This window comes from Streptococcus sp. 596553, from assembly GCF_900411395.1.
GTDB lineage: Bacteria > Bacillota > Bacilli > Lactobacillales > Streptococcaceae > Streptococcus > Streptococcus mitis_BA.
The window spans coordinates 115,817-159,451 of sequence record NZ_OXCQ01000005.1 but is presented as its reverse complement, the minus strand read 5'-3'; the positions used below and the strand labels follow the sequence as shown (position 1 = coordinate 159,451).

Below are 43,635 nucleotides of genomic sequence, written 5' to 3'. Positions count from 1 at the left end.
GCAATAAAATCAAGCATTAGTAAAACCAGTGGAACTTACCCTGACATGGATTTCCACTGGTTTTTACAATTTTTATCAGATTAACTTCCACTTCTACTAGCGGTGGAACTTAGTTTGGGAATTTACCTACAATTTTTATCAGATTAACTTCCACTTCTACTAGCGGTGGAACTTAGTTTGGGAATTTACCCTCAAAGTAACTGAAAGTTATATAAGCAAGTTAATTTGGGAATTTACCTATTAACTTCGGGAGATTTTTGGGATTTTTTCCTTATTTCTCCCTGTAGCTAAAATCCTTTTCAAAAAATCACCTTTTCTTGATTTTTAATCCTATTTGCTGTATGATAAGGGAAAAGAAAGGGGGCAGAAATATGGCTTTTACCAATACCCAGATGCGGTCGGCTAGTTTTGGCATTGTTACCAGCTTGCCTGATGATGTCATTGACTCTTTTTGGTATATTATTGACCACTTCTTAAAAAATGTCTTTGAATTGGAAGAAGAACTTGAGTTTCAATTGCTCAATAACCAAGGAAAAATTACCTTCCACTTCTCAAGTCAACACCTCCCTACAGCCATTGATTTTGATTTTAACCACCCTTTCGACCCTCTTTATCCCCCGAGAGTTCTGGTTTTAGATATGGATGGTAGAGAGACTATCCTCCTCCCAGAAGAAAATGACCTATTTTAAAAACTCTAGCCTTCAGTTGTAAGTGACTGAAAACTAGAGTTTTTTCTATTGTTTCAAAGCATTATACAAGTTGCGAATAGGTTGCTTTAATATCGGATGGATAAAATGAGGCGCAATTTCTTGTAGAGACTCAAGAACAAAAAAGCGTTCCGCTATGTAAGGATGAGGCAAGATGAGGTCGTCTGTATAAAGAATCTGGTCCTCCACAAAGAGCAAGTCCAAATCAATCAAACGAGGTCCCCAATGCACTTCTCTCACCCGTCCCATCTCTGCTTCAATGGTTAACAAGGTTTCTAATAGCACTGGGGCAGGCAACCAGGTTTCTACTTCAACCACTTGATTAGCAAAGATATCCTGCTCAACACCACCCCAAGGCTCCGTCGTCAATACACTGGACTCTTTGAGAATATGGATACCTCGATTTCGCATGTTCTCAATGGCTTGCTCCAAATTCGCTTGTTTGTCTCCCATATTGCTTCCTAGGGCGATAAAGGCCCGTTGCTTGCGGCGATGAATAGTCACTGAGCAAGTGTCTAATGGCAAATGAACCGGTGCCCAAGGTTTTTTGAGTTCTAGCTTTATTTCTTGGACAAGAGGATAGACCTCAAAAGTACGTTCTACCAGTTTGTAGGCTACCGTTTCAATCAAGTCCTCAGTTGTTTCCTGAAACCAAGCCGTCCACTGCTGACACAGTTCTCCATAATGGACAGAGGCTGTCAAATCCAAGTCTGTAGCCGCCTTGGTCATATCATAGGATAGGATGGCTGAAACGACAAACTTCTGCCCCAATTCCTTCTCACTAGGAAAAAGACCATGATAGGCAAAAATTTCCAAATCCTTAATCTGCAGTTGATCCATAATGATTCCTTTCTAGAAAAATCCGCCCAAAGCGGATTCTTTTTATACTCAATGAAAATCAAAGTGCAAACTAAGAAGCTAGCCGCAGGCTGCTCAAAACACTGTTTTGAGGTTGCAGATAGAAGCTGACGTGGTTTGAATTTGATTTTCGAAGAGTATTATAGTCCCATTAAACGATAAGCCTGATCTCTAAGGTCCTTATCTGTTTCAAATAGACCACGAGCTACTGTCGTCAAGGTTGCAGTGCCTGGTTTTCTGACACCACGCATGCTCATACACATATGTTCTGCCTCAATGACAACAAAGGCTCCCTTAGCTCCTAGATAGTCCATCAAGGCATCGGCCACTTCGATATTCAAACGTTCTTGAATTTGTGGTTTTTTAGAATAAACTTCAACCGTACGGGCTAGCTTAGACAAACCTGCCACACGACCATCTGGAATGTAGGCAATATGCGCTTTTCCATAAAATGGCAAGAAGTGGTGTTCACACATGGTGTGGAAAAAGATATCCTTTTCTACTACCATGTTGTCATCAATAATCTCAAAGGATTTTGACAAATGTTCCTCCGCTGTTTGACCAAGACCTGAAAAAATCTCTTGGTACATACGGGCTACACGAGCAGGTGTTTCCTGCAAGCCTTCGCGGTTAGCGTCCTCTCCGACAGCCTCGATAATCATTTTCACAGCTGCTTCAATCTTTTGTGTATCCATTCTCATTCTTCCTCTCCATCAGATAGGCTCTCACTTGGCTCAAGAAATACAAGGAACCTGTGACAATCCTAACTGTTTTTTTCTCTTCTTTTTTATCTGTTAATTTTTTCTCTAGAAAATCCTGCCAATCTCTGTAGCTGAGATTTCTAGACTTAGCTGCCTCTTCCAGCACACTTTCATCAGTCGCCCGACTATCGTCAAAATGTGTCAGAGTAAGCTCGGTATCTGGGATTTGCTCCAACAAATCCAACATATCCTCCAAGGCCTTGGTTTTGATACAAGTAAAGAGGATTTCCTTATGATAATCCGCAAAGCGTTCTTGCAAGGTTGCTAATAAAGCCTTGATAGCATGGGGATTGTGGGCTCCATCCAAAATCATCAAGGGATCTCTTGACACGATTTCCAAACGTCCCGGCCAACTTGTTTCTTCCAAAGCTTGAGCAAGCAGGTCATTGCTTGCTAGTTCTCGCCCATCTTCTTGACAAAAAGTATCAAGTAAAGCTATGGCCATCCCAGCATTCTCTATCTGGTGCAAACCAAGCAGGCCAGTCTGGAAGCGACCTTGTCTGACAGAACTGGTATAGTCAAAGACTTCCCCTGTAACCACACTCTTTTGATGGCTGACCTGATAATCTGTTCCGTAGGCAAGTCTCGGCACATCTTTCCCTTCCGCAATGCGGTCAATCACAGCTAGCGCTTCTGGAGCGATACGGCCTGTCACCAAGGAAATACCTTGTTTGATAATACCAGCTTTCTGCTCTGCTATGGCTTCTAAGCTGTCCCCAAGTAGAGCTACATGGTCCAATCCTATAGTCGTAATTCCTGTCAAAATCGGCTGACAGATATTGGTGCTATCCAAAAGCCCGCCCATGCCCACTTCCATGATGGCCACATCTACTTGCTCTGAGGCAAAGTAATCATAAGCTATGGCGGTGATAATCTCAAACTCGGTTGTCCCCTGCAAATTGGCAATCGCTTCCCCCTCAATCAAAGACTGATAGTCTGCCATGAGGGCTTCTAGTCTCGCTTCTGGAATAGATTCCCCATTGATGCTAATCTGGTCTGTATAATGAATGAGATAGGGCGAGCTGAACACACCAACTCTCAGGCCTAAATTTTCCAGCATATTTTTCAAAAAAGCAATGGTCGAACCCTTGCCATTGGTTCCTCCGATATGGATGACCTTGAGTTTGAGATGGGGATTGCCACGCAATGCTAATAGTTCCACCATTCGTTCCAAGCCAAAATGCGGTTGGTCCGTCCGATAATTAGCAATCCACTGATTGTTTTCAAATTCTTTCATCTTATTTGTATTGTTTTAAATCTAAATTTTCCGCTTCATCAGCCAGACGAATAGCGGAGGCAATTTCAACTGCCATCCTGTGACTAGCTACATCATGCACGCGCACCACTTCCACACCCTGTCTTGCAGCAATACTGGTTACATGAGCCGAAGCCGTGTCCCGATTGCGGAAACCAAGCTCTGTCTCAGGACCGACTTCAAAGCCATTTTCTTCAAGAATATTGATGACAAATCGCTTGCGCGACACTCCGAGAAAGATTGGATAGCCCTTCTGATGGAGTTTATCCAGGTCTCGTAAAAGAAGCAAATTTTCTTTCTTAGTCAAACCAAAGCCAATTCCTGGATCCAACAAGATATTTTCTTGTGCAATCCCAGCTTCCTCTGCTCTCGCTAGTGCTCGTTCAAAGAAAGTCTCCATCAACTCTTCGATTGGCAATGTTTCAAAGTCAGCTAACTCTTCCTCTGTAAAAGTTTGACCAAAGCCAAAATGAGGAAAGATGAGCGAGCTAGGGTGCTGAGGTCGTGCCATGACTGGGTTAAACATGATAATCACTTTTGCTCCAGCCTTAGCAACCACATGAGCCATTTTTTCATCGCCCATGAGACCAGTGATATCGTTGACTAGATTGGCACCAGCAGCCAAAGCAGCCTCTGCCACCTGACTCTTCCAAGTATCGATAGAAATGAGGACATCACTTTCCTTGCGAATAGCTTTGATCACTGGAACAACACGCTGGATTTCCTCTTCTATCTCAACATAGCTACTGCCCGGGCGAGTTGATTCTCCGCCGATATCTAGCATACTCGCCCCTTCAGCTATCAATTTACGAGCCTGCTGGAGCGCCTGCTCAAGAGCAAAAAATTGACCACCGTCCGAAAAGGAATCTGGGGTTACATTGATAATTCCGCAAATAGCTGTCTTTGCATGATTGGCTGTACTTGACATATCGGTCACTCCCTCAAGGCTTTTCACCATATTATTTCTCTATTTTACCATAAAAAAGAAAAAGATGGATACGATTGCATTCATCTTTTTCACAGTTGAAGGAGGCAATTTCTCCCTCAAGAAAAATTGCTTCCATTTAGCAGAACCATTTCTCCCATTTTTAAAATATTGCCCTTAACTTTTAAAGTAGAGAACCTTAAATAGGCACACCAAAGGTTCTACTAACAATAATCATAAGTGCAAACAAGCAAAAGACTACTCCGTTAACAATCATATGAAGTAAGATAGACATTTCTAAACGTTGGGTTTTATAGACAGTCCACGTTAAAACCGTTGACATTCCTCCATAGATAAGAAGAGAAGGTAGATTTGTCGGTAAATGAAGCAAGGCAAAGATAATAGCACCGACTATATAACCCACATTTTCTTTACCACGAAAGAGTTTTTTAGGAATCACTCCTCGACATAAAATCTCCTCACAAATAGGAGCTATTAGAACCAGTAAGAAAAAACTGGAAATTAAGGAACTATTCTGGACCAAATCATTAATATTTGATTGATTGCTGGTTGTTGTTTCATTCATCAAACGCAGTAAGACCACACCAAGAATATTAAAGGCAAGAATCACTAGATAGCTTAAGACCAATCTAGCCAAATCCTTAGCCTTGAAAAACGATAAACTAAAACTAGCCAACTGTGATTTTCGAGCTCCGATGATAAATATAAGTAAAACCAACAAAGATAAGGCGGATACTAATAGTCCTGATTGCAACAATGGAAATCGTCTACTTGTTAGAAAATAGGACAAAGCCAAAGGAAGCTGAGAAAAAAGAAAGGCTACTAAAAAAATAATTACCCATTTGCCCCTGTTCACTATCTCTTTCCACATACTCTTCTCCTTCATGATTTTTCCTCCTTAGTCTTAATAAACATCATTGAATATATTTGCGAGCTAATCACAATCTCCTTTGTATTAAAAAAGGGGAAAAATCCCCCTGGGTTATCCTATTATAAGGCCATACTGATGTAGTTAAGGATAAACAAGGCATCCAAAATCCAAATCATGACGTGAACATCTTTAGCTTGACCTTTGACAAGCTTAGTCAAAGTGTAAGTCAAGAAACCAACTGCAATCCCTTGAGTGATAGAGTAGCTGAATCCCATAAAGATAGATGTGAAGAAAGCAGGAACCGCTTCAGACATATCGTCCCAATGGATATTTTTCAAGCTAGCCAACATCATAATCCCAACGATAATCAAGATTGGAGCTGTAGCGGCTGTTGGTACAATCGCTAGAAGTGGGCTAAAGAAGCTTGAGATCGCAAAACAGATTGCCACGACCAAGGCTGTCAAACCTGTACGTCCACCTGCACCGATACCAGCAGCAGACTCAACATAAGTCGTTACGTTCGAAGTACCAGCGATGGCACCAATTGAAGTACCAATCAAGTCTGAATAAAGAGCCTTGTCCAACTTAGCTGATTGGTGATTTTCACCATTTGTAGCTACGATACCAACTTTTTCACCTGTACCGATCAAGGTACCAATCGTATCAAAAATATCTGTCAATGAGAAGGCAAGAATTGCCATAAGAGTTTCAGGCAAGCGAGCTGTATCTGAAATCAAAGCTCCCAAACCTTCTGAACCAAGAGCTGCACCAAAGACTGTCTTCAAGTCTTCAAAGGCTGCACCAACATGGTTATTAGCAAAATCGATGCTTGACAAATCTACCAAACCAACTGCAATAGCAAGAACAGTTGTTGTCAAGATAGAGAGGATAATTCCCCCTTTAATCCCTTTAATGACAAAGAAGATTGTGATAGCAAGTCCTGCAAGAGCCACCAAAACAGCTGGATTATTAAAGCTGACCAAGCCTGGGACTGCTGAAGCATTTGCTGTAATCGCTGCTTGAGCTTTATCAGCCCCTTCTCCTGCAACCGTGTAATTTCCTGGATCGATAGAGAATTTCAAAAGTCCAGCATTCTTAATCCCCACGTAGGCAAGGAAGACACCGATACCAGCTGAAATAGCTGAACGAAGGGCGTTTGGAATCGATTCAATGATCATTTTACGAACATTTGTCAAGGTAATAATCAATGAGATAATTCCACAGATGAAGACCATAGCTAGGGCTTCTTGCCAAGAATAACCGAGTCCAAATACAACTGTAAAGGTAAAGAAGGCATTGAGTCCCATACCTGGCGCTTGAGCATATGGTAAGTTAGCATAGAAGGCCATCATCAGGGTACCAGCAACTGCACCGATAATCGTTGCGAGGAATACACCCTGAGCAGGCATTCCTGTTTGCGAAAGAATTTGTGGGTTTACAAAGAGAATATAACTCATTGCAAAGAAAGTTGTTAAACCAGCGAGAACCTCTGTACGAACGTCTGTACCGTTCTCTTTTAGTTTAAATAATTTGTCCATTATCAATCTCCTTTTAATTTTTACGAACAATAATAGAATTATATCATTTATCATTCACTTTTTCAATATCTTTGTCTGATTTATTTAAGAATTTGATGGAATTTTATTTTTTGTTTGGAATCTGCTTTTCTGCCTGCTTTTTGTTATAATAGTAGACATCTTATCTGGAAAGACACTAGAAAGGTTTATATGACGAAAAAAATTATTGCAGTTGACCTGGATGGAACCCTGCTCAACTCGGACAGTCAGATTTCTGACTTTACCAAAGAAACCATCAAAAAAGTTGCTGAAAAAGGCCATCAAGTTATTATTACAACAGGGCGCCCTTACCGAATGTCAAAAGATTTTTACCATGAACTAGGCTTAAACACTCCTATGATTAATTTCAACGGCTCCCTTACTCATTTACCAGACCAAGTTTGGGATTTTGAAAAGTGTTTAACTGTAGACAAAAAATATCTTTTAGACATGGTTCGACGTTCTGAGGATATTCAAGCCGATTTTATCGCTGGAGAATACCGTAAAAAATTCTACATTACAAATCCTAATGAAGAAATTGCCAATCCCAAACTATTTGGTGTAGAAGCTTTCCAGCCTGAAGATCAATTCCAGCCTGAGTTGGTAACCAAGGATCCTAACTGTATTCTGTTGCAGACCAGAGCCAGTGACAAATATGCCTTGGCAAAAGAAATGAACGCCTTCTACCAGCATCAACTGTCTATCAATACCTGGGGAGGGCCGCTCAATATCCTTGAGTGTACCCCAAAAGGTGTCAACAAGGCCTTTGCTTTGGACTACTTGCTCAAGGTAATGAACCGTGACAAAAAAGATTTGATTGCTTTTGGAGATGAACACAACGATACCGAGATGCTAGCTTTTGCTGGGAAAGGTTATGCCATGAAAAATGCCAACCCAGAGCTACTCCCTTATGCTGATGAGCAAATTTCCTTGACAAATGACCAAGACGGGGTTGCCAATACCCTGCAAGATTTATTCTTATAGTCCATACTGATACTCAATGAAAATCAAAGAGCAAACTAGGAAGCTAGCCGTAGGTTGCTCAAAGCACTGCTTTGAGGTTGTAGATGAAACTGACGAAGTCAGTAACATATATATACGGCAAGGCGAAGCTGACGTGGTTTGAATTTGATTTTCGAAGAGTATGACCAGCTTGCGAGCTGGTCTTTGTGTTCTTTTCACAGTCTCATCAACCAGTTAATCGATTGTTCTACTTTTTGCCTCCAAAACCTTGGAAAAGGCTTTCTTTTGTGATATACTTCACATATAAATACAAGAGAGCTCGTCATACTCGACTCTGTTGACACAAAATCAATCCAGTCCCGTTGTCCCTGTTCTCGGTCAATATAAAGGAGGATAGCTATGAAAGCTGTTGTTGTAAATCCAGAAAGCACTGGTGTTGCTGTTGAAGAAAAAGTACTCCGTCCACTTGAAACTGGGGAAGCACTTGTAGAAATTGAATACTGTGGTGTTTGCCACACTGACCTTCACGTTGCCCATGGCGACTTCGGTCAAGTACCAGGACGTGTCCTAGGTCACGAAGGTGTTGGTATCGTTAAAGAAATTGCCCCAGATGTGAAAAGCCTTAAAGTCGGTGACCGCGTCAGCGTTGCTTGGTTCTTTGAAGGATGTGGCACTTGCGAATACTGTACAACTGGCCGTGAAACTCTTTGCCGTACAGTAAAAAATGCTGGCTACTCAGTAGATGGTGGTATGGCTGAACAATGTATCGTAACTGCTGACTATGCTGTTAAAGTTCCTGACGGACTTGATCCAGCCCAAGCTTCTTCTATCACATGTGCTGGTGTAACAACCTATAAAGCTATAAAAGAAGCAAAAGTTGAACCAGGCCAATGGGTTGTACTCTACGGTGCTGGTGGACTGGGTAACCTAGCTGTTCAATATGCTAAAAAAGTATTCAATGCTCATGTCATCGCAGTTGATATCAATAATGACAAACTTGCCCTTGCAAAAGAAGTCGGTGCTGACATCGTTATTAACGGACTAGAAGTTGAAGATGTACCAGGACTCATTAAGGAAAAAACTGATGGAGGTGCTCACTCAGCCGTCGTAACCGCTGTGTCTAAAGTTGCCTTCAACCAGGCTGTTGACTCAGTTCGTGCTGGTGGTCGCGTCGTCGCTGTCGGTCTTCCTTCTGAAATGATGGAACTCAGCATCGTTAAAACAGTCCTCGATGGAATCCAAGTCATAGGTTCTCTTGTTGGAACTCGTAAAGACTTGGAAGAAGCCTTCCAATTCGGTGCAGAAGGTTTAGTAGTTCCAGTTGTCCAAAAACGTCCAGTAGAAGATGCCGTTGCAATTTTCGACGAAATGGAAAAAGGTCAAATCCAAGGACGTATGGTACTCGACTTCACCCACTAATCTATTAGAAACCTATTTTAAAAGTTGGAATACGCTTCCAACTTTTTTATATTAAATTTTTTAATAAGGATTCAAAAAAACTTCTCTAAAACTCAATATATCAATATTTTCAGATGTAATCTTTTTAATTATTTTATGATAAATAGTTGATTTTTAGATGAAAACGGTTTATACTTAAAAAGTCTTAAAGTTTTCTTAAAAGAAAACTGAAACAACAAAAAGGAGGAATGACAATAATGAGTATCGGAATCATTATTGCGAGCCACGGCGAATTTGCTGCGGGTATTCATCAGTCAGGTTCTATGATTTTTGGTGAACAAGAAAAGGTTCAAGTTGTAACCTTTATGCCAAATGAAGGTCCTGATGATTTATACGCTAAGTTTAATAACGCTGTTGCTGCATTTGACGCAGAAGATGAGGTTCTAGTTTTGGCTGACCTTTGGAGTGGATCTCCATTTAACCAAGCTAGTCGCGTGATGGGAGAAAATCCTGAGCGTAAGTTTGCCATCATCACAGGACTGAACTTACCGATGTTAATTCAAGCCTACACAGAGCGCCTCATGGACGCTGCTGCAGGTGTAGAAAAAGTCGCTGCTAATATCATTAAAGAAGCCAAAGATGGCATCAAAGCTCTTCCAGAAGAGCTAAACCCAGTTGAGGAAGTAGCAAGCGCTGCAGCTGCTCCAGTTGCCCAAGCTGCTATTCCAGAAGGAACTGTCATCGGAGACGGTAAACTCAAAATCAACCTTGCCCGTCTAGACACTCGTTTACTTCACGGTCAAGTTGCAACTGCTTGGACTCCAGATTCAAAAGCAGATCGTATCATCGTTGCTTCAGATAACGTAGCTAAAGATGAATTACGTAAAGAATTGATTAAACAAGCAGCTCCAGGTAAAGTGAAAGCAAACGTTGTTCCTATCCAAAAACTAATCGACGTTGCAAAAGATCCTCGCTTCGGAGGAACACATGCCCTTATCTTGTTTGAAACACCTCAAGATGCCCTTCGTGCTATTGAAGGTGGCGTGCCAATCAAAACTCTTAATGTTGGATCAATGGCTCACTCAACTGGTAAAACAATGGTTAACAACGTTTTGTCTATGGATAAAGAAGACGTTGCTACATTTGAAAAAATGCGTGACCTTGGTGTTGAATTTGATGTACGTAAAGTACCAAACGACACCAAAAAAGATTTGTTTGACTTGATCAACAAAGCAAACGTGCAATAATCGATTTTATGAAAGGATTTTAAAGATGTCTATTATTTCTATGGTTTTAGTAGTCGTTGTAGCCTTCCTAGCAGGTCTTGAAGGTATCCTCGACCAGTTCCAATTCCATCAACCAATCGTAGCTTGTACCCTTATCGGTCTTGTTACCGGTAACCTTGAAGCAGGGATTATCCTTGGTGGTTCTCTTCAAATGATCGCCCTTGGTTGGGCTAACATCGGAGCTGCCGTAGCTCCTGACGCTGCTCTTGCTTCTGTTGCTGCTGCCATTATCATGGTTCTTGGTGGCGACTTTACTAAGACAGGTATCGGTGTTGCCCAAGCGGTTGCTATCCCTCTTGCAGTTGCTGGTCTATTCTTGACTATGATTGTCCGTACACTCTCTGTCGGATTGGTTCACACTGCTGATGCTTCTGCTAAAAAAGGTGACTTCAAAGCAGTTGAACGTGCTCACTTTGTCGCACTTCTTCTTCAAGGTCTTCGTATTGCAGTCCCTGCAGCACTCCTTCTAATGGTACCAACTGAAACAGTACAAAGCATTCTAAATGCTATGCCTGATTGGCTCAAAGATGGTATGGCTATCGGTGGTGGTATGGTCGTTGCCGTTGGTTACGCTATGGTTATCAACATGATGGCAACTCGTGAAGTATGGCCATTCTTCGCTATCGGTTTCGTGCTTGCTGCCGTGTCAGATATTACTCTAATCGGATTTGGTGCTATCGGTGTTGCTATCGCTCTTATCTACCTTCACCTTTCTAAAACTGGTGGAAACGGTGGCGGAGGAGCCGCAACTTCTAACGACCCAATCGGCGATATCCTAGAAGACTACTAAGATAAGAAAGGACTGAAAACATCATGACTGAAAAACTTCAATTAACTAAATCAGATCGTAAAAAAGTTTGGTGGCGTTCAACTTTCTTACAAGGCTCTTGGAACTATGAACGTATGCAAAACTTGGGTTGGGCTTACTCATTAATTCCAGCTCTTAAAAAACTCTACACTAAAAAAGAAGATCAAATCGCTGCTCTTGAACGCCATCTTGAGTTCTTCAACACTCACCCATACGTAGCCGCTCCAATCATGGGGGTTACTCTTGCACTTGAAGAAGAACGTGCTAACGGTGTTGAAATTGATGATGCTGCTATCCAAGGGGTTAAAATCGGTATGATGGGACCTCTTGCTGGTATCGGTGACCCAGTATTCTGGTTTACAGTACGCCCAATCCTTGGATCACTCGGTGCTTCACTTGCCCTTACTGGTAATATCTTAGGTCCAATCCTCTTCTTCGTTCTTTGGAACTTGATTCGTATGTCATTCTTGTGGTATACACAAGAGATTGGATACAAGGCTGGATCAGAAATCACTAAAGATATGTCTGGCGGTATCCTCCAAGACATCACTAAAGGTGCTTCTATCCTTGGTATGTTCATTCTTGCTGTCCTTGTTCAACGTTGGGTAAATATTAAATTTGCTTTCGATGTTGCCAAAGTTCAACTAGATGAAAAGGCTTATATCCATTGGGATAAATTGCCAGAAGGATCTAAAGGTATCCAAGAAGCATTCGCACAAGTAGGACAAGGATTGTCTCAAACACCTGAAAAAGTTACTACTTTCCAACAAAACTTGGATATGTTGATCCCTGGACTATCAGGACTACTCCTTACTCTCCTTTGCATGTACTTGCTTAAGAAAAAAGTATCTCCAATCACTATTATCCTTGCACTCTTCGCAGTGGGTATTGTGGCACATGTTCTTCACATCATGTAATCAAGCAACTTAAAAGGAATCAGGTTCTAAAATCTGATTCCTTTTTTCTATACTTTTATTCGGCCAAGGCTCCCATTGGATCCCAAGGTGCGAGTACAATTGGTTCTGCTTCATAGGCAGCTTGTTCTTCTGCTGTCAGCAATTCCTTACGGACAACGATTTGGTATGTGTATTCGTCCATCCAAGCGTCTGAGGCAACAAAGTAACCATCTGTACCGACCTTGTCTCCCCATGAGTTTTCAACCTTCCACTTGGTTGACTTGCCATTTTCGTCCAAATCAACACCTGTCAAGACCATGGCGTGGGTCATCAAGCTTTCACTGTAGTCCAAACGTCCAGCCTTATCTTGAGTGAGTTTAATGTCCATGCTTGATTCAAAGTCATAAACATCTGTCGCAAGGATTCCAGCTTTACGGTTGCTGAGCTGACCGACATCTGAACCAAACCAAACAGTCTCACCTGCTTGCATTTGAGCAATCGCCAATTCTTTCAAGCGCTCCATCGGTACGTTGATGTAGCGAACTGCACGGCTGCCAACCACATTTCCCAACATCTCAACTGTGTAAGATTGGCCGTAAGGCTTGTCAGCAGTTGGAGCATTGATAACAGAAACGTAATCTTCTAGAGGAAGATTGACATATTTCTTGTAAAACTCTTGTGGTGTAATTCCCTTTTCACTTTGGTAGTTGTTATCCTTATCGCGATAAGCAAAGTCAAATGTACGTGGTGGAAGTCCTAAAGACATAGCAAGGAAATTAAAGATTTCTTGCAAGAGGTCTTCTTTCTTAGCTTGAACAGTCGCTTGGTCCGCACCAGAAGTAAGCAAGTCACGCAAGATTTGAGCATCTTGGCGAAGCAATTTATTAAGGATTGCATTTAGCTCACGGCTGCTACTAGATGAAACAGACTCAGGGTAAACTGACTTAGGCACGACACCGTATTTCTCAAAGAGAGAAACGACCATATCCCACTGACCACCGTCTTGCTGAGGAGTTTGAAGTAGAAATTTAACCTTACGGCTAGTTAGGTCTTGGTCTGCAGTCGCAATGACTTGCTCCAAGAACCAATTGGATTTCTCATACTTGTCCCAGAAGAATGTGTGGGCCTGTGACAACTCAAAGTTTTCCAATTTATATTGAGAGATAAGTTTGTGGCGGAAGGTGTTGAGAGCCGCAAACATCCAGCAACGTCCAGACGCTTTCTGGTTAGTAACCTTGTCCTTGGTCAAATCCAATGAGAAAACAGGTGTGTTATCCACATGGCTTTGGCGACGTTCTAGGGCTGCAAAAATTCCGTTGTGGCTAGCAGCATTTTCAATCGCTTGGTATTTTACATTTGCTTCATAGTTGGCAAATAATTTATCAGTAAATGATTCTTGAATCGCGTTCATAGATTCCTCCTTTTATTCTACAGTCTATTATAACTCTTTTCACAAAGTAAGCAACTGAAAAACATAAAAGGCAAGGATATTCTTCCTCACCTTTTTTGAATATAAACCCAATTAAGCAATACTCGCAAGAAGATTTTCCAATTCCTCCTTGATCAAACGACGCCATTCTCCTCTTTGTAAATTCTCATCCAAAACTAAAGTTCCCATAGTCAAACGCTGTAGGTCCACTACTTCCTTGCCACAGTAAGCCACCATACGCTTGACCTGATGAAACTTCCCTTCTGCAATGGTCACTCGGATTTGGCTTTGATTCTTTTCTGTATCTATGGACACAATCTCCAGTCTAGCGGGCTGACAGGTAAAGTCTTTGAGCGGAATTCCCTTAGCAAATGTCTCCACATCTTCTTGGGTCATGATTCCCTTGACTTGTGCCAGATACGTCTTGTCCACATGACGCTTGGGAGAAAGAAGAGCATGAGCCAACTGACCATCATTGGTCAGGAGCAGGAGTCCATGCGTATCAATATCCAAGCGCCCTACTGGGAAAACTTCCTTGCTCCGAGCAATATCATCCAACAAGTCCAGAACAGTTCTGTGCTTGGGATCCTCAGTCGCTGAAATAACTCCTTGGGGCTTGTTCATCATATAATAGACAAACTCCTCATACTCCAGCACTTGACCATCAAAGCAAATCTCATCTATTTTTTCATCAATCTGCAATTTAGCTGATTTCTCTTTTTTACCATTTACCGTCACGCGCCCAGCCTTGAGCAAGTTTTTGACCTCTGTCCGACTCCCTACAGCGCAGGCAACTAAAAATTTATCTAATCTCATAGAACTATTATATCATACTCAAAAGGAGGCTGTCTCAATGACCAACCTCCTTTTCATTTCATACTCTTCAAACCGCGTCAACGTCGCCTTGCCGTATAGATGTTACTGACTTCGTCAGTTTCATCTACAGCCTCAAAACCATGTTTTGAGCTGACTTCGTCAGTTCTATTTACAACCGCAAAGCAGTGCTTTGAGCAGCCTGCGGTTAGTTTCCTAGTTTGCTCTTTGATTTTCATTGAGTATCAGATTTAAGAAATTAACTTCCTCGTCTCCAGAAAATCGCTAAGACAATCATAGAACCTAAAATCGCTGGGATAATAGCTGTTCCTGATAAAACTGGCCCCCACGTTCCAAAGAGCAAGTGCCCCAGAAAGGCACCAATCCAGCCTAGAAACATTTTCCCAAAACATCCCATTCGCTCTCCACGATTGGTCAGAGTACCTGCTAAAAATCCCACTAGGAGACCAACGAACATACTTCCTATCATCTTAGCTCCTTAATTTGCCCAATCTCCGTTACGGAAAAGAGGTACTCGCGTTCCATCCTCACGGATACCATCGATATCCATCTGATTAGAACCAATCATAAAGTCCACGTGAACATCTGAACGGTTAAGTCCCGCAGCTTCAAGCTCTTCTTCGCTCATCTCCGCTCCACCGACTACGCTAGTCGCATAGGCTGCACCGATAGCCAAGTGGTTTGAAGCATTCTCATCAAAAAGGGTGTTGAAGAAGGTAATGCCTGACTGAGAAATTGGGCTTGGATCTGGTACCAAGGCACATTCACCTAAGGCACGCGCACCCGCATTTTCAAAGACAAGGTCTTTCATGACCTGATCGCCCTTCTCAGCAGTGATATCCACGATTTGTCCATCCTTAAAGGTTACCTTAATACCTTCAATGATATTTCCGTTATAGCTAAGCGGTTTTGTAGAAGTGACATAACCATCTGCGCGACGGAAGTCAGGTGCTGTGAATACTTCCTCTGTCGGCATATTTGGCAAGAATCCTTCTCCCTGCGCATTAATAGCACCAGCTGATTCCCAAACATGATTCTTCGGCAAGCCAAGTGTCAAATCTGTTCCTGGCGCTGTGTAGTGAAGGGCTGAAAATTGCTCTTTATTAAGCATATCGGCCTTGCTCTTGAGAATAGCTGCATGCTCTTCCCAGGCCTTAACAGGATCTTCTTCGTAGACACGGCAAGTTTTGAAGATTTGGTCCCAAAGGAAATCGACTGCTTCTTCGTCGCTCGAAGCATTTGGAAAGACTTTCTTGGCCCACTCAAGTCCAGCAGCGGCTGCTACAGTCCAACTAACCTTGTTGGATTGAGTTGCGATACGCATTGGCTTCATAGCAAGTCCCATAGCTTTAGCAGAAGCTGATAGCTTGTCAGCATCTACTCCGTTCAAGGCACCTGGATCAGAAGAACGAACTCCGAGACGGCTAGCCTTGTTCTCCAAAAGATAGTTCATCTCAGCAATCTTGTATTCTGGCACATTGTCCAGACGCTCCATCGGCGCATGGAGGAATTTCTCACGGTTAATCACATCATCTGTCCACTGAACAATAACCTCATGCGCACCCAAAGCATAAGCTTCTTTGACGATTAAGTGAGCCAACTCACGTTGCTCCACATCAATAGAGAGAGCCAAAGTGTGACCAGGTTGCACGTTAATTCCGTTCGCAACCAACAATTTCGCATATTTTTCTAGATTTTCTTTAAAATTTGGTAAAACCATGTAATTTTCTCTTTTCTATTTTTATTTTTCTTTCACAGCAGAGAATAATCCTGCTAAAGCAATGACACCTGACAAAAGTGCTGTTGATAGAAGAATTGTCTGATCAGCAAGTTCTAATTGATATTCAAATACCTTCTCAGCTGGCTTATCTTCCGCAAAAATTCTTAGTTCCATCTTTTTTCCTCCAAGACCTTAAAACAACTCATCAAACAAACTGAGCTGGTTATCCTCTGGCATATTGCCCAGAATCCCCATTTCATCCATCTTTTCAACCAAGGTTGATGAGAGCCCACCACGCTTGCGCAATTCTGTTTTAGAGAGGAATTCTCCCTCTTCACGCGATCGCACCAACTGCTTAGCAACGTTCTCTCCCAGACCATCCATTGCTACAAATGGCGGAATGAGGGTATCCCCATCGATAAGGAACTCTGTCGCCTGACTACGATAGAGATCGAGTTTGCCAAACTTGAAACCACGTTCCCACATTTCATTGACAATCTCAAGAGTTGTATAGAGGTCAATCTCCACATTAGAGGTCTCATTGTTCTTCCGTTTTTCAGAGATTTCTTCCATTCTGCGTTTGATGGCATCCAATCCCGCACCCATGGTCTTGATATCAAAAGCCTTAGCACGAATGGAGAAGTAAGCACAGTAGTAATAAATGGGATGGTGAACCTTGAAGTAAGCTACACGCAAGGCCATCATAACGTAGGCTGCCGCATGGGCTTTAGGGAACATGTACTTAATTTTCCCACAGGACTCGATATACCACTCTGGCACCTTATTGGCCTTCATGGCTTCAATGTAGCCATTTCGCTCCTCTTCGGAAATCTTGAGCCACAAGCCCTTACGTACCCGTTCCATAATGGTAAAGGCCATCTTAGGTTCGAGACCGGCATGCATGAGGTAAACCATGATGTCGTCCCGACAACCGATAACGGTTGATAGGTCCGCAATTCCTTGCTTAATCAGATCCTGAGCATTTCCCAACCACACATCGGTACCATGGGACAGACCTGAGAGCTGAAGCAGCTCTGCAAAAGTCGTCGGATGAGTCTCATCTACCATCCCACGTACAAAGTTGGTTCCAAACTCTGGAATTCCCAGCATACCCGTCGGTGTTCCGATTTGTTCAGGAGTTACCCCTAGCACATCTGTCCCTGAAAAGAGGGCCATCACGCCTTCATCATCCATAGGGATTTCATTAGGATCGATCCCAGACAAGTCCTGGAGTTTTCGAATCATGGTCGGATCATCATGTCCCAGTACATCAAGTTTAAGGACGTTCTCATCAATATCGTGGAAGTTAAAGTGAGTCGTCTGCCATTCAGCCGTCACGTCATCCGCTGGATACTGAACAGGCGTGAAATCATAGACATCCATGTAGTTCGGAATAACAACGATTCCCCCCGGGTGTTGTCCTGTTGTCCGCTTGACACCAGCAGCACCTTGAGCGAGGCGTTCTACCTCTGCATCACGATAAAACTTGCCATAGTCCCGCTCGTAACCCTTGACAAAACCATAGGCAGTCTTGGCAGCCACCGTACCAACCGTTCCTGCACGGAAGGCATATTCCTCACCAAAAATATCGCGTACATCCAAGTGGGCGCTAGGTTGATCTTCTCCCGAGAAGTTCAAGTCAATATCGGGAACCTTGTCCCCATCAAAACCAAGGAAGGTCTCGAAAGGAATATCTTGCCCATTTTTGCTGAGTTTGTTACCACATTTTGGACAGTCCTTATTGGGCATATCAAATCCTGAACCGTACGAACCATCGGTGATAAACTCACTGTACTGACACTGACCACAGACATAGTGAGGAGAGAGAGGATTGACCTCTGTAATCCCAATCATAGTCGCAACAAAACTAGATCCGACAGACCCACGAGAACCAACCAAGTAACCCCGTTCATTAGAACGTTGTACCAGCATCTGGGAAGCCAGATAAATCACAGCAAATCCATTCCCCAGAATGGAAGTCAGTTCTTTTTCAATCCGCAAATCGACAATATCTGGCAGCGGATTTCCATAAATCTCAAAAGCTTTCTTATAGGTCAATTCAGCGACCGTTTCTTCCGCCTTGTCGATGAAAGGCGTGTACAAATCCCCCTTAACAACTTCAACAGGTTCAAAGATTTCTGCCAAGGCATTGGGATTTTCAATAACCAGTTTACGAGCTAATTCCTCTCCCAAGAAGGCAAATTCATCCAACATTTCATTTGTCGTTCTAAAATGAGCCTTTGGAAGTGGTGCTGGTTGGGCATGTTCTCCATGCCCGATAGTTCGGTTAATCATAGCCCCCTGTCCCAAGCTACGGACGATAATTTCACGGTAAATCTCTTCTTCCGGTTCGATATAATGGACATTTCCCGTAGCTAGAACGGGCTTACCAAGACGGTCTCCAACTTCTATCAAACTCTTGATAATGGTCTGGAGTTCCTCCATATCCTTGACCTGCTCCTTAGCAATCAATGGCGCATAGATAGCTGGTGGCATAACCTCGATAAAGTCATAATACTTGGCCACCTCAACCGCCGCATCCACACCTTGGGAAACGACTGCATCAAAAACTTCACCTTCAGAGCAAGCTGAGCCTAAAATCAAACCTTCTCGATGGGCATCTAGAACTGTTCTCGGAATTCGTGGCACCCCTTCAAAGTACTTGGTATTAGACAGAGAAACCAGTTTAAAGATATTTTTTAGACCTATCTGATTCTTGACATAAATAGTCGCATGCTTGATTCGAGCTTTTTTGTAAGAATCTGGACTAATCAAATCAATGTTGAGTCTAGCTAGATCGGTCACACCATGTTTTTCTGCCACCTCTTTGATAAAGATGAAAAGCAGGCGACCTGTAGCTTCCGCATCGTAGTTGGCCATGTGGTGATGTTCTAAGGCCACACCAAAACGCTTGGTCAAAGGTCCCAAACCATGACGTTTATACTCAGGATAGAGGTTTCTAGCAAACTCCAGCGTATCAATAACTGGCTGACTAATCCTTGGAAGACCATGACGCTCATAGTTGGCATTCATAAATCCAACGTCAAAGGTCGCATTGTGGGCAACTAGGACCGTATCCTTGCAGAATTCTTGGAATTCTTGCAAAACTTGTTCTAGTGGTTTGGCATTTTTGACATGGTCATCTGTAATTCCAGTCAACTCAGTAGTAAAAGCTGACAAAGGATGCCCAGGATTGATAAATTCATCAAATTCAGCAATGACATTCCCCTTGTACATCTTAGAAGCCGCAACCTGAATCAAGTCATTGTAGATGGCTGATAGACCCGTCGTTTCCACGTCAAAGACCACATAGGTTGCTTCTGATAAATCCATCTCCACTTCGTTGTAGACGATAGGGACACGGTCCTCAACGATATTGGCTTCCATACCATAGATCAGCTGGATTCCCGCTTTCTTAGCCGCCTTATAGCCATGTGGGAAGGACTGGACATTTCCATGATCCGTGATGGCAACCGCCTTGTGTCCCCACTTAGCAGCTGTCGCAACGATTTCTTCTACCTCTGGCAAAGCATCCATAGTCGACATGTTAGTATGAGCATGAAACTCAACCCGACGCTCACCTTCTGGCATCAAATCCTTCCGCTCATAGTGAACAACTTCCTGCACATCCTGCACGTTCATAGTCAAATCGCGTGTGAAATTATTCATCTCCACATTCCCACGAACTCTAAGCCAAGAATTTTTCTTAATGAGATCAAACTTCTGGGCCTCTTCCTCATTCTTGACCCACTTTTGCATAGAAAAACTTGAAGTGTAGTCCGTCATTTTAAAGTTGATCAAAACACGCCCTGTTCTGGTCACTTTTTGCTCCACATCAAAAACAACCCCTTCAAAGACCAGACGATTTTCCTCCGTCGTCACTTCGATCATAGGAGTAATCTCCGCCTTATCTAGCTTGGGTTTAGCTGCAGCTTTTTTGGCCTGAAAATCAAAGACTGGTTTCTCTTCCGCTGGAGGAGGTGCCATCTGTTCCAGTTGTTCCATAGCACGGAGCGCTTCCTCATTGGCCACTTGAACAATCTGCTCATTTTTAGCATGAAAGGCCTCTTCCTGCTCTTGGGTCAGCACATCATTCTTCTCGACTTGACAATTAAAAGTTGGAAAACCAAACTTTTCAAGTTGTTTAGCTAAATTAGGAAGATGATTCTTCTTAAAATATTCCTTATCAATAGCCTCAGAGCCCTCAATAAATAGTTGATTGCCTTCAGCACGAACTTGCAGATTTTGATAAAGAGATTTAAATCCTTGACTAGCACATGGCTCCTCAGAAAAAGCCTCTCTATAATAGGCTTGTAAAAGTTGGTTTGAAAATTCTTGAGAGAGAGCCTTGATCTCGAAAACAGCTTTATTGCCTGTCTTAGAAAATTCTTCGCTCAAACCTTTCTTTAATTCTAAAAAGATTTCAATCGGTAAAATATTAGAAAATATGAAATGAAACTCCCATACCTTACTAATTTTATGAACCACAACTCGCTCAATATCGGCCTGTGCTAAAGCAGGAGCCTGTCTCATTTCAGTAGGTATCCCCAATTGATTCATTAAAATTTCAAAACTGTTTGACATTCATTTTCCTCACATTATTCTCCTACTATTTTACCATATTTAGAGGTATTTTCTAAAGACAAAAGGAAGCCACTAAGTGACTTCCTTCTATAGCGAGGACTGATTAGTCTTCACCTTTGTTTTTCTTAATGATTTCTTCTTGTACTGACTTAGGCACATCTTCGTAGTGGTCAAATACCATCATGAATGTACCACGTCCTTGAGATGCAGAACGAAGAACTGTTGCGTAACCGAACATTTCAGCAAGTGGAACGTAAGCACGAACGATTTGGCTGTTACCATGTGCTTCCATACCATCTACACGTCCACGACGAGCAGTTACGTGACCCATAACATCACCAAGGTTTTCTTCTGGAACAGTGATTGTTACAAGCATCATTGGCTCAAGGATAGCTGGTTGTGCTGATTTAGCAGCTTCTTTAAGAGCAAGTGAAGCCGCGATCTTGAAGGCAGTTTCAGATGAGTCGACATCGTGGTATGAACCATCGTAAAGTTTAGCTTTAACGTCAACCATTGGGTAACCTGCAAGAACACCGTTAGCCATAGATTCTACCAAACCTTTTTCAACCGCTGGGATAAATTCACGAGGAACCACACCACCGACGATTGCGTTTTCGAATTCGAATCCTTTACCTTCTTCGTTTGGAGTAAATTCAATCCATACATCACCAAATTGACCTTTACCACCAGACTGACGTTTGAAGAATCCACGTGCTTGAGTAGAAGCGCGGAATGTTTCACGGTAAGATACTTGAGGAGCACCTACGTTCGCTTCAACTTTGAACTCACGACGCATACGGTCAACAAGGACGTCAAGGTGAAGCTCACCCATACCAGAGATAACTGTTTCACCAGTTTCAACGTTTGTTTCAACGCGGAATGTTGGATCTTCTTCAGCCAATTTTTGAAGGGCGATACCCATCTTGTCTTGGTCAGCTTTAGATTTTGGCTCAACCATCAATTGGATAACTGGTTCTGGAACGTTGATTGACTCAAGGATGATTTTAGCTTTTTCATCTGTCAATGAGTCACCAGTTGTAGTATCTTTCAAACCAACGGCAGCAGCAATATCACCTGAGTAAACAGTGTCGATTTCTTGACGGCTGTTAGCGTGCATTTGAAGGATACGTCCGATACGTTCACGTTTACCTTTAGAAGTGTTCAATACGTAAGAACCTGATTGAAGCACACCTGAGTAAACACGGAAGAATGTCAAACGACCTACGAATGGGTCAGTCATAATCTTGAAGGCAAGAGCTGCAAATGGCTCTTCGTCAGATGCTGGACGAGTTTCTTCAGCGTCTGTATCTGGGTTAATACCTTTGATCGCTGGGATGTCAAGTGGGCTTGGAAGGTAGTCAATAACCGCATCAAGCATCAATTGAACACCTTTGTTTTTGAAGGCAGAACCACACAATACTGGGAAGAATTCAACGTTGATAGTCGCTTTACGGATACCAGCTTTCAATTCTTCGTTAGTGATTTCTTCACCTTCAAGGTATTTCATCATCAATTCTTCGTCAGTTTCAGCAACTGCTTCAATCAATTTTTCACGGTATTCTTGAGCTTGGTCAAGGTATTCAGCTGGGATGTCTTCTTCAAGGATATCTGTACCAAGGTCGTTCGTATAGATTTCAGCTTTCATCTTAATCAAGTCGATGATACCACGGAAGTCATCTTCAGAACCGATTGGCAATTGGATTGGGTGTGCATTTGCTTGAAGACGATCGTGAAGTGTGCTTACAGAGTAAAGGAAGTCAGCACCGATTTTGTCCATTTTGTTGGCAAATACGATACGTGGAACTCCATACTCAGTTGCTTGACGCCAAACTGTTTCAGTTTGAGGCTCAACACCTGATTGTGAGTCAAGAACGGTAACCGCACCATCCAATACACGAAGAGAACGTTGTACTTCGATTGTGAAGTCCACGTGTCCTGGTGTGTCGATGATGTTTACGCGGTGGTTGTTCCATTGAGCTGTTGTCGCAGCAGATGTGATAGTGATACCACGCTCTTGCTCTTGCTCCATCCAGTCCATTTGTGACGCACCTTCGTGAGTTTCACCGATTTTGTGGATTTTACCAGTGTAGTAAAGGATACGCTCAGTTGTAGTTGTTTTACCAGCATCGACGTGAGCCATGATACCGATATTACGAGTTTTTTCAAGTGAAAATTCGCGTGCCATGAGGTTTGTTTCTCCTATTTATTTTTGATTTCTATTCTATTATAACACGATTTTAATAAAAACGGATAGGCAGGACCTACCCGTTCTCAATGTTTTCATGCTATTGTTGGTTTCGACTTACGAGCTGGTAAGTTGAGTTATAGCTAATACTAATCGATTTAGCTAATTTGAACCCGGGCTAAAAGCTCGGAAAATAGATAAGCTCTCCTAGAATCTTCGATTCTTCGTCAAGCTTCCTAATTTTCAGTCGCTTTTTTAACGCCCTTAGTATCTTAATCTTACCAACGGAAGTGTGCGAATGCACGGTTAGCTTCAGCCATACGGTGAGTGTCTTCACGTTTCTTAACAGCTGCACCAGTGTTGTTAGCAGCATCCAAGATTTCTTTTGCAAGACGGTCTTGCATTGTGTGTTCACCACGAAGACGAGCAATTGTTACCAACCAACGAAGTCCAAGTGTTGTACGACGTTCTGGACGAACCTCAACTGGGACTTGGTAGTTAGAACCACCAACACGACGTGCACGTACTTCAAGTACAGGCATGATGTTTTCCATAGCTGTTTCAAATACTTCAAGTGCATCGTTGCCAGTAGCTTCTTTGATTTGCTCAAAAGCACCGTAAACGATTGAAGCAGCTGTACCACGTTTACCATCAAGCATAACGCGGTTGATAAGACGAGTAACTAGTTGTGAATTGTAAAGCGGATCTGGCAATACGTCACGTTTTGGAGCTCTATTTTTACGACTCATTTCTCTTTATCCCCTTTCCTTATGCTTTTGGACGTTTAGTACCGTATTTAGAACGGCCTTGTTTACGATCGTTAACACCTGCAGTATCAAGTGCACCACGGACGATATGGTAACGTACCCCTGGAAGGTCTTTTACACGTCCACCACGAAGAAGAACCACGCTGTGCTCTTGCAAGTTGTGTCCGATACCTGGGATGTAGGCAGTAACTTCGATAAGGTTGCTCAAACGTACACGAGCGAATTTACGAAGGGCTGAGTTAGGTTTTTTAGGTGTCATTGTTCCAACACGAGTTGCAACACCACGTTTTTGTGGTGAAGAAACGTTTGTTTGAACTTTTTTATGACTGTTGTAACCAACGTTCAAAGCTGGTGATTTAGATTTTTCTACTTTTGATTTACGCGGTTTGCGAACCAATTGGTTAATTGTAGGCATCTACATTCTCCTGTGTTTTTTTTATTTTTGGTGATGATACACTTGGTGACAGCTATCATCTGTGTGTACTTTTGCAACATTTGTCAGCACGTCCCTGTACACTCTTGAGAGACCAAAAGTAAAAAGTACCGTCTATTATTGTAACAAAATTTTCCATTGGTTGTCAAGATATTTTTCTTTTTTATTGTTAATTTTAGCTCTGGCTAACTTCTCAAAGTAACTTCCACCTCTCTCCCAAAACCGGAAGTTAGTCTCAGAGGACGAATTATGCTAGAATTAAGTGTGAAACTTTCCGTTCCATCGTTGAGAATATGGGAATAGGTCCGTCAACGATTTCAAAGAAAATTAAGCGCAATCGCATCATGCATCCAACATCCGTCAAATCTGATTGCACGGATTGCCCACTTCTCAAAAAGCTCCTTATGTCTGTAACAACGCGTTTTTCTCATACTAAAAGCTAGGTTGTGGAAAACTGAAAGTTAGTTTTATATTGAATTGAAATAAGACATGAACAAATCTATTGGGAAAGTCAACTTAATTTCTAGAAATGTTTTAATAGCAACAACGTACTATTCTAGTTTCAATCTGCTATAGAAGTTCCCATTTTCATCTTTTCATTCTCTCAAAAGTCAATCATAAAAGAGGAGAAATCGAAGTTCCTCCTCTTCACTGTTTACTATCGAATCAAGTAAATCAAATCGTTACTCATTCACAATTTTTTCATCAACTTTAGGGTTTAGAGTTGTTCCCCAATGTGTAATTGTACGCTGTTGTACTAGTGGTAAGTCTGTGCGGTTGTAAACTGTACGCCATGGTTCCCATACAAGACCCGTCTTTTCTTGAACCTTGATACGAAGATTACGGACATTTCCTTTAAATTGAATCTCTGTTTGGAAGCCTGAAGTTCTGTTTTTTCCGTTATCTTCCCATTGACGTGAACGAATTTCTGGATTTCCTTGTTCATCATATGTAATTTCATCCCAATAGATGTAGTAACGCGCAACATAAGCACCCTTATGATGAAGTTTCAAGAAGCCATTTTTATAAGAAGTAACCTTCGTTTCGATATAGTCTGTACTATTTTGTAAAGTTGCTTGGGCATTATCTTTTAGGAAGGCAGTCTTATATGAGATTGGCACAGCTGGACTTTGAGCGCTAAAGTCAGCTCCTTCTCTGATGAGTTCCTTCAAGTTTTCGACTGTTCCTGTGACAACTTTGGCAGCACCGCTAGCATTACCTCCTACAATTACCGCTGTTACAGAAGTATTCTTCAATAGACGGCTCCATTCAGAATTTGGAGCAATTGTTGCGCCTTTGATAACCGCATTGATAGCTGCTTTTAATTCAGTAGACTTACTTGTTGACTCAAACTTAACATAGATTTGACGTCCGTAAGAAACGTTTGATACATATACAGGTGGAGTTTGTGAATCAACACCTCTTTGTTTTAAATCTTCAGGTGTCACACTCTTGTCAAATACAGCTGCTGGATTGGTCGGTGCATCAAATGTCGCTGTATAGTAGATTTGTTTAAAGTTTACAACTTCAATTTGCTTTTCACCCTTTTGCACAGCCTCAAAGTCAATCTTGAGCGGTGCGCCTGCTTTTTCAAAGTCTGCACCAAATTTTGCTTTCAATTGGTTCATGCTATAGGCTGTAGTTGATTCATACTGAACACGGGCAGGAACGGAATGGCTAGATGAATAGTTCTTTGTCCATTTTTCAACCAAGGTATTCATTGCTTCTTGCATACCACTAGTTGTAGGATTTGCTTCGATTTGATTTTCAGAATGAATCATACCAGGTAAATCGACGCTGACTGTCCCCTTTGCACGGGCAAGACTAATCAATTCTGGCTGATTTTCTAGTAGATTTTGGTTTGCCTTATACAAGCCACCTAGGAAGACATTTTGATTTCCATTGATGGAAACATCTGCTGTGCCTGTAGAGAGGGTTTTCTTGATTTTTTCTACAACGACAAACTCTCCATTTTGTTCCTTAGCACTTGTGTTGTAGCGATTTTCTAAGGTCTCTCCCTTGCGAGTTAAAATATCCAAAGGATTATAAGTTAAGCCAAAAAGGTAGTCTTTCAATGCTGATGTTTGATCTACTACTGGTGCAGTTCTATCCTGTCCAACTTGAGTTGTTGCTGAACGGAATACTTCCACTTCTGCCAAGCTCAATGGGGTATTTTTAGTTTTCAACTCCACTTTTACATAACGAGCGTCTTTGGCTGTGAAGAAAACTTCAAGTTCTGCCTTCCCGTTCAAACTATCAAAGTGTTGACGAGCAACTTCTTGTTTTGCTTCATTTAACAAAACAACATCAAAATTGGAAAGACGATTAGCTACAGCCCCATCTCCACGATTGTAAAGTTTAACTTTTCCAACATTCTCTGTTTTTCCAAGATCAACTTGCCACCAAGCATTGTCTTCAAAGTTTGTGTGCGTTACAGAATGGTGCCCATAGTTACTGTCAACATTACCATCCACTGCTCGTGTAGCAGCTCCTCCATAAGCAGTAGAGCTTTGACTAGCTTGTTTTCCACGAGCGATGTTTTCTGTCTCAACTGGACGATTCCCTTGCTCTGTAGCCAAAGCTACTCCCTGAGCGTTCAATAAAAAGGCCGCAACAACAGCACTACACACACCGAGTCCACACTTTTTGACAAAACGATGCAAACGTTTTTCTTGATTCATTCCTTATTCCTCCGTTTTTAAATGAATACGTTTTCCTATTTGTTTATAGTCTATCAAATTTCAAGTAAAAGTCAAGCACAAACCAGCAAAAAAGTCAAGAAAATAAGAAGAAAACGTTTGCTGAATTTTTCTGATATTTTCTTTAGATTTCCAGTAAATACTATAGTTTGGAAACTAGATAAAACTTGAGAAGCGCTAGCTTTTTCTCTTCCTATTTATAATTTCGCTAGATGAACTTTTTAAAAGAAATATTAGAGATCAATTTCTGAATAAAAATAGCTGAAAACACATCATCTCCCTAATAATACGTCTTGGCTTATGTAACATTTTTATACTCTTCGAAAATCTCTTCAAACCACGTCAACGTCGCCTTGCCGTACTCAAGTACAGCCTGCGGCTAGTTTCCTAGTTTGCTCTTTGATTTTCATTGAGTATTATTTCCATTATTTATACTGATATATAAAATAATACGGAAAACTTCTCAAAAGTAAGAATTTCTTTGACAAATCAAAGAAAACGCTTGCACTATTTCCTGCTACATGCTATACTGATATAGAAATTTATTGATTGGAGAATCATTATGAGAAAAACACCATCTCAAACTGAGAAAAAAATGGTCTACAGCATCCGTTCCCTCAAAAATGGAACTGGTTCTGTCCTTATCGGCGCAAGCCTTGTCCTACTTGCCATGGCTACACCAACTATCTCAGCCGACGAAAGTACAAAAACCACTAACGCAAGTAATAGTGAAACTACTACTGCCCTTGCCCAACCTCTTACTGATACAGCAGCGAGCACTAGTAAGAAAGAAAGCGATTTTTCTTCACCTGAAAATGCAAACGCTTCCCTAGAGAAAAAAGAAGAAAAACCTGCAACAGAGCCAACTACTCCTGTTGCAACTCCAGCAGATTCAGCACCACAAACTGGACAAGATCGTTCAAGTGAACCAACTACTTCTACGAGTCCAGTAACAACTGAAACTAAGGCAGAAGAGCCAATCGAAGACAACTACTTCCGTATCCATGTCAAAAAACTTCCTGAAGAAAACAAGGATTCTCAAGGACTATGGACTTGGGATGATGTTGAAAAACCTTCTGAAAACTGGCCTAACGGAGCCTTGTCCTTCAAGGATGCTAAAAAAGACGACTACGGCTACTACCTAGATGTCAAATTAAAGGGAGAACAAGCCAAGAAAATTAGCTTCCTCATCAATAATACAGCTGGAAAAAATCTAACTGGCGATAAATCGGCCGAAAAACTAGTTCCAAAAATGAACGAGGCTTGGTTGGACCAAGATTACAAGGTTTTCTCTTACGAACCACAACCTGTAGGAACTGTTCGCGTCAACTACTACCGCACGGATGGCAACTATGACAAGAAATCTCTCTGGTACTGGGGAGATGTGAAAAATCCAAGTAGCGCTCAATGGCCTGACGGAACAGACTTTACAGCTACAGGCAAATATGGTCGCTATATCGACATTCCTCTTAAGGATGCCGCCAAAGAATTTGGATTTTTGTTACTAGATGAGAGCAAACAAGGAGACGATGTGAAAATCCGTAAAGAAGATTATAAGTTCACAGATTTGAAAAATCATAGCCAAATTTTCCTAAAAGACGATGACGAATCGATTTACACAAATCCATACTATGTCCATGATATTCGTATGACAGGGGCTCAGCACGTAGGAACTTCTAGCATTGAAAGTAGTTTTTCAACACTAGTCGGTGCTAAAAAAGAGGATATCCTCAAACACTCCAACATCACTAATCACCTAGGAAACAAAGTAACTATCACCGATGTTGCAATCGATGAAGCTGGTAAGAAAGTGACCTACAGCGGAGATTTCTCTGACACAAAACATCCTTATACCGTTAGCTACAACTCTGACAAATTCACTACCAAAACAAGCTGGCGCCTGAAAGATGAGACTTACAGCTATGATGGTAAACTTGGTGCTGAGCTCAAAGAAGAAGGAAAACAGGTTGATTTAACTCTCTGGTCACCAAGTGCTGATAAGGTTTCTGTTGTTGTCTACGACAAGAATGATCCTGAAAAAGTAGTTGGAACTGTCGCTCTTGAAAAAGGGGAAAGAGGAACTTGGAAACAAACTCTAGATAGCACAAACAAATTAGGAATCACAGATTTCACTGGCTACTATTATCAATACCAAATCGAGCGTCAGGGTAAAACTGTTCTTGCACTCGATCCTTACGCTAAATCTCTCGCTGCTTGGAACAGCGATCTTGCAAAAACAGACGCTTCCCATAAAGTGGCTAAAGCTGCCTTTGTAAATCCAGCCAAACTAGGACCTCAAGACTTAACTTATGGTAAGATTCACAACTTCAAGACTCGTGAAGATGCCGTTATCTACGAAGCTCATGTGCGTGACTTCACTTCAGATTCCGCTATCGCAAAAGACTTGACCAAACCATTTGGTACCTTTGAAGCCTTTATCGAAAAACTAGACTACCTCAAAGACTTGGGTGTAACCCACATCCAGCTCCTTCCAGTCTTGTCTTACTACTTTGTCAATGAATTGAAGAACCATGAACGCTTGTCTGACTATGCTTCAAGCAACAGCAACTACAACTGGGGATATGACCCTCAAAACTACTTCTCATTGACTGGTATGTATTCAAGCGATCCTAAAAATCCAGAAAAACGAATCGCAGAATTTAAAAACCTCATCAACGAAATCCACAAACGTGGCATGGGAGCTATCCTGGATGTCGTTTATAACCACACAGCCAAGGTCGATATCTTCGAAGACCTAGAGCCAAACTACTACCACTTTATGGATGCAGATGGCACACCTCGCACTAGCTTTGGTGGTGGACGCTTGGGGACAACCCACCATATGAGCAAACGGATTCTAGTTGACTCTATCAAATATCTAGTTGATACCTACAAAGTAGATGGATTCCGCTTCGATATGATGGGAGACCATGATGCAGCTTCTATCGAAGAAGCATACAAGGCTGCACGCGCCCTCAATCCAAACCTAATCATGCTTGGTGAAGGTTGGAGAACCTATGCTGGTGATGAAAATATGCCTACTAAAGCTGCTGACCAAGATTGGATGAAACATACCGATACTGTCGCTGTCTTTTCAGATGACATCCGTAACAACCTCAAATCTGGTTATCCAAACGAAGGTCAACCTGCCTTTATCACAGGTGGCAAGCGTGATATCAACACTATTTTCAAAAATCTCATTGCTCAGCCAACCAACTTTGAAGCTGACAGTCCTGGAGATGTTATCCAATACATCGCAGCCCATGATAACTTGACCCTCTTTGACATCATCGCTCAGTCTATTAAAAAAGACCCAAGCAAGGCTGAGAACTATGCTGAAATCCACCGTCGTTTGCGACTTGGAAACCTCATGGTCTTGACAGCTCAAGGAACTCCATTTATCCACTCTGGTCAGGAATATGGTCGCACCAAACAATTCCGTGACCCAGCCTACAAGACTCCAGTAGCAGAGGAAAAACAACCAAACAAATCTCACTTGTTGCGTGATAAGGACGGCAACCCATTTGACTATCCTTACTTCATCCATGATTCTTATGACTCTAGTGATGCTGTCAACAAGTTTGACTGGACTAAGGCTACAGATGGTAAAGCTTATCCTGAAAATGTCAAGAGCCGTGACTATATGAAAGGGTTGATTGCCCTTCGTCAATCTACAGATGCCTTCCGACTTAAGAGTCTCCAAGATATCAAAGACCGTGTCCACCTCATCACTGTTCCAGGTCAAAATGGTGTAGAAAAAGAGGATGTAGTGATTGGCTACCAAATTACTGCTCCAAACGGTGATATCTACGCAGTCTTTGTCAATGCGGACGAAAAAGCTCGCGAATTTAATTTGGGAACTGCCTTCGCCCACCTCAGAAATGCTGAAGTTTTAGCAGATGAAAACCAAGCAGGACCAGTTGGAATTGCCAACCCGAAAGGACTTGAATGGACTGAAAAAGGCTTGAAATTGAATGCCCTTACAGCTACTGTTCTTCGAGTCTCTCAAAATGGAACTAGCCATAAGTCAACTGCAGAAGAGAAACCAGACTCAACCCCTTCCAAGCCTGAACATCAAAATGAAGCTTCTCACCCTGCACATCAAGATCCAGCTCCACAAGCTAGACCTGATTCTACTAAACCAGATGCCAAAGTAGCTGATGCAGAAAATAAACCTAGCCAAGCTACAACTGATTCACAAGCTCAACAACCACATAAGGACAATAATACTCAATCACTTCCATCTACGCCTACTCAAACTATTGTCACTTCCTATACTCCAGCTTATACAAATAAGAAATCGGAAACTCCAAATCAGACAACTAAAGCTAGTTGGAAACAAGAAAATGGCATCTGGTATTTCCATAAAGCAGACGGTTCTCTAGCTACTGGTTGGATAAAAGATGGAGATACTTGGTATTATCTAAAAGATGATGGCTCTATGGTAACTGGATGGGTCAAAGATGGCAATGTTTGGTACTTCCTAAATAGTAACGGTTCTATGTCAACCGGTTGGGTTAAGGATGGAGATACTTGGTACTATCTTGAGCCATCAGGAGCTATGAAAGAAAATCAATGGTTTGAAGTTTCTGGCAAATGGTACTATGTTGATTCATCAGGTAAACTTGCAGTTAATACAAGAGTTGAAGGCTATTTGGTCAATGAAAACGGTGAATGGGTTAGCTAAAACTGCTACTGTATAACCTTTGCATAGCTAGATATAACTAGATATAACTAGATATAACTAGATATAACTAGATATAACTAGATATAACTAAGCACAACGATAACAAACTCCTGTTTACAGGAATTAGTCTCCTTGCCCTTCTAGGTCTCGGCTTCTTGCTAAAAAACAAAAAAGAGAACTAAACTAGCCCTCCTATAGAAAAATCCCCCAAGCATTAACGCTCGGGGGATTATTTTTTGTACAATATTTGTCGTCCTAATCAGCCTGATTAGGATTTTTTATTAAGCCTCTTTCATGGCAAAATAAGCCCGTACTTTTGGAGCCACTTGCGTGCCGAAGAGTTCAATAGCTCTCAGGACTTGGTCATGAGGCATGGAACCAAGCGGTAGATGGAGCATGAAACGGTCCAAATCTAAATCCTCAATCATGCGAATCAATTTTTCTGCCACCTGATCTGGATTTCCCACAAACATAGCACCATTTGGCCCAACTTGCTCCAAATATTGCTCATAACTCAATTCATGCCAGTGTGGACGGTCTTTGGAAATTGCATCCACCACTTGCTTGGTCGGATGGAAATAATCTTTTACAGCCTGCTCGCTATCTTCAGCAATCCAACCCCAAGAATGAGCTCCAACCTTTAGTTCCTGGCTAGCATAACCCGCTTCGCTCCCAATCTCACGATAAGCCTGAATCAACTTTTTAAAATAACGAGGGTTGCCACCAATAATGGCATAGACAATCGGTAGGCCTTCCTGAGCAATCTTCACTGTTGATTCGACATGACCACCTGTCGCTATCCACAAGGGTAATTTGTCCTGAACTGGACGAGGATAGACTTCTTTGCCAGAGAGTGTTTGGGTCAATCGCCCTTTCCAGTCTAGCTTGGTCTTTTCATTGACTAACTGAAGCAAGTCTAATTTCTCATCAAAGAGGGCTTCGTAGTCTTTCAAATCATATCCAAACAAGGGAAAAGATTCCGTGAAAGAACCCCTTCCAGCCATAATCTCTGCACGTCCATTTGACAAAGCATCGATAGTGGCATACTGTTGGAACAAACGAATCGGATCCATGCTCGAGAGAATGCTGACTGCACTGGTCAAACGGATTTTCTTGGTATTGACTGCCCCAGCTGCCAGGACAATCTCTGGCGCAGATACCGCAAAATCCGCTCGATGGTGCTCACCAATCCCATATACATCCAAACCAACCTTGTCAGCCAGTTCAATTTCTGCCACCAACTGGCGAATACGTTCGGCATGACTGTAAGTTTGTCTAGTCCCTTCAAGCTCCGTTGTTTCCCCAAATGTTGAAATTCCCAATTCTACCATTGTGATTCTCCCTGTCTACCTCTGTCCTTTAATTTGAAAAATTATTCTAACACGAATCTTAAGTACAAGCAACCGATTTGCTCACAAGAAAAAGCCTAGATAACTAGACTTTTTTAGATTATTCTACCGTTACTGACTTGGCAAGGTTACGTGGTTTGTCCACATCGAGGCCACGGTGGAGTGTTGCAAAGTAAGCGACTAATTGCGTTGGAACAACCATTGAGATTGGTGAGAGATAAGGGTGGACGGTCGTAAGAACGATGTCGTCTGTCTCTTTAGCAACATTTTCTTCTGCGATAGTGAGAACTTTGGCACCACGGGCTGCCACCTCTTGGATATTTCCACGAGTATGGTTGGCAAGGACTGGATCCGACAAGAGGGCCAAAACAGGCGTTCCTTCTTCAATCAAGGCAATAGTTCCGTGCTTGAGTTCTCCTGCCGCAAAGCCTTCACACTGGATGTAAGAAATCTCTTTAAGTTTGAGACTTGCTTCCATGGCTACATAGTAATCCTGACCACGTCCGATGTAAAAGGCGTTACGAGTTGTTTCAAGAAGCTCACGAACCTTAGCTTCAATGGTTTCTTTCTCTGAAAGAGTTGATTCGATAGACTGAGCTACGATTGACAATTCATGAACCAGGTCAAAGACTTGCGCTTTGGCATTGCCATTTGCTTCACCAACTGCTTTTGCAAGGAAGGCAAGGGCTGCAATTTGCGCTGTATAAGCCTTAGTTGATGCTACCGCAATTTCAGGACCTGCATGAAGGAGCATGGTATGGTTAGCTTCACGAGAAAGAGTTGAACCTGGTACGTTTGTCACTGTCAAGCTTGGGATTCCCAATTCATTAGCCTTAACCAAAACCTGACGGCTATCCGCTGTTTCACCAGATTGGCTGATAAAGATGAAAAGTGGTTTCTTGCTGAGAAGTGGCATACCGTAGCCCCACTCAGATGAGATTCCAAGTTCAACTGGTGTATCTGTCAATTCTTCCAGCATCTTCTTAGAAGCAAATCCTGCGTGGTAAGATGTTCCAGCTGCAAGGATGTAGATGCGGTCTGCGTCTTGAACAGCCTTGATGATTGCTGGGTCTACGACAACTTGACCAGCCTCATCTGTGTAGGCTTGGATCAACTTACGCATCACTGTTGGTTGCTCATCGATTTCCTTGAGCATGTAGTAAGGATAAGTTCCCTTACCGATATCAGACAAGTCAAGCTCAGCAGTGTAGCTAGCACGTTCACGACTATTGCCATCATAGTCTTGCACTTCGACGCTATCAGCTTTGACGATTACCAACTCTTGGTCATGAATTTCCATGTACTGGTTGGTTTCACGAATCATAGCCATAGCATCTGAGCAGACCATGTTGTAGCCATCTCCAAGACCAATCAAAAGTGGTGATTTATTCTTCGCTACATAGATAACATCTGGATTTTCAGAGTCAATCAAGGCAAAGGCATAAGAACCACGGATGATATGAAGGGCTTTTTTGAAGGCTTCAAGAACTGACAAACCGTCTTCTTCCGCAAATTTTCCAATCAAGTGAACGGCGATTTCCGTATCTGTTTGCCCTTTGAAGTGGTGACCTGAAAGGTATTCTTCCTTGATTTCAAGGTAGTTCTCAATCACTCCATTGTGAACCAAGACAAAACGTTCTGTCTCAGAGCGGTGTGGGTGAGCATTGTCTTCCGTTGGTTTCCCGTGAGTCGCCCAACGAGTATGTCCGATACCAGTTGTACCCTCAACACCAGCTGTCTTAGCAGACAATTCTGCAATACGACCAACAGCCTTGACTAGGTGGTTTTCAGCACCACCTAGGACAAAAATCCCCGCAGAATCATATCCACGGTATTCGAGCTTTTCAAGCCCTTGAATCAAAATATCAGTTGCATTTGTGTTTCCAACAACACCAACAATTCCACACATAGTATATACGACACAGGCAAGCTGTGCTTTCTCCTTAAAATTGGTATAGTCTAATTCCTCTTTTATAGAATCAGCAAAAACAGTATATACTTGTTTCTTTCACTTGTCAAGAGTAAAAATTGGTATAGTTCAAATTAAGCTTCTGTAAGCAAAAAACTCTGACCAATTAGGATAATCAGTCAGAGTCCTTTTTAAAATCCATTATTATCGCTTAATTCCTTGAACCAGTGCCCTGATTTCTTCAGACGACGTTCTTGCGTTTCCAAGTCTAATTCGACCAAACCATAGCGATTTTTATAGCTGTTGAGCCATGACCAGCAGTCGATAAAGGTCCAGATTAAGTATCCTTTACAGTTGGCTCCGTCTTCAATGGCACGGTGAAGTTCACGCAGATGACCTTTTACAAAGTCAATACGGTAATCATCTTGAATCATTCCATCTTGACGGAATTTTTCCTCTCCTTCAACACCCATACCATTCTCAGTCAACATCCACTCAATATTGCCATAATTTTCCTTGATATTTTGGGCGATGTCATAAATCCCTTGCTCATAAATCTCCCAGCCACGATGAGGATTGATTTTACGTCCAGGCATTATATAAGGCTCGTAAAAATGTTCTGGCAAAAGAGGACTCTCTGGATTCTTAGCAAATCGAGGTGCCATAACACGCAAAGGCTGATAGTAGTTGACACCAAGGAAATCCACTGTATTGTCACGAATGACTTCCAATTCTTCCTCCGTAGCATCAGGCAAGAGACCGTGTTCATGCAAGATTTCTATCAACTCCTGTGGATAAGTCCCCAAAACAGACGGATCTAAGAAAGATTGGGCCTGAAAAAGGTCCGCAATACTAGCAGCCTTGACATCAGCAGGATGCTGGCTACGTGGATAAGCCGGTGTCAAGTTTAAGACAATCCCAATCTTGGAATCTGGCAAAAGTTCATGACAAGCCTTAACCGCCCGACTGCTAGCCAATTGTGTATGATAAGCTACTTTAACGGCTGCCTCTGCATCCACCTTATGTGGATAATGGGCATCGTAAAAATAGCCAAATTCTACAGGAACGATGGGCTCGTTAAAGGTAATCCATTGATCCACTAAATCTCCATAGGTCTCAAAACAAAAACGAGCATAGTCTTCATAGGCTGAGACAGTCGCCTTATTTTCCCAACCATCACCATCTTCTTGAAGGGCAAAAGGTAAATCAAAATGATAAAGATTCACTAAAAGACGAATCCCTTTGTCCTTAATAGCCTCAAAAACCTTACGATAGAAATCCACACCTTGAGCATTGACTTCCCCACGCCCTTGTGGAAAAATCCGTGACCACTGAATAGAAGTCCGAAAGGCCGTGTGACCAGTTTCTAACAAGAGGTCGATATCCTGTTCCCAATTTTCATAAAAGGTCGATGTTTTATCTGGACCAATTCCATTATAGTAGCGATTTGGCTCCACTTGGAACCAGTAATCCCAGAGATTATCTCCCTTACCGTCACCAGCTATACGTCCTTCTGTCTGCGGCCCAGAAGTAGAGGATCCCCAGACAAAATCCTTTGGAAATCTTAGCATACATTTACCTCTTTATCTACTCATTTTTCCCATTATACAGAAAAAACAAGGTAAAAACTAGTTACATTTTTTCCTTGTTTTTCTTCTGATTATAGTTTTTATTTCTTGCTGAGAATTTCAAGCGTTTCAAGTAAGTTATCTGCATGAACTTCGATGGTGTCACCAGTCGCTTTAATCTTCACTTCTACGATGCCATCGGCTGCTTTCTTCCCAACAGTGATACGGATTGGCAATCCAATCAAGTCGCTATCGCTAAATTTAACACCGACACGTTCGTTACGGTCATCTGTCAAGACTTCGTAACCAGCTCCCATCAAGCTTGCTTCAAGCTTTTCTGTCAAGGCTTGCGCTTCTTCATCCTTGACATTAACAGTAATCAAGTGCACATCAAATGGTGCCAACTCTTTAGGGAAGTTGATTCCCCAAGCGTAACGGTATTCACCTTTTGGCGTTTTGTTAACAAAGAGGCGAGCGTGTTGCTCCATCACTGCTGAAAGGAGACGACTGACACCGATACCGTAACATCCCATGATGATTGGCACAGCACGGCCATTTTCATCCAAAACATCTGCTCCCATGCTTGCTGAATAGCGAGTGCCGAGTTTAAAGATGTGACCAATTTCGATACCACGCGCAAAGTTAAGGACACCTTGCCCGTCTGGGGAAATTTCACCCTCACGAACTTCACGGATATCCACATATTCTGCAGTAAAATCACGGCCTGGGTTCACACCAGTCAAGTGGTAGCCATCTTCGTTAGCACCGACAACTGCATTGCGAACATCTTGCACCTTACGATCTGCAATAATTTTAATATTCTCTGGCAAACCAACTGGGCCAAGTGAACCAAATCCTGCTTGAACAAGATTCGCCACTTCTTCTTCGCTAGCAACGTCGAAGAAATCTGCTCCCAAGTGGTTTTTCAACTTGACTTCGTTGAGTTGGTCATTTCCAACTAGAAGGGCCGCAACAAGCTCTCCATCTGCCATGTAGAAGAGGGTTTTGATCGTTTGTTCTTCTGGAACGTTAAGGAAGGTTGCAACCTCATCGATTGATTTAACATCTGGTGTTGCAATACGAGTCACTTCTTCTTCAGCGACAACACGGTTGCTTGGTTTGTACTCGTTTGTTGCCATTTCCAAGTTAGCAGCATAGCTAGACTCACTTGAGTAAGCAATGGTATCTTCACCAGAAACCATCCACTTAAGCAATTCTGCCTTGATTTCTTCTTGCACTTCTGCAGGAATTTCGTCAAATGAGGCAACTGACTTGTCCAAGACAACCCAGCGGTCAAGGTCTGTACGAGCAGGTGTAATGGCCATAAATTCTTGGCTGTCCTTACCACCCATGGCTCCACCGTCACCAATGATAGCCTTGAAGTCTAAGCCACTACGAGTGAAAATACGCTCATAAGCAGCCTTGTACTCATCGTAAACACTATCCAAACTATCATAGTTAGCGTGGAAGCTATAAGCATCTTTCATGATAAATTCACGTGTACGAAGAAGTCCATTACGTGGGCGTTTTTCATCACGATACTTGGGCTGAATTTGATAAAGGTTAAGTGGCAATTGCTTGTAAGATTTAACAGAATCACGAACAATAGCTGTAAAGGTTTCTTCGTGTGTTGGACCTAGGATAAAGTCGGATTTCTCACGGTTTTTTAGTTTGTAAAGGTCCTCACCATAAGTTTCGTAACGACCTGATTCGCGCCACAATTCTGCACTAAGAAGGGCAGGAGCCAACATCTCAACGGCACCAATCTTATCAAATTCTTGGCGCATGATATTTTTGGCTTTTTCAATCACACGGTTGGCAAGTGGTAAGTAAGAATAAACACCTGCTGAGACTTGGCGAACATAACCAGCTCGCAACATAAGAGCATGGCTAATAACTTGAGCATCGCTTGGCATTTCGCGAAGCGTTGGGATAGGCATTTTACTTTGTTTCATAATATTCCTCGATTATCTAAAAAAGAGTCGCATGATGTCATTCCAGGTCACAGCAATCATCAAGACAACCATGATGACCACTCCGGCCAAGGTGACATAGGTTTCAATTTCTTGTTTCAATGGTTTGCGGCGGATAGCTTCTAGGATATTGAGCACAATCTTACCACCATCCAGGGCTGGAATCGGAATAAGATTAAAAATCCCGATATTGATGGAAATCATTGCCAAGAAGTACAAGACATTCTCAATTCCATTTTTAGCAGCATCACTACTTGCCTTAAAGATGGCAACAGGTCCACCCAACTTGTTCAAATCCGGTTGGAAAATCAGATTTTTCAGTGCTGATAAAATTCGTAGGGCCGAGTCAGCAGCAGTTGTAAATCCACCTACAAACATAGATAGAAAATCTGACTTAATCCCCGGTTGAACACCTAGAAGGTAACGGCCTTGACTTTCTTCCGGAGTAACAGTGACTTGTTTGTCACTACCATTTTCAGAAATAGTCACATCCAAGGTCGGGGCTGTCTTATCTTTGGTTTCTGATTCCACAGCCTGAATCAAACTTTCCCAGTTGCTAATCTCATGTGAGCCAATCTTGGTAATTTGTGCCGTTTCTGGTACTCCTACCTTAGCCAAGGCCCCTTGAGGCATGACATGAAACTGATTAGTGTCAACATCTCTGACACCACCCTGCATAAAGATTAAAATCCAAAAAACAACGACCCCTAAGATAAAGTTATTCATAGGGCCTGCAAAGTTGGTAATCAGTTTCCCCCAGATAGTCGCATTTTGGTATTGAACATCTAAGGGTGCAATCCGAACCTCAGTTCCATCTGCTTCCACAACCGTCGCATCGTGATCCACTGCAAATGTTTTTTCTTCTTCCAGAACCAAGCCCTTGATAAAGAGCTTGTCTTCAAAGTCAAACTGAGTCACCTGCATAGGGAGGGCCGTTTGATCCAACTTTTTACCTGAAATATTAATGCGTTTAACCTTACCATCGTCAGTAAGTGTCAAACTGACAGGAGTACCTGTCTTGATTTCAGTCGTATCATCGCCCCAACCAGCCATACGAACATAGCCTCCCAGAGGCAAGATTCGAATAGTATAGGCCGTTCCATCCTTGCCAATATGAGCAAAGATCTTGGGTCCCATGCCAATGGCAAATTCACGCACTAGAATTCCTGATTTCTTAGCAAAATAGAAGTGTCCGAACTCGTGCACCACCACAATAATCCCAAAAATCAGAATAAAGGTTAAAATTCCGAGCATAGTGTTTCCTCCGTCTTTTGATTAAAAGAGTCCAAACAAGTGCATGATTGGAAATACAAGCAACATACTATCGAAACGATCCAAAACACCACCATGTCCTGGGATAAATTTCCCAGAATCCTTGACACCAAAGTGACGTTTGATCGAACTTTCTAGTAAATCACCAAATTGTCCAGCCGCACTAAAGAAAATAGCAAAGACTGACATCTTGTAAATTCCATACGGCAGAGCGACTGTACTGTCAACTATCATAAAGATGATGGTTACTAAAATAGCACCTAAAATACCACCCAAGGCACCTTCAAGAGTTTTATTAGGCGATACCCTTGGTGCTAATTTTCGTTTCCCATAGTTCATCCCAACAAGATAGGCACCACTGTCTGTTGCCCAAACAATACACAAGGCTAATAGTGCCTTATCTAAACCTGCAATTCTAGCATCTAATAGAGCATTAAAACCAAAGCCCACATAGAAACTCATAGCAAGAGGGAAAACCGCATCCTCAATCGTATAAGACTTGCTAAAAACGGTCGTTCCTAACATGATTGAAATCAAAACACTATAGGCAACCACATTCCCATCAACTGGCAAAAAAGTCAGGTAATTCTCCAAGGGAATGGTCAATGCAAAGGTTGCAAAGAGGGTCAAGAGGCCCTCCATCGTCATGGTCTCTAGACCTCTCATCTTCAAAAGTTCATGCATGGCTAGCATGGCTATGATTCCGATTGCTATCTGAAGCAAGAGGCCCCCAATCATTAAAATTGGTAGGAAAATAGCCAGGGCAATCCCTGCAAACAAGGTTCTTTTCTGTAAATCCTGGGTCATATTTCCTCCTAAACTCCTCCAAATCGGCGATGACGACGATTATAGGCAAGAATAGCTTCCTGCAAGGCCGCTTCGTCAAAATCAGGCCATAAGGTGTCCGTAAAATAAAGCTCACTATAGGCTCCCTGCCATGGAAGGAAATTGCTCAAACGCAATTCTCCACTAGTACGGATAATCAAGTCTGGGTCTCGTAAGTCCTTAGGCAAATGCTGGGTCAAGAGATAGTTGCCAATCAATTCCTCTGTGATGTCACCTGGGTTGATTTTAGCATCTAAAACATCCTGGGAAATCAACTTAAGAGCCTGTGTAATCTCAGCACGTCCACCATAGTTGAGGGCAAAATTAAGAATCAAACCTGTGTTGTTCTTAGTCAATTCCTCAGCTTTAGTCAGAGCTTCAAAGGTTTGCTTAGGCAGGCGGTCCGTTTCCCCAATCATTTGAATCTTAACATTATTCGCATGTAGTTCTGGAACATAATTATCATAAAACTCTACTGGCAAGTTCATGATAAACTTGACTTCCTGATCTGGACGGGTCCAATTTTCCGTAGAAAAAGCATAAACCGTAATAACCTTAACGCCTAGTTTGTTGGCTGCCTTGGTCACAGTTTGCAATGCTTCCATGCCCGCCTTGTGTCCGAAGACTCGCGGTTGCATACGTTTTTTAGCCCAACGGCCATTGCCATCCATGATGATGCCGATATGAGCAGGAACCTGTGTCGGAACCTCTACTTCCACAGCCTTATCTTTCTTAAAAAATCCAAACATGATCTTATTCCTATTCAAAAATCTATCGTTTCATTATACCATATTTCCCCATTTTCTTCTATCACTAAGCTATTTATACTCTTCGAAAATCTCTTCAAACCACGTCAGCTCTATCTACAATCTCAAAACAGTGTTTTGAGCAACCTGCGGTTAGCTTCCTAGTTTGCGCTTTGATCTTCATTGAGTATTATTCTCAGGCACAAAGCCCATTTTTCAAAAAAATAAGCCGCCTGATTGGGCGACTCTATTTTTTATAGGGAGATTATTATGAAAAAGTTTTAGGAGTTTAAGTTAAGGTCTTCTTAACTTATGAACTTAGTATACACTTCCTAGCTTAAAGTTTCCTTAAGTATTTTTTAAAATCAAATTTTTCCATTTCTCCTGCCAATTTTTCTTGGATAGACGTGTTCGATAAAGTTCCATTCGGTCTTCATTTTCTAAGAAATGAGGAGTTGGACGAACTTGAAAATTCAAAATATCCTCCAAAGCGTATGGAGTAAAGAGTTCCAAAACGGATTCTTCATTCAAGCGTAATCCAACAGCCGTACATCGTTCTGGATACTTACTCATAGCATCACGGGAACTGCTATAGGGAGCAGTATGAGGGCTGTGCTGGTGCATATAGACTTGATTTTTCAATTCCCACTGGTACTGAGGAAAGTCCTCTCTCAGCTTTTTCTCTAGGGACAAGGTTTCCTCATAAGAAATATCTGGATCAAAGAAAATTACATCTACATCTGTTTCACAGTCAAAAGGGGATTTGTCTGACAAGAGATTCCAGATAAAATTTCTGACAGAACCCGCTGCCAACCATGAGTCTTTTAAGCCAAAATCTCGGATGATAGTCAAAATAGCCATCATATCCGGATTTTCTCTGAAAGAGTCTAAAATTTCAGCCTTATTTTTCAATATATTCATACCCTAAATGCTCATATGCCTTAGCAGTCGCCACCCGTCCAGACCGCGTCCGCATGATAAAACCTTTTTGAATCAAGTAAGGCTCATACATGTCTTCAACTGTCTCACGCTCTTCTGCTATGTTAACAGAAAGAGTTCCTAGACCAACAGGGCCACCACCGTACATCTCAATCATGGTGCGAAGGATTTTTTGATCCACATAGTCCAGACCTTCATGGTCAACATCCAGCATAGTCAAAGCCTTATCGGTAGTAAGATCATCGATAACCCCATTTCCCATTATCTGGGCAAAATCGCGCACGCGCTTGAGGAGACGATTGGCAATACGAGGGGTCCCACGACTACGTAGGGCCAACTCAGATGCTGCCTCATGAGTGATTTCCATCTCAAAAATATCTGCCGTCCGCTCAACAATTTCCGTCAAGTCAGCATGAGCATAATACTCCATATGACCTGTAATCCCAAAACGTGCCCGTAGTGGATTTGAGAGCATACCAGCCCGAGTCGTCGCACCAATCAAGGTAAAAGGTGGCAACTCCAAATGAACACTGCGACTACCCTCACCAGCCCCAATCATAATATCTATGTAGAAGTCCTCCATAGCACTATAAAGCACCTCTTCCACCGACATGGGCAAGCGATGAATCTCATCAATAAAAAGGACATCCCCAGGCTCTAAGTCATTCAAAATCGCTACCAGATCACCGGCTTTTTCAATGACTGGACCCGAAGTCTGCTTGAGATTTACTCCCAATTCATTGGCAATAACAAAAGCCATGGTCGTTTTCCCCAGACCTGGAGGTCCAAATAAGAGGACATGATCCAGCGCTTCATCTCTCATTTTGGCAGCTTCGATAAAGATTTGGAGCTGGTCCTTGACCTTATCCTGTCCAATATATTCACGTAAGTACTGAGGACGGAGCGTGCGTTCTACTAACTCCTCGTCCCCTATTATCTCATTGTCTAAAATTCTATTCATGGCTCTATTATATCAAAAATCCAAGCCATAAACAAAAAAGCCACCTAATTGGGCGACTCCCGAGTTTAGCACTTATGTGGTCTAATATTCTACGGCACTGCTACACCGCCTACGAAAGGAGGTGAGATAGCCCATGATGGAATTAGTACTCAAAACTATCATCGGACCAATTGTGGTCGGTGTCGTTCTTCGATTAGTCGATAAATGGCTAAACAAGGACAAATAGTGTCAAAAAGACCCCAAGCTTATTTGGTCGTGAGCTTGGGGTCTTTTCTAGCCTATGATATAGACACAATACTTAATTCCATTTTATTATCCCATAGTTCACAAAATTTGTCAAAACTTTACATCCTCAGCTTCTCAAGCTTTAACCGCTTTACAACAAGACTTTCAAGTTTAAGAGAAAATTAGGGATTCTATCAATTTCATAGAAATTTTGATTTAGTAAAC

Annotated in this window: 35 protein-coding genes and 1 pseudogene; 10 read left to right on the top strand and 26 right to left on the bottom strand. The window is 42.2% G+C overall.

Annotation, left to right across the window (positions count from 1 at the left end; translation table 11 throughout):
• The first annotated feature begins 371 nt into the window (after positions 1-371).
• A complete protein-coding gene (locus DSY56_RS06925) occupies positions 372-689 on the top strand; it encodes a DUF960 domain-containing protein (RefSeq protein ID WP_000886037.1) in 318 nt (105 codons plus the stop codon).
• 45 nt (positions 690-734) lie between these two features.
• Here DSY56_RS06925 and folB read toward each other — a convergent pair whose 3' ends face one another.
• The 6 genes from folB to DSY56_RS06895 form a co-directional block, all read right to left on the bottom strand.
• Positions 735-1,547 carry a dihydroneopterin aldolase gene (folB, locus tag DSY56_RS06920; RefSeq protein WP_112444655.1) on the bottom strand — a complete coding sequence of 271 codons (813 nt, stop codon included), beginning with the start codon at positions 1,545-1,547 and terminating at the stop codon, positions 735-737.
• Positions 1,548-1,705: 158 nt separating this feature from the next.
• On the bottom strand, positions 1,706-2,260 hold the full coding sequence (folE, locus tag DSY56_RS06915; RefSeq protein WP_000380912.1) for a GTP cyclohydrolase I FolE: 555 nt from the start codon (positions 2,258-2,260) through the stop codon (positions 1,706-1,708).
• Positions 2,241-3,563, bottom strand: a complete 1,323-nt coding sequence (locus DSY56_RS06910; RefSeq protein ID WP_112444653.1) for a bifunctional folylpolyglutamate synthase/dihydrofolate synthase — start codon at positions 3,561-3,563, stop codon at positions 2,241-2,243. Before DSY56_RS06910 ends, folE begins: the two co-directional genes overlap by 20 nt.
• Before the next feature lies 1 nt (position 3,564).
• Complete coding sequence (folP, locus tag DSY56_RS06905) at positions 3,565-4,539, bottom strand: dihydropteroate synthase (RefSeq protein WP_200832383.1); 975 nt, start codon at positions 4,537-4,539, stop codon at positions 3,565-3,567.
• Between the two features lie 166 nt (positions 4,540-4,705).
• Entirely contained in the window at positions 4,706-5,413 is a 708-nt protein-coding gene (locus DSY56_RS06900) for a CPBP family intramembrane glutamic endopeptidase (protein ID WP_112444651.1), read from the bottom strand.
• 104 nt (positions 5,414-5,517) lie between these two features.
• On the bottom strand, positions 5,518-6,936 hold the full coding sequence (locus DSY56_RS06895; RefSeq protein WP_000359256.1) for an NCS2 family permease: 1,419 nt from the start codon (positions 6,934-6,936) through the stop codon (positions 5,518-5,520).
• A 189-nt stretch (positions 6,937-7,125) separates the two neighbouring features.
• Between DSY56_RS06895 and DSY56_RS06890 the strand changes: the two genes are divergently transcribed.
• The 6 genes from DSY56_RS06890 (at position 7,126) to DSY56_RS06870 (ending at position 12,326) form a co-directional block, all read left to right on the top strand.
• The gene (locus DSY56_RS06890; protein ID WP_112444649.1) at positions 7,126-7,938 is read left to right on the top strand and encodes a Cof-type HAD-IIB family hydrolase; all 813 of its coding nucleotides are present in this window, start codon (positions 7,126-7,128) and stop codon (positions 7,936-7,938) included.
• Positions 7,939-7,954: 16 nt separating this feature from the next.
• Positions 7,955-8,080, top strand: coding sequence for a hypothetical protein (locus tag DSY56_RS12580; protein WP_268810465.1), 126 nt, complete (start codon positions 7,955-7,957; stop codon positions 8,078-8,080).
• Positions 8,081-8,316: 236 nt separating this feature from the next.
• Positions 8,317-9,336: an alcohol dehydrogenase AdhP gene (gene adhP, locus DSY56_RS06885; RefSeq protein WP_000649186.1), complete on the top strand. Its 1,020-nt coding sequence runs from the start codon at positions 8,317-8,319 to the stop codon at positions 9,334-9,336.
• A gap of 236 nt (positions 9,337-9,572) precedes the next feature.
• Entirely contained in the window at positions 9,573-10,562 is a 990-nt protein-coding gene (locus tag DSY56_RS06880) for a PTS sugar transporter subunit IIB (RefSeq protein WP_004258131.1), read from the top strand.
• A gap of 25 nt (positions 10,563-10,587) precedes the next feature.
• On the top strand, positions 10,588-11,391 hold the full coding sequence (locus DSY56_RS06875; RefSeq protein ID WP_000022716.1) for a PTS mannose/fructose/sorbose transporter subunit IIC: 804 nt from the start codon (positions 10,588-10,590) through the stop codon (positions 11,389-11,391).
• Between the two features lie 23 nt (positions 11,392-11,414).
• Positions 11,415-12,326 (top strand): PTS system mannose/fructose/sorbose family transporter subunit IID, encoded by a 912-nt coding sequence (locus tag DSY56_RS06870; RefSeq protein ID WP_000136864.1) that lies wholly within the window; start codon positions 11,415-11,417, stop codon positions 12,324-12,326.
• Positions 12,327-12,381: 55 nt separating this feature from the next.
• On the opposite strand, the gene pepC is transcribed toward DSY56_RS06870, so the two are convergent.
• The 10 genes from pepC to rpsL all read right to left on the bottom strand — a co-directional run bounded on the left by pepC (position 12,382) and on the right by rpsL (position 24,239).
• A complete protein-coding gene (gene pepC / locus DSY56_RS06865) occupies positions 12,382-13,716 on the bottom strand; it encodes an aminopeptidase C (protein ID WP_049502244.1) in 1,335 nt (444 codons plus the stop codon).
• A gap of 111 nt (positions 13,717-13,827) precedes the next feature.
• Entirely contained in the window at positions 13,828-14,550 is a 723-nt protein-coding gene (locus DSY56_RS06855) for a pseudouridine synthase (protein ID WP_112444644.1), read from the bottom strand.
• A gap of 77 nt (positions 14,551-14,627) precedes the next feature.
• Positions 14,628-14,786, bottom strand: a complete 159-nt coding sequence (locus DSY56_RS12375) for a hypothetical protein (RefSeq protein WP_234990558.1) — start codon at positions 14,784-14,786, stop codon at positions 14,628-14,630.
• Positions 14,787-14,806: 20 nt separating this feature from the next.
• Positions 14,807-15,037 (bottom strand): GlsB/YeaQ/YmgE family stress response membrane protein, encoded by a 231-nt coding sequence (locus tag DSY56_RS06845; RefSeq protein WP_112444642.1) that lies wholly within the window; start codon positions 15,035-15,037, stop codon positions 14,807-14,809.
• A gap of 9 nt (positions 15,038-15,046) precedes the next feature.
• Positions 15,047-16,288 carry an aminopeptidase gene (locus DSY56_RS06840; protein WP_112444640.1) on the bottom strand — a complete coding sequence of 414 codons (1,242 nt, stop codon included), beginning with the start codon at positions 16,286-16,288 and terminating at the stop codon, positions 15,047-15,049.
• A gap of 21 nt (positions 16,289-16,309) precedes the next feature.
• The gene (locus DSY56_RS06835) at positions 16,310-16,462 is read right to left on the bottom strand and encodes a hypothetical protein (RefSeq protein ID WP_112444638.1); all 153 of its coding nucleotides are present in this window, start codon (positions 16,460-16,462) and stop codon (positions 16,310-16,312) included.
• An 18-nt stretch (positions 16,463-16,480) separates the two neighbouring features.
• On the bottom strand, positions 16,481-20,872 hold the full coding sequence (locus tag DSY56_RS06830) for a PolC-type DNA polymerase III (RefSeq protein ID WP_112444636.1): 4,392 nt from the start codon (positions 20,870-20,872) through the stop codon (positions 16,481-16,483).
• Positions 20,873-20,975: 103 nt separating this feature from the next.
• Positions 20,976-23,057, bottom strand: a complete 2,082-nt coding sequence (fusA, locus tag DSY56_RS06825) for an elongation factor G (RefSeq protein WP_000090345.1) — start codon at positions 23,055-23,057, stop codon at positions 20,976-20,978.
• A 278-nt stretch (positions 23,058-23,335) separates the two neighbouring features.
• Positions 23,336-23,806, bottom strand: coding sequence for a 30S ribosomal protein S7 (gene rpsG / locus DSY56_RS06820; protein ID WP_000087873.1), 471 nt, complete (start codon positions 23,804-23,806; stop codon positions 23,336-23,338).
• Between the two features lie 19 nt (positions 23,807-23,825).
• Positions 23,826-24,239, bottom strand: coding sequence for a 30S ribosomal protein S12 (gene rpsL / locus DSY56_RS06815; RefSeq protein ID WP_001142332.1), 414 nt, complete (start codon positions 24,237-24,239; stop codon positions 23,826-23,828).
• 284 nt (positions 24,240-24,523) lie between these two features.
• Between rpsL and DSY56_RS06805 the strand changes: the two are divergent.
• Positions 24,524-24,675, top strand: a pseudogene (locus DSY56_RS06805) (IS30 family transposase); the annotation flags it as partial.
• Between the two features lie 265 nt (positions 24,676-24,940).
• On the opposite strand, the gene DSY56_RS06800 reads toward DSY56_RS06805, so the two are convergent.
• Positions 24,941-26,938, bottom strand: coding sequence for a thiol-activated cytolysin family protein (locus DSY56_RS06800; protein ID WP_112444634.1), 1,998 nt, complete (start codon positions 26,936-26,938; stop codon positions 24,941-24,943).
• A 580-nt stretch (positions 26,939-27,518) separates the two neighbouring features.
• Between DSY56_RS06800 and DSY56_RS06795 the strand changes: the two genes are divergently transcribed.
• On the top strand, positions 27,519-31,643 hold the full coding sequence (locus DSY56_RS06795; protein ID WP_373455506.1) for a pullulanase: 4,125 nt from the start codon (positions 27,519-27,521) through the stop codon (positions 31,641-31,643).
• A gap of 281 nt (positions 31,644-31,924) precedes the next feature.
• Here the strand turns inward: DSY56_RS06795 and DSY56_RS06780 are convergent, their stop codons facing one another.
• From DSY56_RS06780 to ruvB, 9 genes are all read right to left on the bottom strand, one after another.
• Complete coding sequence (locus tag DSY56_RS06780; RefSeq protein ID WP_112444632.1) at positions 31,925-32,974, bottom strand: LLM class flavin-dependent oxidoreductase; 1,050 nt, start codon at positions 32,972-32,974, stop codon at positions 31,925-31,927.
• Between the two features lie 118 nt (positions 32,975-33,092).
• A complete protein-coding gene (gene glmS / locus DSY56_RS06775) occupies positions 33,093-34,901 on the bottom strand; it encodes a glutamine--fructose-6-phosphate transaminase (isomerizing) (protein ID WP_112444629.1) in 1,809 nt (602 codons plus the stop codon).
• A gap of 191 nt (positions 34,902-35,092) precedes the next feature.
• On the bottom strand, positions 35,093-36,472 hold the full coding sequence (bglA, locus tag DSY56_RS06770) for a 6-phospho-beta-glucosidase (protein ID WP_112444627.1): 1,380 nt from the start codon (positions 36,470-36,472) through the stop codon (positions 35,093-35,095).
• Between the two features lie 98 nt (positions 36,473-36,570).
• Positions 36,571-38,424, bottom strand: a complete 1,854-nt coding sequence (locus tag DSY56_RS06765) for a proline--tRNA ligase (RefSeq protein ID WP_112444625.1) — start codon at positions 38,422-38,424, stop codon at positions 36,571-36,573.
• Positions 38,425-38,436: 12 nt separating this feature from the next.
• Positions 38,437-39,696, bottom strand: a complete 1,260-nt coding sequence (rseP, locus tag DSY56_RS06760) for an RIP metalloprotease RseP (RefSeq protein ID WP_112444623.1) — start codon at positions 39,694-39,696, stop codon at positions 38,437-38,439.
• Between the two features lie 21 nt (positions 39,697-39,717).
• Positions 39,718-40,521, bottom strand: coding sequence for a phosphatidate cytidylyltransferase (locus DSY56_RS06755; RefSeq protein WP_112444621.1), 804 nt, complete (start codon positions 40,519-40,521; stop codon positions 39,718-39,720).
• Positions 40,522-40,529: 8 nt separating this feature from the next.
• Complete coding sequence (locus DSY56_RS06750; protein WP_112444619.1) at positions 40,530-41,288, bottom strand: isoprenyl transferase; 759 nt, start codon at positions 41,286-41,288, stop codon at positions 40,530-40,532.
• 345 nt (positions 41,289-41,633) lie between these two features.
• Positions 41,634-42,206, bottom strand: coding sequence for a nucleotidyltransferase family protein (locus DSY56_RS06740; RefSeq protein WP_112444617.1), 573 nt, complete (start codon positions 42,204-42,206; stop codon positions 41,634-41,636).
• Positions 42,187-43,185, bottom strand: coding sequence for a Holliday junction branch migration DNA helicase RuvB (gene ruvB, locus DSY56_RS06735; protein ID WP_112444615.1), 999 nt, complete (start codon positions 43,183-43,185; stop codon positions 42,187-42,189). Before ruvB ends, DSY56_RS06740 begins: the two co-directional genes overlap by 20 nt.
• Before the next feature lie 133 nt (positions 43,186-43,318).
• On the opposite strand from ruvB, the gene DSY56_RS06730 reads away from it, so the two are divergent.
• Positions 43,319-43,411, top strand: a complete 93-nt coding sequence (locus DSY56_RS06730) for a type I toxin-antitoxin system Fst family toxin (RefSeq protein WP_000970382.1) — start codon at positions 43,319-43,321, stop codon at positions 43,409-43,411.
• The last annotated feature ends 224 nt before the right edge of the window (positions 43,412-43,635 follow it).

Excerpts from the sequence above, each read along its gene's own strand:
- DSY56_RS06875 (WP_000022716.1), top strand. The coding sequence starts at position 10,588 with ATGTCTATTATTTCTATGGTTTTAGTAGTCGTTGTAGCCTTCCTAGCA.
- DSY56_RS06740 (WP_112444617.1), bottom strand. The coding sequence starts at position 42,206 with ATGAATATATTGAAAAATAAGGCTGAAATTTTAGACTCTTTCAGAGAA.
- folB (WP_112444655.1), bottom strand. The coding sequence starts at position 1,547 with ATGGATCAACTGCAGATTAAGGATTTGGAAATTTTTGCCTATCATGGT.
- DSY56_RS06845 (WP_112444642.1), bottom strand. The coding sequence starts at position 15,037 with ATGATAGGAAGTATGTTCGTTGGTCTCCTAGTGGGATTTTTAGCAGGT.
- DSY56_RS06750 (WP_112444619.1), bottom strand. The coding sequence starts at position 41,288 with ATGTTTGGATTTTTTAAGAAAGATAAGGCTGTGGAAGTAGAGGTTCCG.
- DSY56_RS06780 (WP_112444632.1), bottom strand. The coding sequence starts at position 32,974 with ATGGTAGAATTGGGAATTTCAACATTTGGGGAAACAACGGAGCTTGAA.
- ruvB (WP_112444615.1), bottom strand. The coding sequence starts at position 43,185 with ATGAATAGAATTTTAGACAATGAGATAATAGGGGACGAGGAGTTAGTA.
- folP (WP_200832383.1), bottom strand. The coding sequence starts at position 4,539 with ATGGTGAAAAGCCTTGAGGGAGTGACCGATATGTCAAGTACAGCCAAT.
- DSY56_RS06835 (WP_112444638.1), bottom strand. The coding sequence starts at position 16,462 with ATGGAACTAAGAATTTTTGCGGAAGATAAGCCAGCTGAGAAGGTATTT.
- DSY56_RS06730 (WP_000970382.1), top strand. The coding sequence starts at position 43,319 with ATGATGGAATTAGTACTCAAAACTATCATCGGACCAATTGTGGTCGGT.
- DSY56_RS06880 (WP_004258131.1), top strand. The coding sequence starts at position 9,573 with ATGAGTATCGGAATCATTATTGCGAGCCACGGCGAATTTGCTGCGGGT.
- fusA (WP_000090345.1), bottom strand. The coding sequence starts at position 23,057 with ATGGCACGCGAATTTTCACTTGAAAAAACTCGTAATATCGGTATCATG.
- DSY56_RS06900 (WP_112444651.1), bottom strand. The coding sequence starts at position 5,413 with ATGAAGGAGAAGAGTATGTGGAAAGAGATAGTGAACAGGGGCAAATGG.
- DSY56_RS06870 (WP_000136864.1), top strand. The coding sequence starts at position 11,415 with ATGACTGAAAAACTTCAATTAACTAAATCAGATCGTAAAAAAGTTTGG.
- pepC (WP_049502244.1), bottom strand. The coding sequence starts at position 13,716 with ATGAACGCGATTCAAGAATCATTTACTGATAAATTATTTGCCAACTAT.
- DSY56_RS12580 (WP_268810465.1), top strand. The coding sequence starts at position 7,955 with ATGAAAATCAAAGAGCAAACTAGGAAGCTAGCCGTAGGTTGCTCAAAG.
- DSY56_RS06830 (WP_112444636.1), bottom strand. The coding sequence starts at position 20,872 with ATGTCAAACAGTTTTGAAATTTTAATGAATCAATTGGGGATACCTACT.
- rpsG (WP_000087873.1), bottom strand. The coding sequence starts at position 23,806 with ATGAGTCGTAAAAATAGAGCTCCAAAACGTGACGTATTGCCAGATCCG.
- DSY56_RS06755 (WP_112444621.1), bottom strand. The coding sequence starts at position 40,521 with ATGACCCAGGATTTACAGAAAAGAACCTTGTTTGCAGGGATTGCCCTG.
- rseP (WP_112444623.1), bottom strand. The coding sequence starts at position 39,696 with ATGCTCGGAATTTTAACCTTTATTCTGATTTTTGGGATTATTGTGGTG.
- adhP (WP_000649186.1), top strand. The coding sequence starts at position 8,317 with ATGAAAGCTGTTGTTGTAAATCCAGAAAGCACTGGTGTTGCTGTTGAA.
- rpsL (WP_001142332.1), bottom strand. The coding sequence starts at position 24,239 with ATGCCTACAATTAACCAATTGGTTCGCAAACCGCGTAAATCAAAAGTA.
- bglA (WP_112444627.1), bottom strand. The coding sequence starts at position 36,472 with ATGCTAAGATTTCCAAAGGATTTTGTCTGGGGATCCTCTACTTCTGGG.
- DSY56_RS06765 (WP_112444625.1), bottom strand. The coding sequence starts at position 38,424 with ATGAAACAAAGTAAAATGCCTATCCCAACGCTTCGCGAAATGCCAAGC.
- DSY56_RS06890 (WP_112444649.1), top strand. The coding sequence starts at position 7,126 with ATGACGAAAAAAATTATTGCAGTTGACCTGGATGGAACCCTGCTCAAC.
- DSY56_RS06855 (WP_112444644.1), bottom strand. The coding sequence starts at position 14,550 with ATGAGATTAGATAAATTTTTAGTTGCCTGCGCTGTAGGGAGTCGGACA.
- DSY56_RS12375 (WP_234990558.1), bottom strand. The coding sequence starts at position 14,786 with ATGAAAATCAAAGAGCAAACTAGGAAACTAACCGCAGGCTGCTCAAAG.
- DSY56_RS06795 (WP_373455506.1), top strand. The coding sequence starts at position 27,519 with ATGAGAAAAACACCATCTCAAACTGAGAAAAAAATGGTCTACAGCATC.
- DSY56_RS06925 (WP_000886037.1), top strand. The coding sequence starts at position 372 with ATGGCTTTTACCAATACCCAGATGCGGTCGGCTAGTTTTGGCATTGTT.
- folE (WP_000380912.1), bottom strand. The coding sequence starts at position 2,260 with ATGGATACACAAAAGATTGAAGCAGCTGTGAAAATGATTATCGAGGCT.
- DSY56_RS06895 (WP_000359256.1), bottom strand. The coding sequence starts at position 6,936 with ATGGACAAATTATTTAAACTAAAAGAGAACGGTACAGACGTTCGTACA.
- DSY56_RS06800 (WP_112444634.1), bottom strand. The coding sequence starts at position 26,938 with ATGAATCAAGAAAAACGTTTGCATCGTTTTGTCAAAAAGTGTGGACTC.
- DSY56_RS06910 (WP_112444653.1), bottom strand. The coding sequence starts at position 3,563 with ATGAAAGAATTTGAAAACAATCAGTGGATTGCTAATTATCGGACGGAC.
- glmS (WP_112444629.1), bottom strand. The coding sequence starts at position 34,901 with ATGTGTGGAATTGTTGGTGTTGTTGGAAACACAAATGCAACTGATATT.
- DSY56_RS06840 (WP_112444640.1), bottom strand. The coding sequence starts at position 16,288 with ATGGTTTTACCAAATTTTAAAGAAAATCTAGAAAAATATGCGAAATTG.